The following is a 57,671-nucleotide window of genomic DNA, read 5'->3' on the forward strand; positions in this document are numbered from 1 at the left end:
CGGGGGTTGCGGGGGGGGGGGGGGGTGGGGGGGGGGCGGGGGGGGGGGGGGCGGGGTCGGGGCGGGGGGGGGGGGGGGGGGGGGCTTCTCGCGCAGTTCCCCGCGCCCCTGAAATGCAGACCCTTCGGGTCGCATTTCCCCGATGAGATGCCGCACGAAGTGCGCATCTCGGGGGCGCGGGGAACTGCGCGACCAGCCGCCACCCAGCCGCACCCGGCTACGAGACCGGCGGAGCTACGGCGCTAGATCCGCTCCACGATCGTGGCGATGCCCATCCCCCCGCCGACGCACAACGTGGCCAGCCCGTACCGGAGGTCACGCCGCTCCAGCTCGTCGACAAGGGTGCCCAGGATCATCGCGCCGGTGGCCCCCAGCGGGTGGCCCAGAGCGATCGCACCCCCGTTGACGTTCACCTTGTCGAGGCTCAGCCCCATGTCCTTCACGAAGCGGAGCACCACCGCCGCGAACGCCTCGTTGATCTCGACGAGGTCGATGTCGTCGATGGTCAGCCCGGCCTTGGCGAGCGCCTTGCGGGTGGCCGGCGCGGGCCCGGTGAGCATGATGGTCGGCTCGGAGCCGGACACGGCCGCGGAGACGATCCGGGCGCGGGGCGTGAGCCCGTACCGCTCCCCCACCTCGCGCGAGCCGACGGCGACGAGGGAGGCGCCGTCGACGATGCCCGAGGAGTTGCCCGCGTGGTGGACGTGGTCGATCTTCTCGACCCAGTGGTACTTCTGCAGCGCCACCGCGTCGAAACCGCCGAGGTCGCCGATGTCCTTGAACGACGGCTTCAGCCGGGCCAGCGAGTCCGCGGTCGTGCCGGGGCGCAGGAACTCGTCGTGGTCGAGGACGGTGAGCCCGCTGCGGTCCTTGACCGGGACGACGGACCGCTCGAAGCGGCCGTCCTTCACGGCGGCGGCGGCCCGCTCCTGGGAGAGCGCCGCGTACTCGTCGACGTCGCGCCGCGAGAAGCCCTCGATGGTGGCGATGAGGTCGGCGCCGATGCCCTGCGGCACGAAGCCGGTGTCGAAGTTGGTCATCGGGTCGGCGAACCAGGCGCCGCCGTCGGAGGCCATCGGCACGCGCGACATGGACTCGACACCACCGGCGAGGACGAGGTCCTCCCAGCCGGAGCGGACCTTCATGGCGGCCAGGTTCACGGCTTCCAGGCCCGAGGCACAGAAGCGGTTCTCCTGGACACCGGCGACGGTGTCGGGCAGGCCGGCCGCGATGGCGGCGATGCGGGCGATGTCGGAGCCCTGGTCGCCGACCGGGCCGACGACGCCGAGGACGATGTCGTCGATCGCGGCGGGGTCGAGGTCGGGGAAGCGGGCGCGGATCTCGTGGATGAGCCCGACGACCAGGTCGATCGGCTTGGTGCCGTGCAGCGAGCCGTTGGGCTTGCCCTTGCCGCGCGGGGTGCGGATCGCGTCGTAGACGTACGCGTCTGTGGTCACGGAGGTGCCTTTCGGGGCTGTGGAGCTGTTCAGGACTTCGGAGGCTTCGCGGGCGTGCGGGAGGTCAGGCGAGCAGGGAGCGGCCGATGATCTCCTTCATGATCTCGGTGGTGCCGCCGTAGATGGTCTGGATGCGTCCGTCGGTGAAAGCCTTCGCGACGCGGTACTCGGTCATGTAGCCGTATCCGCCGTGCAGTTGGAGGCAGCGGTCGGCGACGCGCTTCTGCAGTTCGGTGGCCCACCACTTCGCCATGGAGGCGTGCACGGCGTCGAGCGTGCCGGCGTCGTGGTCCTCGATGCAGCGGTCGAGGAAGGCGCGGGTGACGGCGCACTCGGTGGCCATCTCGGCGATCTCGAACCGGATGTGCTGCTTGGTGGCGAGCGGCCGGCCGAAGGCCTCGCGCTCCTTCACGTACGTCGTGGTGATCTCCAGGAGGTGCTCGGCGGCGGCGATCGCGGCGACGGCGATGCCCATGCGCTCCTGCGCGAGGTTCGTCATCAGGTGGATGAACGCGCCGTCGAGCTCGCCGAGCAGATTCTCCTTCGGGACGCGGACGTCGTCGAAGAAGAGCTCGGCCGTGTCCTGGGACTTCTGGCCGATCTTGTCGAGGTTGCGGCCTCGCTCGAAGCCCTCCATGCCACGCTCGACGACGAGCAGGGACAGGCCGTGGGCGCCGCCTTCCTGCGTGGTCTTGGCGACGACGATGACGAGGTCGGCGAGGATCCCGTTGGAGATGAAGGTCTTGGAGCCGTTGAGCAGCCAGTGGTCGCCCTTGTCCTCGGCGCTGGTGCGGATGCCCTGGAGGTCGGATCCGGCGCCGGGCTCGGTCATGGCGATCGCCGTGATCAGCGAGCCGTCGCAGAAGCCGGGCAGCCAGCGCCGCTTCTGCTCGTCGGTGGCGAGGGAGGTGAGGTACGGGCCGATGATGTCGTTGTGCAGGCCGACCGCGAGACCGGGGACCCCGGCGCGGGTGAACTCCTCGGCGAGGACGGCGCTGTAGCGGAAGTCCTCGTTCCCGCCTCCTCCGTACTCCTCCGGGACGGCGAGGCCGAGCAGCCCCTGGCGTCCGGCGGCGCGCCAGACCTCGCGCGAGACGATGCCGTCCTGCTCCCACTGCTCGTAGTGCGGGGTGACCTCCTTGGCGAGGAAGGTGCGGACGGTCTCGCGGAACGCCTCGTGATCGGCGCTGTACAGGCGTCGCTCCATGCCGGTGCTCAACTGCCTTCCGTTGTCGTCTGGTCCAGTGCCGGTACGCCCCAGTCGCGGGCCACGTCGGCGGTGCCGGCGCCCGGCCGGGCGGGGCCCGAGCGGATGCCGGTGGGGGTGCGGGAGAAGCGCGGCGCGGGGGCCGGCTGGGTGATGCCGCCGTGCTCGACGAACGTGCCGCGGGCGGCGAGGTGCGGGTGGGAGGGGGCCTCGCGCAGGGAGAGCACAGGTGCCACGCAGGCGTCGGAGCCCTCGAAGACGGCGGTCCACTCCTCCCGCGTCCGTTCCTTGAAGCGCGCGGCGACCACGTCGTGCAGCTCGCCCCAGCGAGCGATGTCCTTGCGGGCGGGCGCCGGCTCTTCGAGGTCCATGAGCCGGATGAACTCGTCGTAGAACTGCTGCTCCAGGGCGCCGACCGCCATGTACTGGCCGTCGGCGGTCTCGTAGGTGCCGTAGAAGGGGCAGCCGCCGTCGAGGAGGTTGCTGCCCCGGCGGTCCTGCCAGCCGCCGGCCGCGAGCATGCCGTGGATCATCGAGGAGAGGTGGGACGTGCCGTCGACGATGGCGGCGTCGACGACCTGGCCCGGGCCGCCCGCGCGCGCGTGGTGCAGCGCGGCGAGGAGGCCGACGACCAGGTAGAGGGAGCCGCCCGCGTAGTCGCCGACGAGGTTGGCGGGCACGGTCGGGGCCTGGTCGGGCTCGCCGATCATGCCGAGGGTGCCGGTGAGGGCGATGTACGCGATGTCGTGTCCCGCGCGCTGGGCGAGCGGGCCCTCCTGGCCCCACCCCGTCATGCGGCCGTAGACGAGGCGCGGATTGCGGACGTGGCAGGCGTCGGGGCCCACGCCGAGGCGCTCGGCGACGCCGGGCCGGTAGCCCTCGATCAGGATGTCGGCGCGCTCGACGAGGTCCAGGACGCGGTCGGCGCCGTCCGGGGCCTTCAGGTCGATGATCACGGAGCGCTTGTTGCGGTTCGTGATGTCGAACGCCGGGTCGATCGCGAGGCCTCCGCCGCCGGGACGGTCGACGCGGACCACGTCGGCGCCCAGGTCGGCGAGGAGCATCGCCGCGAAGGGGCCCGGCCCGATCCCGGCGAGCTCGACCACCCGCACCCCGGCGAGCGGTCCGCTCCCGCCTGCTCCGGGCTGTCCGCCTGTCACTGTCATTCCGCCACGCCCCTGGGCTCGCTTGTGACACAACTGATGTAACACCAGTGATGCTATGAACGACCCCGGCCCGGCACAAGCCCTCACGAGCAAGCGCTTAGACATTTTCCCGGGGACCTCGGGGAGAGCCCGTGCGCGCCGCGCGCTAGCCTCGGCCACCGACAACGGCGCGGACGCGGGACAAGGGGTGTCATGAACAGGCCTGAAGAACCGGCCAGGACGTACGACGTGGTGCTGTTCGGAGCCACCGGCTTCGTCGGGGTGCTCACCGCCGAGTACCTCGCCGCGCACGCCCCCGAGGGCCTGCGCTGGGCGATCGCCGGCCGCGACACCGCGAAGCTGGAACGCCTGCGCGAGCGCCTCACGGGGATCGACCCGGCGTGCGCGGTGCTGCCGCTGGAGCGCGCGGACTCCGCCGACCCGGCGTCCCTGCGCGAGCTGGCCTCCCGCGCCCGCGTGGTGGCGTCGACCGTCGGCCCGTACTTGGAGTACGGGGAGGGGCTCGTCGCCGCGTGCGCCGAGGCGGGCACCGACTACGTGGACCTCACGGGCGAGCCGGAGTTCGTCGACCTCATGTACGTGCGGCACGACGCCCGCGCGCGCGAGACGGGCGCCCGCCTGGTCCACAGCTGCGGCTTCGACTCGGTCCCGCACGACCTGGGCGCGTACTTCACGGTGCGGCAGCTGCCCGAGGGCGTGCCGCTGCGCGTCGACGGGTTCGTGCGCTCCAACGCGCAGTTCTCGGGCGGCACGTTCGCCTCCGCGCTGAACCAGTTCGGGCGGGCCCGGCAGATGCTGGCCGCGCACCAGGACCGGCGCCGGCACCAGCCCCGCCTGGTGGGCCGTACGGCGTACGCGCCGACGGGCACCCCGCGGTACGCGCCCGAGGTCGGCGCCTGGGCCGTGCCGCTGCCGACGATCGACCCGCAGGTGGTGCAGCGTTCGGCGCGCGCCTTGGAGCGCTACGGCCCCGACTTCCGCTACCGGCACTACGCCGCCGTGAAGTCGCTGCCGGTCGCCGTCGGCGGGGTCGCCGCGGTGAGCGCGGTGTTCGCGGCGGCCCAGGTGCCGCCCGCGCGGCGGTGGCTCGGCGGACGGCTGCGCCCCGGGGACGGCCCGGGCGAGGCGCGCCGCGCGAAGAGCTGGTTCTCGGTGCGGTTCGTCGGCGAGGGCGGCGGGCAGCGCGTGTTCACCGAGGTGTCGGGCGGCGACCCGGGCTACGGCGAGACCGCGAAGATGCTGGCCGAGTCGGCGATGTGCCTCGCCCTGGACGAACTGCCTGCGACAGCAGGGCAGGTGACGACTGTTCAGGCCATGGGTGACGCCCTCCTGGAGCGACTCCAGGCAGCCGGACTCACCTTCCGGGTCGCGGCCCGGCGATGACGTCGAGCAGGGCGTCCCGGCACAGCCGGTCCGCCCTGCGGGTCGTCTCCGGGATCCGGAACTTCGGGGTCAGCGCGAGGACATGGGCGCAGGCGTTGTCCAGCGTCACGCGGTGCCCGACGGACACGTAGACCGGTTTGACCCCGACCCGGGTGCGCAGGGCGCGGCCGACCTCGTCGGCGCCGTCGAGGAGCGGGGCCGCGGCGCCCCGCTCCGGGCCGACCTCGCCGTGCGCGAACACGAACGGCTTCTTGGCGACGCCCACCGTGGGCAGGCCTGTGAGCACGCCGAGGTGGCTGGCGAGGCCGAAGCGGCGCGGGTGGGCGAGCCCGTAGCCGTCGCACACCACGAGGCCGGGGTCGGCGTCCAGCGCCTCCAGGGCGCCGAGGACGGCCGGGATCTCGCGGAAGGCCAACAGGCCCGGCACGTAGGGGAAGGCGACGCGGCCGACGGCCGTCGCCTCCTCCACGACGTCGAGGGTCGCCGCGTCGAGGACGACGGCGGCGGCGGCCACGACGCCGCGCTCGTCGTCGTAGGCGACGTCGATGCCGGTGACCGTGCCGGTGCCAGGTGTGGGCCCGGTCTCGTCACGCACGACGCGGTCGCGCAGCGCGTCCTGCACGGCCAAGGCCGCCGCCTCGTCCTCCGGCCAGCCCTCAGGGATCCCCGTGATCGTCCGCATGCCCTCACCTTAGACAGTCGGACAACGGGCCCCGCGCGGGCGGCAGTAGGGTGGCGATCATGTTCGTTCTCGAATTGACGTACACCGAACCCGCCGACCGCGTCGACGCGTTGCTGCCCGCCCACGTCGCGTGGCTGGACGCGCAGTACGCGGCCGGCACCTTCCTCGCCTCGGGCCGCAAGAACCCGCGCGACGGCGGCGTCATCCTGGCCACCGGATCGGACCGCGAGGCGATCGAGGCCCTCACCCTGACCGACCCGTTCGTGACCGGCGGCGTGTGCGCGTACCGGGTGACGGAGTTCTACGCCACGAAGACGTCCCCCGAACTGGCGGACCACCGCGACGAGTTGCCCGCCGACGCGTAGCCGCACCCGGTACCGCGCTCACACGCGGCTACCGGCCCGAGCGCGCCACCCGGCCCTTCTCGCCCGCCGCCCAGCACGCGCCGTCGCGGGTGCAGTCGACCGTGTCGAACGAACCGGTGTCGACGGTGCGCCAGGTGTGGCCGCCGTCGGTCGTGAGGTCGGTGCCGGTCGGGCCGACCGCCAGGGCCGCGGCGCGGCTGTGCGGGAGCCAGGCCACTCCGGAGCGGTAGGCGGGCGGCGGCTGGTCCGACGGGGTCCAGGAGCGGCCCGCGTCGCCGGTGACCGTGGCGGCCCGCGGGGACGCCTGGTCGGCGCGGTAGTCGCCGCCGACGGCGATGCCGTGCGCGCGGTCGCGGAAGGCGAGCCCGAAGACGCCGCGGGCCGGGTCGCCCGCCGGGACCGGCGTCTCGTGGGCGGTCCAGGTCAGGCCGCGGTCGCCGGAGTGCAGGACGCGGGCGGTCGCGCCGCCGCCGGTCGCGAGCCACACGTCGGAGCGGCCGGCCGAGACGAGGCACTGCCCGGACGCGGCGAAGCCCGCCTCCCCCGGCTGCGCGGCCGGCATGCCGGCGCTGGGCAGCACCTTCCAGGAGCGGCCGCCGTCCCCGGTGGACAGGATGCGGTACTTGCCGTCGACGGGGTCGCTCATGGCAAGCCCGTTGCGGTGGTCGAAGAAGGTGACGCAGTCGTAGAAGGCCTTCGGGTCCGGGTTGCGGAAGGACTCCGTCCAGGTCGCGCCGCCGTCGTCGGTGCGGAAGATCCGGGAGTCCTCGCCCTCCCCGATGGCCAGGGCCACGGCGCGGCGCGCGTCGAAGGCCTCGATGTCGCGCAGTTCGAGGCCGCTCGCGCCGGGCGGCGACACGTTCTCCCAATGGGTTCCGCCGTCGGTGGTGCGCAGCACGGTGCCGCGCGAGCCGGCGACCCAGGCGGTGGACCGGCTCACGGCGGCGAGGCCGCGGAAGCGGGCGTCGGTGCCCGTGTCCGTGAGCCGCCAGGCGCCGGGCGTGCCGGTTGTGCCGCTCGACGCGGGGGCGGGGGCCGCGCCGAGCGCGACGGCGCCGAGGACGGCCGCCGCGAGCACCGCGGCCCCCTTCGTTCCCGTCGTTCCCCCGCTCCGTGTGCGCGCCCTCTCCCCGGTGCGCAGGAACCTCAGTACTCTCGTTGCCCTCGATCTCCCCATGGCGCGCGAAGCTAGTGCAGCACCTCGGTGGCGTCCAGAGGGCCTCCAGGGCCTCAGGAGAAACAGGCGGGGCGCGGGCGACCGGAAACCGGTGACCGAGGTCACTCGTTTTTCGTCCGAGTTCCTGTGCACGGATCGGTCCGTTCCGCCGTCTATTCCAGTGAGGCCGTCCGAGCGTCGCCGGCCTCCGTCCAGCCTTCACAAGGGAGCAGGCGTTGTCCTTCGTCATCGAGCAAGCCGTTGAGGCCCGTCTCGTCGCCGCCGCGCCGCGCATGGCGAGCATCCCCGCGACCCTGCGCTACGACCTCCACGACCCGTTCGCCGTGCGCATGTCGTTCCCCGCACCGGCGACGCTGGAGGGTGTCGAGGTCTGCTGGACGTTCTCGCGGGAGCTGCTCGCGGCGGGAGTGGTGGACACGGTGGGCGCCGGTGACGTGCGGGTGCGCCCGTACGGCTACGACCGCACGGAGCTGGAGTTCCACGCGGTGGAGGGCACGGCGATCGTCCACATCCGCACCGGTGAGCTGCGGCGCTTCCTGGCGGACACGGAGGCGCTGGTGCCCGTGGGCGAGGAGTCGGCGTTCGTGGACGTGGACGGGGACCTGGCGGAGCTGCTGCGCGACGCCTGATCCGACGACTCCCCCGCGGGCCGGAGCCCGCCCCCGCGTAAATCCGTTGACGGGCCCCATGGCCCGCCCTACGGTGTACAACGGTTCTGTTGCCGTCGATCGGAGAAGGACGTTGCTCGTCTGAGGTCCTGAGACACCGCGCATGTCACGCAGTGCACGCGTACCCCGGCACATCCGGGTGTACGGCTGCCTTGCGGGCATGTCGTCGTGTGCGACCTCGGCCGTCCGAGCCGTCCGTCCGCTCCACCGCAACAGGCCCTTTTTTGTGGGCCCGTCGCCCGCGGTGTCTCGAACGCTTCGCATGTCCACCGTTCGTTCCGAGCACCCGCGAGGCCCGTATGTCAATGTCCCCCCATTCCCACGGCTCCGCCCCCGCGTCGATCGCCTGCACCGCCCTGTCCTACGCCTGGCCGGACGGCACCCCCGTCCTGGACGGGCTCCAGGTCGCCGTCGGCCCTGGCCGCACGGGCCTGATCGGCGTCAACGGGTCGGGGAAATCAACCCTGTTGAAGCTGATCGCCGGCGAGCTCAGGCCCTCGGAGGGCACCGTGCGGGTCGCCGGCGAGGTCGGCTACCTGCCGCAGAACGTCACGCTCGACACCGGGCGGCGCGTCGACGAGGTGCTCGGCATCGCCGCCGCCCGCGCCGCGCTGCACGCGATCGAGGGCGGCGACCCGAGCGAGGAGCACTTCACGGCGGTCGGCGACGACTGGGACGTCGAGGAGCGCGCGGCGGCGACCCTCTCCCAGCTCGGCCTCGGCCGCATCGACCTGGACCGCACCGTCGGCGAGGTGTCCGGCGGCGAGTCGGTGCTGCTGCGGCTCGCCGCCCTGCTCCTGCGCCGCCCCGACGTCCTGCTGCTCGACGAACCGACGAACAACCTGGACCTGCACGCGCGCCGGCGGCTCTACGCCGCCGTCGACGGCTGGTCCGGCGTCCTCGTCGTGGTCAGTCACGACCGTGAACTCCTGGAGCGCGTCGACCAGATCGCCGATCTGCGCGACGGCGAGGTCACCTGGTACGGAGGCAACTTCTCCGCCTACGAGGAGGCCCTCGCCGCGGAGCAGGAGGCAGCCGAGCGCATGGTGCGCGTCGCCGAGTCCGATCTGAAGAAGCAGAAGCGCGAACTGGCCGACGCCCATGTGAAGCTGGCCCGCCGCAAGCGGTACGGCCAGAAGATGTGGGACACCAAGCGCGAACCCAAGGTCGTCATGGGCGAACGCAAACGGCAGGCCCAGGTCGCGGCCGGCAAGCACCGCATCCTGCACGAGGAGAAGCTCGCCGAGGCCAAGGATCGTCTCGACGAAGCCGTCGAAGCGATCCGCGACGACGACGAGATCCGCGTCGATCTGCCGTTCACGGCGGTGCCGCCGGGCCGGCAGGTGCTCACGCTGCGTGAGCTGAAGCTCGCGTACGGGGCGCGTGTGGACGGCGAGTTCGAGCTGCGCGGCCCCGAGCGGATCGCGCTGGTCGGGCGCAACGGAGCGGGCAAGACGACGCTCCTGCGCACGATCGCCGGGGAGCTGGCGCCGGTCGAGGGAGAGGCGACGGCGCACGTGCCGCTGCGTTTCCTGCCCCAGCGCCTCGACGTGCTCGACGAGGAGGCGAGCGTCGCGGAGAACGTGGCCCGGTTCGCGCCGGACGCCACGGTCAACCGGATCCGGGCGCGGCTCGCCCGCTTCCTGTTCAAGGGGGCGAAGGCGGACCAGCTCGCGGGCACCCTGTCGGGCGGCGAGCGCTTCCGGGCGACGCTGGCCGCGCTCATGCTCGCCGAGCCGGCGCCGCAGCTCCTGCTGCTGGACGAGCCGACGAACAACCTCGACATGGCCAGCGTCCGACAGCTGACCTCGGCCCTGGAGTCGTACGAGGGGAGCCTGATCGTGGCGGGGCACGATCTGCCGTTCCTGGAGTCGATCGGCATCACGCGCTGGCTGCTGCTCGACGGCTGCCTGAAGGACACGACACGGGACGAGGTGCGCGCCGCCTGAGATGAAGCGCGGCCGGGAGGGGAGGTGTGACTTGCCTCTCAGTCCGGCCGCTGGGGCCCCTGGGGCGGGGACGGCTCTTTACCGAGCGCTTAACCTACGGGAACGTAACCTACGACACCGTAAGTAGATCCGCTCGTTCCGCCCGCTGTATCTCCGTCCCCAGGAGCCCTTCGTGACTGTCATCTCCCCCCGACTCGGTTCGTCGACCAGCTGGACCGACGCCCGGCTGCTGCACGCCCTGGAGGAAGTGGTCGAGAAGGAGCTCAACCGGCACCTGAAGGTCGCCAAGGACTGGATGCCGCACGAGTACGTGCCGTGGTCGGACGCGCGAAACTTCCCGGGCCTGTTCGAGGACGGCGAGGCGTGGGGCAAGGAGCAGTCCAAGGTCACCGAGATCGGCCGCACGGCCCTCGTGGTGAACCTCCTCACCGAGGACAACCTGCCCAGCTACCACCACGAGATCGCGTCGCTCTTCGGCCGTGACGGCGCCTGGGGCACCTGGGTGCACCGCTGGACCGCGGAGGAGGGCCGGCACGGCATCGTGATGCGCGACTACCTGCTCGCCTCCCGCGCCGTCGACCCGGACCAGCTCGAAGCGTTCCGCATGTCGCACATGAGCGAGGGCTTCGAGTCGGACAACCGGCACTCGATGCTGCACTCGGTCGCCTACGTGGCCTTCCAGGAGCTGGCCACCCGCATCTCGCACCGCAACACGGGCCACCAGTCCGGCGACCCGGTCTGCGACCGGATGCTGACCCGGATCGCCACGGACGAGAACCTGCACATGGTCTTCTACCGGAACCTGCTGAAGGCCGCCTTCGAGCTCGCCCCCGACCTGACCATGCAGGCCGTGCGCGACGTGGTCGTCGACTTCCGCATGCCCGGCCACGGCATCCCCGGCTTCGAGCGCGCCGCCGCGCAGATGGCCATCGGCGAGGTCTACAACCTGCGCATCCACCACGACGACGTGCTGCAGCCCGTGCTCCGCTTCCTGAAGATCATGGAGATCGACGGCCTGGGCCCGGAGGGTCTCAAGGCGCAGGAGGAGCTGGGCCTGTTCATGAACGGCCTGGACTCCGAGGCCGCCAAGTTCGACGAGAAGCTGGCCGCCCGCAAGGCCCGGATGGCGGCGCGCGCCGCCGCCAAGTGACCTGGCGGAAGCACCGCTCCGAGGAGTCCTAGGAGGAGCGCCTGATCTCGTGGCGCTCCTTCTCGGACAGTCCGCCCCAGACGCCGAAGCGTTCGTCGTGCTTCAGGGCGTACTCGAGGCAGGCCGGCCGGATCTCGCACATCCGGCAGATCATCTTGGCCTCGCGGACCGAGCTTCCGGGTTCGGGAAAGAAGAAGTCCCCGCCGGTCTGGGCGCACAGGGCCTGGTCCCGCCAGGTGGGGCCGGCAGGCGTGAGGGTCGTGTTCGCGTGCATGACGATCATGCTGCCGCGCGGCGCGAAACGTTCGATCAACGATGGATCAACGCCCCGCGCCGCGCACCCGTCACTGCTGGTTCGGGTCGCCCTTGATGACCGCGAAGCCCGCGCCGTAGGGGTCGGCGAGCTTGGCGATGCGGCCCACGCCGGGCAGGCTGACGGGCGCCAGGCGTACCGTACCGCCCAGCTCCTGCGTCCGGTCGGCGACCGCGTCGACGTCCGGCACATGGACGTACGGCGTCCAGTGCGCCCCGTCGGGCGCCTCCACGGGGTCCGCCTTCAGGGGCACCATCCCGCCGAACATGCCGTTCTCGTCGGTGCCCGCCGGGTTGACCGTCGTGTACGTGCCGCCGGGGAACTCCACGTCGTAGGCGCCCCAGCCGAGGACCGCCCCGTAGAAGGCCTTCGCCGCGGCCACGTCGGGGGTGTAGAGCTCCACCCAGTTCAGACCGCCGTCCTCGGTGACGTGCTCCAGGCCCTTGTTCGTCCCGGGCTGCCAGATGCCGAAGGAGGCGCCGGCCGGGTCGGCGAGGATCGCCATGCGGCCCAGATCCATGACGTCCATCGGCTGGAACAGCACCGCGCCGCCCGCCTTCTCGGCCGCCGCGGCGGTGGCGTCGGCGTCCGCGCTCTGGAAGTAGACGCTCCAGGCGGGCTGCCCCTGCTCCGGGGTGACGGTCATCGCGCCGGCCGTCGTGCGTCCGCCGAGCTGGAAGAGGCCGTATCCGCCGGTCTCGGGCGGGCCCGGCCGGAAGGACCAGCCGAACAGGCCCGTGTAGAAGGAGACGGCACCGTCCAGGTCCGGGGTGCCGAGGTCCATCCAGTTCGGCGCGCCGTCCGCGTAGTCGGTCGTGATCATGGTCGAGCCCTCCTCGTCGAGGGATGCGCGGGATGTACGACCGAGTCTTCCACCGACCGCCCCGCAGCGCCGTCGCACCACGCTGACCAGCACAGGTACGGACCAAAGGAAATCTTGGCCTCTTCATTCACCTTCTGAACAGAAACAAAAGATGGGAGCGCTCCCTGCCGCAAGTCTTGACGGCCTCGATCCCGCTCGCCACAGTGGGGCTCCCCCACACCCCCACGTGTCAGGAGTGCCGACCGTGATACCCCGGATCTCCCGCAGGACGTTTCTCGCCGGTGCCGGTGCGACCGCCGCGACGGCCGCCGTCTCGCTCACCGTCCCGTCGTGGACGGCGGGCGCCGCCGCCCCCACCACCTGTGAACTGGCCCTGGAGAACAAGTCGTTGAGCGGCACGGTGCGCGCGTACGTCACCGGCCACGAGCAGTCCACCGGCAACTGGGTGCTGCTGCGTGCCGACGGCGGCGTCTACCGGCCCGAGTCGCCGAGCGCCCCGCAGACCCCGCTGCCCGTGGACTGCGGGATCCCGCTGGGCGCGGCAGGTTCGGCGCCGAAGGTGGTGACGTTGCCTCAGATGTACGGCGCCCGCGTCTACTTCGTCCGCGACGACACCCTCGACTTCTTCCTCAACCCGGGCCCCGGACTCGTCGAGCCGGCGTTCGCGACGCCCACGGACGCCAACTACGGCAAGACCTGGTCGTTCTGCGAGTTCACCTTCAACTCCGACCAGCTGTACGCCAACATCAGCTACGTCGACCTGGTCACCGCCCTGCCCATCGGGCTCACGTTGGAGGGCGACGCCACGCACACGGTGGCCCCGCTGCCGGACGGAGCCGTCGAGAAGATCGCGGCCGACCTCACCGCGCAGGCCGGCGCGGACGGACAGCCCTGGGACCGGCTCGTCATCCGGGGCGGCGACGGAAAGGTGCTGCGCGTGATCTCCCCGCAGAACCTGATGGCGCCCTACTTCGACCGGCCCGACGAGATGCCCTTCCGCGATGTGTGGAACGGGTACATCGACCGGGTCTGGGAGAAGTACCGCGGCACGGACCTGAGGATCGATCTCCAGGGCGGGCGGGGCGTGTTCACCGGCCGGGTCAGCGGCGACACGCTCACCTTCGACGGCGGGCACACCTTCGCCAAGCCCACGTCGAAGGACGTCTTCACCTGCAACCACGGGCCGTTCGCCAACAACCCGGCCGACCCCGACGACAAGAAGGGCCTGCTGGCCCGGCTCGCCGCCGGATTCAACCGCAGCATCATGCTCACCCACCCCGAGCAGCCGAACGGCACGACGTCCGGCGACTACTACCAGGACGCGACCACGAACCACTGGGCGCGGGTCGTGCACGCCAACTCGCCCATCGGGTACGCCTTCCCCTACGACGACGTACGGCCCGACGGGCAGCCGGACGTGTCCGGCGCGGCCCACGACGGCAATCCGCGCCGGTTCACGGTGAGCGTCGGCGCGTAGCGTCTCGCGCAAGGTCAGGCACGGGCGTCCTCGCGGATCAGTTCCACCGCGCGCTCCGCGAGGGCGACCGTCGGGGCGTGCGTGTGGCCGCGCGTGATGCGCGGCATGACCGAGGCGTCGACGACCCGCAGCGCCTCCACCCCGCGCACCCGCAGCCGCGGGTCGGTCACCGCGTCCGGGTCGGCGCCCATCCGGCAGGTGCCGACCGGGTGGTAGAGCGTCTCGGCGCCCGCCCGGATCGCGCCGGCCAGCGCCTCGTCGTCGACGACACCCGGGTAGCCGCCCATCGGGGCCGAGCGCAGCGGGCGCAGGGCCGGGTCGTCGAACAGTTCCTCGGCGCGCCGGACCCCGGCGATCAGGGTGCGCAGGTCCTCCTCGTCGGTGAGGTAGCCGGGGTCGATGCGGGGTGCGGCTCCGGCACCGGTCGGGGTGATGCGGCCGACGCTGCGCGGCTGGAGCAGGACGACGCCTACGGTGAGGCCGTGCTCGGTGGGCGGGGTGAGCCCGTGCCCGATGAACGGCACCGGGGCGTAGATCAACTCGATGTCGGGGGCGGAGAGTTCGGGCCGGGTCGCGACGAAGGCGACGGCCTCGCCGACGTTCGAGGTGAGCGGGCCACGGCCGCGCAGCAGAAAGCGGGCGATGTTCGCGGGGGTGTCGGCGCCGGTCAGCGAGACGGGGTGCGGGGTGCGGACGGTCACCGCGTACGAGAGGTGGTCCTGGAGCCGTCGGCCGACGCCCGGGGACACGACCCGGGTCTCGATGCCCGCGGCGGCGAGGTCGTCGGGGTCGCCGATGCCCGCCTGCTGGAGCAGGTGCGGGGAGCCGATGGCGCCGGCCGCGAGGATCACCTCGCGGGTGGCGCGCAGAACACCGGCCGTGACGCCCTCGGCGACGACGCCGGCGGCGCGGGTGCCGTCGAAGTCGATACGGGTGACGCGGGCGTCGGTGTGGATGTCGAGGTTGGGGCGGCGCGCGGCGGGCTTCAGGTAGCCGTCGGCGGCGCTCCAGCGGCGGCCCTTGTACTGGTTGAGCGGGGTGAGCGCGAACCCGGAGTGGTCGGGCTCGTTCAACTCCCCCAGTTCCTTGAGTCCTTGGGCCCGGCAGGCGTCGAGGAAGGCGGCGGTGGTGGGGTTCGGGTCGCGCGGCGGGGAGATGTGCAGCGGTCCGAGCCGTCCGTGCGCGGAGTCCTCGCCCGGGGCGCCGTGCCAGCGTTCGGCGCGCCGGAAGTAGGGGACGAGCCGGTCGTGCCCCCACTCCTCCCCGGCGGCCTCGCCCCAGGCGTCGTAGTCGTCGCGGTGGCCGCGCACCCACATCATGGCGTTGATCGACGACGAGCCGCCGAGGGTGTGCCCGCGCGGCCAGTACAGCTCCCGCCGGTCCAGTCCGGGCTGTTCGCAGGTCGCGTAGTCCCAGTCGTACGCCGTCTTGAAGAGCTTCGGGAACGCGGCCGGGATCCGGATCTCGCTCTTGCGGTCGCGCGGCCCGGACTCGACGAGGGCCACGCGGACGCCCGGGTCCTCCGAGAGCCGCCCGGCGAGCACACAGCCCGCCGACCCGGCCCCGACGATGACGTAGTCGTACGTACGGTCCTTGCTCAACTCGGCTCCCTCGACGGCTGATCGGCGCGTTCAGGTTCACCGCTGGTCTACACCCGGGCGGGGGCGGGCGTACATAAGCGGTTGTCCCGGCGCCGGGCCGGACCGCATGATCGCGCCATGCAGGAGTTCACTCCCCGGACGCCGGACCACGCTCTGCGTCCCTACGCGCGGATACCGGCGCGCATCCGCACCCGGCTGGTGCGGGCCTCGACGGTGGACGCGGCCGGGCACGCGCACTGGCTGCTCGCGGACCGGCGCGCGCGGGTGCCGTACGACGCGCTGGTCGTCTCGGTCGCCCCGGACGGCACGTCGCGCGAGACGACGCTGCGGGGCGTGGGGGCGCGGCACCCGCGGTTCGACGCGCTGCCCGAGGGCGGCTTCGTCGTGGCGAGTGCCCGGGCCCGGCGCACCGACTCCGACCAGGTGCAGGTCTTCGACGCGCTCGGAGAGGTCATCCGCACCTTTCACGTGGGGGACGCGATCGAGCATCTCCTCGCGGACGAGACCGGTGACCTGTGGGTGGGGTACTTCGACGAAGGCGTGTACGGGGACGACGAGTTGAGCCGTGCCGGGCTGCGGCGGTGGAGCGCGGCGGGTGCGGCGTCGTGGGCGTACGAGCCGCCTGACGGGACGCGGCACATCTCGGATCTGTACGCCTTGAACGTCGCGGGGACGCAGGCGTGGTCCTGCGCCTACACGGACTTCGAGCTGGTCCTCAACCGCCCGGGGCGCCCGCCCGTCGTCCGGAAGAACCCGGTCCGTGCCGCCAGGGCCCTGGCCGTGCACGGCGCGCGCGTCGCGTTCCTCGGCGGGTACGGGGACGACCACGACCGGCTCGTCGACTGCGATCTCGTCGGGCTCGAGGTCCGGCCGGTCACGACCGGCCGGCTGACCGGGCCCGGCGGGGCCCCGCTGAAGGGGCGCCGCCGGGTGGTGGCCCGGGGGCCGCGCCTCTACGTGCAGGAGGCGCCGTGCGCCGAGTGGTGGGTGTTCGACCTCTCGGCGTCGTAGAGGTCAGGCGGCGGTGGCGCGGATCCCCTTGCGCGCCAGCACCCAGTAGGCGAGGCCCGCGACGACCATGCCGACCGGGAGCGCGAGGTCGACGCCGTCGAAGACGGTGGCGAGCGGGCCCGTGTACAGGGTGTTGACACAGAGTCCCGAGGCGACGGCGCCGAGGAGGAGGGCGCTCGCGCCGGACCAGTTGACGCCGCCGCGGAACCAGTAGGGGCCGCCCCGGGACTCGTCGCCGAGGGCAGCGCCGTCGTAGCGGTTGCGGCGCAGGACGATGTCGGTCGCGTAGACGGCCACGCTGGGGCCGAGGAGGACGACGGTCAGCTGGAGGACGTTGCTGACGGTGTCGAGGAAGTTCGAGATCAGCAGGCCGTACAGGGTCAGGGCGACGGCCGCGGTGCCGTCGAACAGGACGCTGACGGTGCGGCGGATGCGCAGGCCGACGGCCTGGAGGGCGAGGCCCGCGCTGTACGCGGTCAGGGCGTTGATCGAGATGGTGCCGAGCACGAGGGCCAGCAGGAAGACCGGGGTGAACCAGCCGGGAAGGATCTTCGCCAGGCCGCTCTGCGGGTCGCTCATGTCGACGACGGTCGCGCCGAACACGCCGAGGGAGCAGACGATCATGCTGGGCAGGAAACCGCCGAGCGCGGTCCAGCCGAGGACGGCCTTCTTCGACGTCGTGCGCGGCAGGTAGCGGGAGAAGTCGGCGCTGGTGGTGTACGAGAGCGGGCCGGAGGCGATGAGGGTGACGCCCGCGACGGCGACGGCCCACAGGTCGACGCCGTGCAGCGGTTCGGCCGGCACGTACGCGTAGTCGGCGTGCCGGAACACGGCGACGGCGACGACGGCGAAGGCGGCGCCGAGCACGAGGGTGATCGGGACGTAGAGCCGCATGATCACGGCGTGGCCGTAGACGCTGATGGTCAGCGTGAGCGCGGCGATGACCACGACGACGGCCACCTTGACGGGGGTGGTCGCCGGGATGCCCGCCTTCTCGACGAGGGCGAAGGCGGCGACCGCGGCGGCGGCCAGGTTCAGGGCGAAGTAGCAGACCGAGACGAGCCAGCCGGTGACCGCGTTGTTGACGCGGTTGCCGATGACGCCGAAGAGCGCGCGGGTGATCACCTCGCTGGGGGCGCCGGCGGCGGGGCCCGACACGGCGAGCAGACCGGTCAGGATCCAGAAGAGGTTGCCGACGAAGAGGACGGCGAGGGCCTGCCAGAGCGTGAGACCCATGAGGATCAGCGCGCCGCCCATGACGAGGCTGAGGTAGTTCACGTTCGTGGCCGCCCAGACGGCGAACAGGTCGCGGGGCCGGCCGCGCCGTTCGGAGTCGGGGATCTGGTCGATACCGTGGGCCTCGATGCGTCCGGCGGGACGGTCCTGGGGCGGGGTGGTGGGGCGATCCGTTTCCGGGGTCTTCTTGGGGAGCGTCGACGCCATGGAGGGCCTCCGGTGTCCTGATGCACGGCGGCCGCACGACCGCTTGCCTATTGGTCGCACACTCAATAGTGTGCCCGGCATGCCGTCAAGCGTTGAGCGCAAACGAATCCGAAAATCTCCGGCCGCACGACGTGCGGAAATCGTTGCGAAGGCCGCCGAGATTGCGCTTTCCGATGGTTTGGAGAGCATCACGCTGCGCCGGATCGGCGAGGAGCTCGACGTCCGCCCGGGGCTGGTGAGTCACTACTTCCCCTCGGCGGAGGAGCTGGTCGCGGAGGCCTTCGGGGACGCGGCGAGCGGCGAGCTGGACGCGCTGATCCCACCGGCCGCCCCGGACACGGACCCCACGGCGCGGCTCGCCGCGTTCTTCGCCCTCACGAGCGGGCCCGCGTGGAACGACATCAGCGCGCTGTGGGTGAACGCCCGGCACCTCGGCCGCCACCGGCCCGCGCTGAGCTCCCGCGTCGCCGAGCAGGAGGCGGCCTGGCGCGACCGGCTGTCCGGGCTGCTCGCGGACGGGGTGGCGCGCGGCGCGTTCCGCACCCCCGACCCGGTGGTGACCGCCCAGATGATCCTCGTCGTCCTGGACGGGCTCGGCGCCGACGCCGGGGCCGAGCACGACGTGCTGCCCCCGGCCGTGCGCCGCATGGCGATCACTCTCGCCGAGCACGAACTGGGCCTGGAAAAGGGCGCGTTGGCCCCGTACTGACCGGCACCTCACCCCGCACGGCGCCGCACGGACGGCGCCCCGATCACGGATCCGGAGCACCGCACCATGCACCCGCAGCTCGTCCTCCTCTCCGCCCGGCTGCTCGACCCGGCCGCGGGCGGCTTCCTGTCGTACAGTGCGCTCGCCGTACGGCCCGACGGCACGATCAGCGCGCTCGGCGACGACCACGCCATCCGTTCGCTCGTCGGCCCCGGCACGACCGTGATCGACCTCAAGGGCGCGGTCGTCACCCCGGGCCTGGTCGACGGCCACGTCCACCCGGCCTCCGGCGCCGAGCTCACCCGGGGCCTGGACCTGACCCGCTGCACGGACCTCGCCGAGGTGCGGGCCGCGCTCGCCGAGGAGCGGCGGCACCTCGCGCCCGGCGCCTGGCTGCACGCCTGGGGCCTGGACCCCAACGTGTTCGGCGACCGGCCCGTCGCCGCCGATGCGCTCGCCCCCGTGCTGGACGGCGTGCCCGCGCTCCTTCAGCTCTTCGACGGGCACTCCCTGCTGGCGAGCGCGGAGGCCCTCGCCCGGGCCGGGGTCGACGGCCCCCGCACCTTCGACCAGGCGGCCGAGGTCGTCTGCGACGCGGACGGACGGCCGACCGGGCTGCTCCTGGAGGACGCCGCCTGCGAGCTGGTGATGCGCGTCGCGCCGCAGCCCACGCGCGCGGAGCGCCGCGAGCGGCTCGCGCGGGTGCTCCGCGGCATGGCCGCCTCCGGCCTGACCGGCGGCCACGCGATGGAGGCCGACGCGGACAGCACCGCCCTGTTCGCCGAGCTCGACGCGGCCGGTGAACTGCCGCTGCGGCTGCGGCTCGCCCCCTGGTGCCAGCCGGGCGCCGACGCCGACCGGCTCCGCGAGCTGATCGAACTCCAGGGCACGGGTGGCGAGTTGTGGCGCACCGCGGGCGTGAAGCTGTTCATGGACGGCACCGTGGACAACGGCACCGCATGGCTGGAGCGGCCCGACTGCCACGGCGAGTCCACGCACGCGTTCTGGCCCGACCCCGCCGACTACACGCACGTCGTCACCGAACTCCACCGGGCGGGCGTGCCGACGGCGACGCACGCGATCGGGGACGCGGCCGTGCGCCACGTCCTCGACTCCGTCGCGAAGGCGCGCGCCGAGGCCCCCGGCGGCGTACGGCACCGGGTCGAGCACATCGAGACGGTGCCGGACGACACGGTGAGCCGCTTCGCCGAGCTGGACGTGGTCGCGTCCATGCAGCCCACGCACTGCTGCGACTTCACGCGCGCCGACCACACCGACAACTGGTCGCGCCGGCTCGGCGAGGAGCGGGCGGGACGGGCCTGGCGCTGCCGCGACCTGTGGGACGCCGGGGCCCGCGTGGTGCTCGGCTCGGACTGGCCGATCGCCCCCTACCCCCCGCTCGGCGTCCTCGCGGGCGCCCGCCACCGCCGCCCGACCCGCGACCTGACCCTCCCGCCGCACGGCCCCGACCAGGCCCTGACGGGAGCCGAGGCGCTGCGCGCGATGACCCTGAACGCGGCGTACGCCGCCGGGGAGGAGCGGATCACGGGCCGGATCGCCCCCGGCTTCCGCGGCGACCTGTCGGTCTTCGCGGCGGACCCGACAGCGGTCGACGCCCGGGAACTCCCGGACCTGGCGGTGCGGTTGACGGTGGTCGGCGGTCGGGTGACGCACCGGGCGGCCGATCTGTAGGCCGTCGGCCGGGGCCCGCCGTCAGTGATGCGGCGGGTCGTACCCCGGTATCGAGCCGTCGGACTTCCTGACCAGGAACAGGCCGGCCATGCCCATGTCGGAGTGGCTCTGGACGTGGCAGTGGTACATCCAGGCGCCCGCGCCGACGCCCTCCCCGGCGATGAACTGGAAGCCGAAGGAGTCGGCCGGGCCGCAGATCTTGTTGTCGAGGACCTGGGTGGGGTCGTCGGGGCCGGTCAGCGTGCCGGTGCGGTTGTCCGCCCAGCGATGACCGTGCAGGTGGAACGTGTGGTAGTACTCGCCGTGCGTGATCATCACGATCTCGACGCGGTCGCCGGCGGTCGCCTCGAAGGTGGGGGCCTCGTGGGCGGCCTTGTTGTTGATCGTCATGTCGTTGAAGACGATCGTGAAGGTCTTGCCGGGGTCGGGCAGGACGTCGCCCTTGCGGCGCACGATCACCGGACCGTACAGGCCTTTGCGGATGCCGCCCGTGCCGTGGTCGGTGCCCACGACGTGGTCGTGGTAGTGCCAGTAGCCGGCCGAACCCGCCCGCCAGGTGCCGTCCTTGCGGCGGCCCGGGGCGTGGGTGCGCCAGGTGTAGGTGCGGGTGCCGCCGGGCTCGACGTGGCTGCGGTTCATGCGCGTGCCGTCGCTGGAGATCTCGTAGTCCATCCCGTGGACGTGCAGGCTCGCGTCGGCGTCCGTGAGGTTCTCGAACTCGATGTGCAGGGTGTCGCCCTCGTTGAGCTCGATCAGCGGGCCCGGGATCGACGCCTTGCCCTTCTCGAAGCCGTAGCCGAGCTGACCGTCCGCGAGTTTCTCGGCGTACATCGTGATCCGTCTCACCTCGCCACCCGCGGGCGCGGTGAGCGGCGGAGTGTCGGCGCCGGCCGCGGGTGCGGCCGCCGCCGCGAGGGACAACGATGTCACCCCGGCCGTGGCGGCCACCGCGCCGCCGATCAGCATCCGGCGGCTGAGTGCGCGTCTGTCCTCCTCGGTGGCCCGGTGCTCCTGATGAGCCGTGCTGCGGTTCGGTTCGTCGCGTTCCGTCACGGACAACTCCCCACCCTCGTACGGGCTTTCACGTCGCGTGGGGCACCGTAGCCACCTGATCTTCGTTTATCCACACCCAGGACAAAGTTCGCGCCAGTGCGGTCATAGCTCTTGGCGCGCCGGGAAAAGAGGTCTAGCTTTCACGGCGCTGTTGCTGTGTCCGATGGGGAGTGGGTGAGCACATGCGGCGGTTACCGCATCACAAGCCGTTGCCCGTACGAGAGTTCGGCGCGGGAAGAAGCAGACGAGGCAGACGCGGCCGGGTCTGGGCCGTCGGGATCGCCGGGACGGCGCTGGCCGCGGGGCTGCTCAGCGGCCCCGCCGCGAGCGCCTACACGGATCCCGGCAACGGGCGTATGACAACGATGTCCATTCAGTCGCCGCCGGGCGGCGCGAATGTCCGGGTGCTGGTCTTCTACGGTTCGGCGGCCGGCGACGAGTCGCCGACGGTCGACGCGGGCATCGCGGCGATCGAGAAGATCGGCCTGTCCGGGCCCACCGCCCAGCGCTTCAAGGTCGTGGCGAGCGACGACGCCTCGGTCTTCACGGACGCCGCCCGGCTGAGCCGCTTCAACGCGGTGGTCTTCCTGACCGGCGGCGGGGACGTCCTCGACCCCGACCAGGAGGCGGGCCTGGAGAGCTACATGGAGGCGGGCGGCGGTTTCGTCGGCATCCACGACGCGGCCCGCGCCGAGCCGTACTCCGACTGGTTCGGCGGGCTGATCGGCGCCCGTCCGGCCGCCTCCGCGCCCCCGGCCGTGCAGCGCGCGACCGTCGAGGTCGGCGACCGGCAGCATCCGGCGACGAAGGACCTGCCGGTGCAGTGGAAGCGCCCCGACCAGTGGCTGAACTGGGCGAAGAACCCGTCCGGCGACGTGCACACCGTCGCCCGGGTCCGCGAGTCGACGTACAAGCCGGGCGCGGGTGCGAACGGCGCCGACCATCCGGTGTCCTGGTGCCGTGACTACGACGGCGGACGCTCCTTCTACACCGGGATGGGCGGGACCGTCGCCTCGTACGACGAGGTGGACTTCCGCGACCATCTGCGCGGCGCGCTGCTGTGGACGTCGCGGATCGTGCGGGCCGACTGCAAGGCCGCGATCAACGGCAACTACAAGGCCGAGCGTCTGACCGCGCCGAACCAGCCGGGGCAGAGCGACCAGATCGGCGAGCCGCACGGGCTCGTCACGGCGCCCGACGGGCGCGTCCTGTACATCGGGCGCGGCGGCGGGGACTCCTCGCAGCCGGTGGTCACGGACTGGAACGACCCGGACATCGGCAAGGGCAAGGGGCAGGTCCACGTCTACGACCCGAAGACCAAGAAGGTCACGCTCGCGGGCGAGTTGACCGTCTTCGGCAACAAGGGTGGCGGCGACGAGCTCATCAAGGTCGAGGAGGGTCTGCTCGGCATCGAGCTCGATCCGAAGTTCGAGGAGAACGGGTGGGTGTATCTGCACTACACCCCGCACTCGCAGCTCGACCGCGACAAGCAGATCGCCGAGCGACGCGTCTCGCGCTTCACGCTGGACCTCGCGACGAACCAGCTGGACCTGAGCAGTGAGAAGGTACTGCTCAAGTGGCCCGTGCAGGTGCACAGTTGCTGCCACGCGGGCGGCGGGATGGCCTGGGACTCGAAGGGCAATCTCTACATCGCGACGGGTGACAACAACTCCTCCGGGTTCAGCGGCGGTTACTCGGGCAACAACCCGGAGCCGAACTACAAGGGCGTCTCGTTCGCCGACGCGCGCCGCACCGCCGGAAACACCAACAACCTCAACGGCAAGATCCTGCGCATCCACCCGGAGCCCGACGGCACGTACACGCTGCCCGAGGGGAACCTCTTCACCGGGAAGGAGACCGCGGAGGGCGGCGGCAAGACGCGCGGCGAGATCTATGTGATGGGCGTCAGGAACCCCGCGCGGATCTCCGTCGACAAGAAGACCGACACGCTGTACGCGGGCTGGGTCGGCCCGGACGCCGGTGAGCCCTCGACGACCTGGGGGCCGGCCAAGTACGACACGTTCGCCGTGATCACCAAGGCGTCCAACCGCGGCTGGCCGTACTGCATGGGCAACAAGCAGCCCTACCGCGACCGCGGCCTGCCCGACCCGAGCAAGCCGCTGGGCTGGTACGACTGCGACCACCCGAAGAACGAGTCGCCGAACAACGACGGGCTCGTCAACCTGCCGCCGGTCACCGGGAACAACGTCTGGTACTCCCCGCAGGGCGGCGCCCCCGACTATCCGCGCGACGCGAACGGTGTCCCCTCGTACAAGAAGGAGGAGGCGACCTATCTGCTGCCGTGGCTCAAGGGCGGCGGGCAGGCCGCGATGGACGGGCCCGTGTACCGCTACGACGCCGCGGTGCCGAACACGGACAAGTGGCCGAGCTACTGGGACGGCAAGTGGTTCATCGGTGACTTCTACGACTCCGACCAGCCGCGGCACGCGGTGCTGACCGATCCGAGGACGCACGGCGAGGGCTCCGTGCCGGTGCACGCCGAGTCGCTGAAGAAGATCGTGCCGATCGGCAACGACGGCATCAAGAACCTCATGGACTGGAAGTTCGGTCCCGACGGCGCGCTGTACGTCCTCGACTACGGGCGGGGCTTCTTCACCTCCGACGGCAAGTCGGCGTTGTGGAAGGTCACGTACACGGGCGGCGCGGCGACCCCGGCGGCCGATCAGCTGGCCAGGAAGGGAGAGTGACGATGACGGATCGGCGCAGGCGAAGACTGTGGACGGCGCTGTGTGCCGCCCTGCTGATGTGCCTCGGGCTCGTCGGCACGACGTCGACGGCGTACGGACGGCCGGACGACACTCGACAGGCCGCGGCCGAGCAGGTGTTGACCTGGACGGCGGGCGACGACATCACCAAGTACGGGTCCGCGCCCACGACGGCGGTCGCGGGCAAGGCGACGATCGTGTTCGAGAACAGCGCGGCGACCGGCAACACGACGGGCATGCCGCACACGCTGACCTTCGACGTGTCGGACCCCGAGTACAACAACGACGTGCCGCTGAACATCCTGGCGAACCCGAACGACGACCAGGGCGGCAAGCACACCGTCGAGGTCACGCTCTCCCCCGGGCGCTACCGCTACCACTGCACGATCCCGGGCCACAGCAGCATGCAGGGCATCCTCGTGGTGACGGACGGCGGGGGCGGTGACGACACCACCGCGCCGGAGACCTCCGCGAAGGCGGAGGGGCAGACGAACGCGGACGGCGCGTTCGTCGGCTCCGCCGCGGTGACCGTGTCCGCGACCGACGCCGGGTCGGGCGTGGACCGGATCGAGTACGCCCTCGACGGCGGCGCGTACACGCCCTACACGGCGCCGGTCGTCGTGAACCAGGTCGGTGCGCACACCCTGAAGTACAAGGCGACCGACAAGGCGGGCAACGCGGCCGAGGAGAAGTCGCTCACCTTCACCGTGGTCGCGCCGCCGACCGACGACTCGACACCGCCGGAGACGTCGGCGACGGTCACGGGTGAGAAGGACGCGAGCGGTGCGTACGTCGGCATGGCCACGGTGACGGTCTCGGCGTCGGACACCGGCTCCGGGGTCAACGCGGTGGAGTACGCGCTCGGCGCCGACGGCGCCTGGCAGCCGTACACCGCGCCCGTCATGGTCCACGAGCCGGGCGAGCACACGGTGCGCTACCGGGCGGCGGACAAGGCCGGCAACCAGGCGGCCGAGAAGTCCGTCACCTTCGAGGTCGTCGCGCCGCCGGCCGAGGACACGACGCCGCCGACGGTGGCACTGTCGGTCGCGGGCGAGAAGAACTCCGACGGCGCGTACATCGGCGACGCGAAGCTGACGCTGACGGCCACGGACGACGGCTCGGGCGTCGCCACGGTCGAGTACTCGCTGGACGGCGGTCCCTATCTCGCCTACACCCAGCCCGTGGTCGTGGACCGGGTCGGCGCCCACTCGGTGGCGTACCGGGCGAGCGACAAGGCGGGGAACGCGTCGCCGGCGCAGACCTTCGCCTTCGCGGTCGCCTCGGGCGGCGGAGTGCCGGCGCCGAACTGCCCGGAGTACGACGAGCGTGCCACGGTGTTCGTCGGCACGGTCGACACGGGTGTGCCGAACCGCGTCACCGAGAACCGGTGCCGGATCAACGAGTTGATCGAGGACGAGAAGGAGTGGACGTCGCAGGCCCTCTTCCTCAAGCACGTGAAGACGGTCACCGACGGGCTCCTCGAGCAGGGCGTCATCGACCAGCGCGAGTACAACCGGATCAACCGCGCGGCGAAGCAGTCCGGGATCGGCAAGCCCGGGCAGACCGAGGGCTACCGGAAGATCCTCGACGGCACCGAGGAGTCCTTCGCGCGCTGGGAGCAGGTCGGCGGCGGGAAGTTCGCGCTCAACGCGGACGGCTCGATCACCAGCCGCACCGACGTCCAAGGCATGGGCATGCTGTGGTTCCCGGAGCGCAAGTACGGCGACTTCTCGCTGAAGCTCCAGTGGCGCGACGACGCCCCGGGCACCGGCAACGCCAACGGCGGGGTCTTCGTCCGCTTCCCGTGGGTGCACGACCACCCCGAGGAGACGCGACCGGAGTGGGTCGCCATCAAGTACGGGCACGAACTCCAGGTGCTCGACCGGCCGGACGGCGACATGTACAAGACCGGTTCGGTCTACGGGTTCGACCGGGTGGGGCTCGCGGGCGCGGGCGTCACGCAGAAGGGCACGTGGAACGACTACGAGATCAAGGTGGTGGACCAGCACTACTCGGTGTACCGCAACGGTGTGCTGATCAACGAGTTCGACAACACGGGTGGTCAGGTCTTCGAGCCGCCGCGCTCGGACGACCCGGGCACCGACGGCCGGCGCTACGCCTCCGGCTATCTCGGGCTCCAGGTGCACAGCACGACGGACGTCATCTCGTACCGCGACATCCGGATCAAGGAGCTGTGAGTCCCGTCCGTTTCGGGTGAGTTCGAGCCGGGTCAGTCCTCGTGTCTGGCCCGGCTCGGCTGTACGCGCTTGGGCTCGCCCGGCATCTTCGGGTACTCGGGCGGGTACGGCAGGTCGCCGAAACCGCGGTCCTTCTCGTCCCGGTCGGCGAGTTCGAGCAGAGCCTCCAGGGAGTACCGCTCCTCGTCCATGCGGGCGTGCACGTCGCCGACCTCGGCGTACCGCTTGGGCATCGTCATGATGTCGAAGTCGCGGGGCAGCGCGTCACCCACCTCGTCCCAGGTCAGCGGGGCGGAGACGGGGGCGTTGGGGCGGGCCCGGATCGAGTAGGCGGAGGCGATGGTGCGGTCACGGGCCGTCTGATTGAAATCGACGAAGATCCGCTCGCCGCGCTCCTCCTTCCACCAGGCGGTGGTGACGTGGTCCGGCATCCGGCGCTCCAGCTCCCGACCACAGGCGATGGCGGCGCGCCGCACCTCGACGAAGGTCCAGCGCGGCTCGATGGGCACGAACACGTGCAGGCCGCGTCCGCCGGAGGTCTTGGGCCAGCCGCGCAGCCCGCCGAAGTCGTGGAGCACGGCGCGCAGTTCGCGGGCGGCGTGCACGGCGTCGCCGTACTCGGTGCCGGGCTGCGGGTCGAGGTCGATGCGCAGTTCGTCGGGGTGGTCGGGGTGGTCACGGCGCACGGGCCAGGGGTGGAAGGTGAGCGTGCCGTACTGGGCGGCCCACAGGACGGCGGCCTGTTCGGTGGGGCACATCTCGTCGGCGGTGCGGCCCGAGGGGAAGGTGATGGTGGCGGTGGGGATCCAGTCGGGCATGTTCTTGGGCGCGCGCTTCTGGTAGAAGTGCTCGCCGGTCAGACCCTCCGGGTAGCGCTCCAGGGTGGTGGGGCGATCGCGCAGGGCGCGCAGGATGCCGTCGCCGACGGCGAGGAAGTAGTTCGCGACGTCGAGCTTCGTGTAGCCCGTCGCTCCGCCGTCGGGGAAGTAGATCTTGTCGGGGCTCGACAGACGCACCGCCCGTCCGCCCGCCTCCAGCTCGACCGCGTCACCCTTGCTGCCCATGCGCCCACGCTAGGCCCAACGGACGAACCCCGCACACCGGGCGTCTTCCGCCCGTACGGGACAGAATCGGGGCATGGATCTTCCCGTCATGCCGCCGGTCCGCCCGATGCTCGCGAAGTCCGCCGCGCGGATCCCGGCGGGGATGCACTACGAGGCGAAGTGGGACGGCTTCCGCGCGATCGCGTTCCGCGACGGCCCCGAGATCGAGGTCACCAGCCGCACCACCAAGTCGCTGACCAGGTACTTTCCCGAGCTGGTGGCGGCGCTCGCGGAGCGGCTGCCCGAGCGGTGCGTGCTCGACGGGGAGATCGTCATCGCGCGGGACGGGCGGCTCGACTTCGACGCGCTGACCGAGCGGATCCACCCGGCGGAGTCCCGGGTGCGGACGCTCGCGGAGCGCACACCGGCGTCGTTCGTGGCCTTCGACGTGCTCGCGCTCGGGGACGAGTCCCTGGTGGACGCGCCGCTGAGCGAGCGCCGGGCGCGCCTGGAGGAGGCGCTCGCGGGGGCGGACGCGCCGGTGCATCTGGCGCCGGCGACGACCGACGCGGAGCTGGCGCAGCGCTGGTTCGAGCAGTACGAGGGCGCGGGTCTGGACGGGGTCGTGGCGAAGCCGCTGGATCTGCGGTACCGGCAGGACGAGCGGCTCATGATCAAGGTCAAGCACGAGCGGACGGCGGACTGCGTGGTCGCCGGGTACCGCTTCCACAAGAGCGGCCCGGTCGTCGGCTCGCTGCTGCTCGGCCTGTACGACGACGCGGGCACGCTGCAGCACGTCGGGGTGTGCGCGGCGTTCACGATGAAGCGCCGCACCGAGCTGATCGCGGAGCTGGAGCCGCTGCGGATGGACGCGGCGGACGGGCATCCGTGGGCGGCGTGGGCCGACACGGCGGCGCAGGAGAAGTCCCGGATGCCGGGGGCGACCAGCCGCTGGACCGGTAAGAAGGACCTGTCGTGGGTGCCGCTGCGCCCGGAGCGGGTGGCCGAGGTGGCGTACGAGCACATGGAGAACGGAGCGCGCTTTAGGCACACGGCCCGCTTCCGTCGCTGGCGTCCGGACCGCACCCCGGAGAGCTGCACGTACGCGCAGTTGGACGAGCCGATGTCGTTCGACCTGGCGGACGTCCTGCGCTGAGTCCCGGGGGCTCGCGGTTTTCGGCCAACCCCCGACTCCTGTCACGCACGGGTCTTCCGGGTCCCGGGGGACACCCTTATGCTCCTGCGCCCGTCGAGGCTTACCGCCGGTAAGCCCGGGGCGACGAGGGGGACGCGGGCATGGCGGCGACACGGCGTGGGTTCATGGCGGGGACGGGGGTGGCAGCCGCGGGGTTCGCGCTCTCGGGGGTGGCGGCCCCGGCGAGGGCGGCGGAGCCGGACGGCGGGCCGGGCGGTACGGTGGCGGTGCTCGGCGGCGGGGTCGCGGGGCTGACCGCCGCGCACGAGCTGGCCGAGCGCGGGTTCGCGGTGACGGTGTACGAGCGCCGGGCGCTGGGCGGCAAGGCCCGCAGCATGGACGTGCCGGACAGCGCGAAGGGGACGCGCAGAGCACTGCCGGGCGAACACGGCTTCCGGTTCATCCCCGGGATCTATCACAACCTGCCGGACACGATGCGCCGCATCCCGTTCCCCGGCAACGCGAACGGCGTCTGGGACAACCTCGTCGCCCCGCCCGAGATGATGTTCGCCCGCACCGGCCGCGAGGACATCCGGCTGCCGCTCCCCTGGCCCGGACACCAGCCGGCCGAGCTGGACCTGGACGACATCCGGCGCGCGCTGACCGCGGTGCTCGACACCGCCGTGAACCTCCCGCTGACCGAGACCGCGTACTTCGTGAACCGCATCCTGGTCTTCCTGACCAGCTGCGACGAACGCCGCGACGACCAGTGGGAGCGCACCCCGTGGTGGAACTTCACCCGGGCCGGCCAGATGTCGAAGGACTACCAGCGCATCCTCGCGGTCGGTGTGACCCGGAACATCGTGGCGACCAAGGCCGAGGAGGCGAGCACCCGCACGGTGGCCACGCTCCTGGAGGCGTTCGCGTTCAACGCGCTGGGGCGGGGCGCGGACGGCCCCCTCGACCGGATCCTCGACGCCCCGACGAACGAGGCGTGGATCGACCCCTGGGAGAAGCATCTGCGCTCGCTCGGCGTCGAGTTCCGCATCGGCTGGACCGTACGCGAACTCGCCTACGAGGACGGCCGGATCGCCAAGGCGGTCGTCGAGGACCCGGACGGAGTACGGCGTGACGTGACCGCCGACCACTACGTGCAGGCGATGCCGGTGGAGCACGCGCGGGCCACCTGGGGCGCTCGACTCAAGGCGGCGGACCCGCAGTTGGCGGCCTGCGACCTGCTGGAGACGGACTGGATGACGGGCATCCAGTTCTATCTGACCGAGCGGCCCGACCTGCTCGACGGGCACCTCAACTGCATCGACTCCCCTTGGTCGTTGACGGCGATCGCACAGGCCCGGCACTGGCCGGACCGCGACTTCCCGGCGGACTACGGGGACGGGGTCGCCGTCGACTGTCTCTCCGTGGACATCTCGGAGTGGGACCGGCCGGGGATCCTGTACGGGAAGACGGCCAAGCAGTGCACGCGGGAGGAGGTCGCCAAGGAGGTGTGGGCGCAGCTCAAGGCCGCGCTGAACGACACGGGCCGCACCCCGCTGAAGGACAGCACCCTGCACGCCTGGTTCCTCGACCCGGGCGTCGACGGCCTCGGCACCCCGAACCCCACCAACGTGGACCAGCTCCTCATCCACCCCACCGGCACCTTCCACCACCGCCCGTCGGCCCGCACCGCGATCCCGAACCTGTACCTCGCGGGCGACTACATCGCCGTACCCATCGACCTCGCGACGATGGAGGGCGCCAACACGTCCGCGCGGCTCGCCGTGAACGCGCTCCTCGACCGGACCGGCTCCGCCGCCGCCCGCTGCACCGTCCGGGCCCTGCACCGCGAGCCCGCGCTCGAACTCCTCAAGCGGCACGACCGCACCCGCTACCGGCTGGGCCTGCGCAACGCCCTCGACCTGGGGTGACGGACCCCTCCAGCGGGTATGAGCCGGGCGTGGACGCAAGGCGCAGACGCGTCGCCCTCGTGGCGGGACTGCTCGCGGCGCTGCTCGCGGCCTGCACCCCCGGCGGGACGCCGCCCGACGGAGGCGACTCGTCGGGGCCGACGCAGGGCGGCGCCTCCGTGCTCGCCGTCAAGATCGACAACTTGGGGGCGGCGCGTCCGCAGACCGGGCTCGACCGCGCGGACGTGGTGTACGCGGAGCGGGTCGAGGGCGGGCTGAGCCGGCTCATGGCGGTGTACGGGACCCGGGCGCCCGGGGTCGTCGGGCCGGTGCGCAGCGCCCGCGAGACCGATCTCGAACTGCTGGGGCAGTTCTCGCGGCCGACGCTCGCGTTCTCGGGTGCGCAGCGGGCGCTGCTGCCGGCCATCGCGGCGGCGCCGCTGCGCGCGGTGACGCCGGACTCGGCGCCCGGCGCCTTCTACCGCGGCGCCGACCGTCCCGCACCGCGCAATCTCTACCTGCGGCCGGGGAAACTGAACCACCCGGTGTCCGGCACGAATGCGGGCACGCTCGCCGGGTTCACCTTCGCGTCGCGGGCCCCCGGGGGCGGTAGCCCGCTGTCGCACCGCACGGTGCGCTTCCCGGCGGCCCGCTTCGACTTCACCTGGTCCGGGCGGCAGCATCGCTGGCTGGTGTCGATGGACGGCCGCCCGGCGACCACGCCGTCCGGCAGCCGTCTCACGGCGGCCACGGTCGTCGTCCAGTACGTGGACATCCACGACTCCCGCCTCCACGACAAGCTCGGCAACACCTCCCCGGTGTCCCGCACGGTCGGCTCCGGCCGGGCGGAGGTCCTCCGCGACGCCCGCGCCTACCCCTCCCACTGGACCCGCCCGACCCCCACCTCCCCCACCCACTTCACCCTCCCCTTCGCAAAGGGCCCGGTATGGGTCCTCCTGGCCCAGGCTCCCGGCGGGGGCGGGGGGCGGGGCTGAACCGGGCACCGAGAGGTGCGGGGCGGGATTGATCAGACATTGAGGCGGGACCGCTCGGGCGAGGATCAGCGACTCCGTCGCGGGGCACGGGGCTGTACCCCGTCAGCGACTCCGTCGCGGGGCGCGACCGGCGGCCCTGGGGGCGCACGGAGTGCGTCTTCAGGGGCGCGGGGAACTGCGCGAGCAACCACGACGGCGCGACACCCGACGACGGGCCTCGGCCCCTACGGCGGTGACGCACTGGGCAGGGCCCGCTGAAACGCGTACCCGGCACCGGGGTGCCGCCTTGCCCACCCGTGCCGCCCCAGGCGGCAGACTGCCCAAGGCTAGGTCGACTGGAACGCGCACCCGGCACCGGGTACGGCCCCAGGCCCGGCGCCGGGCCGACGGCCCCCGGAGGGGGCGGGCCGGAGCGGGGCCGGGGCCAAGGGCCCGTAACGGAGCGCGGAGGACCGTTGGCGCCGGGATGCGGATCAAGGGACGGCCCCGCGCAAGGGCACCCGCACCCGGCGGAGCCGACGCGCTACCTCAACCCCCGCCCCGTCTCCAGAACCTCCCGCGCCCGCGCCGCGAGGCCATCCGCTCCGCAGGAACGGGCCAGGGTCAACCCCTTGTTGAGCTCGGAGAGGGAGCGGGCGGCGATGCCGTACTCGACGCGGGCCAGGGCGTGCTCGTAGGCGCAGGGCGACGCCTCCAGATACGTCACGGCCTTCGCGTAGAGGTTGAGCTGGGCCTGCCCCGTCTCCAGCGCGGCAGCACACCGCAGGGCCTCACCGATCGCGGTGTCCGTGCCGAAGCGCTCGGCCTGGACCCGGGCCTCCCTGGCCAGTTCGGCGGCCCGGCGCGGGTCGGTGAGCGCCAGCGCACGCGCGAGGTCGCAGGCCCAGGGCGCCATGATCGTGTTGTGCCCGCCGCGGGCGATGGAGGCCTTCGCGGCGGCCTCCAGTTCACTGATCCCCGCGTCGATGTCACCGGTCGCGAGGAGCAGCCGCCCCCGCACCGAGTGGGCGTCGGGCAGCACGAGCGTGGACGGGTAGGGCGGCCCGAAGGAGTAGCGCTCCGCGATCTCCAGCGCCTCGCCGGCCTTGCCGCGGGCCAGCAGCGTGTCGATGAGGATGCAGGCCGCGTCCCAGTGCATGGGCAGCCCCGTGCCGACCCGGTCCGCGAGCCGCAGCGACTCCCGCAGGAACGCCTCGGCCTCGGTGAGCCGGCCGCGCCTGCGGTGCACGAAGCCCACGAAGGCCTGCGCGAGGGCGAGATGGCCGCCGCTCCAGCCGGCCGTCTCGTAGGCGCGGACGGCCTCGGTGAACAGGCTCTCGGCGCGGTCGAGCCGGTCGGACATCACGTACGAGTTGCCGAGCATGATGAGGACCTCGAAGCCCCATTCGGGGTCGGTCCAGCCGAGGCCCGGGGCGAGCCGCCCGTTGACGAGGGCGCGGTCGCAGCGCTCGACGACCTCCTCCGCGTTCTCCCCGCGGGTCATCGCGTCGAAGGCGCGCAGGATGAGCAGCACCCGCTCCGGGTTGGCGCGGCCCGGGAGCCGGTCGGCGAGGGCGGCGAGGTTGCGGGAGCGGCCCGGTGAGTCCTCCTCGCCGGCGTGGATGCCCTCCCACATGAAGTGGACGGCCTGGAGGCGCAGCCGTGCCGGGCCCGGTTCGAGCCGTTCGGCCTCGTCGTCGATGAGCCGGAGGGCGTCCTCCAACTGATCGTTGTGGACGAGCGCCTGGGACAGTCGGCACACCGCGTCGACCCGGCGGTCGCCGACGAGCCCGGGGGTCGTGTCGAGGGCCGCCTCCAGGTGCCTGACCGTCGTCGCGGGCGAGGTCAGGAGGGTCGCGCAGCCCAGTTCGTAAAGCACCTCGGGGCGCGTCTCGGGCAGCGGCGGTTCCTCCAGGGCGCGCTCCAGGCAGCGGCGGGCCGCGTCGGGCGCGCCGACGGCGAGGTGCTCGCGGGCGGCGGCGCGCATCTGCTCGACGAGCTCGGGGTCGTCGTCGGGGTGGACCTCGAGGAGGTGCCGGGAGGCGGCGGGGCCGTGTCCGGAGGCGGTGACGGCCCAGGCGGCCTGGCCGTGCATGGCGGTGCGGGTGGCCGGCGGGATCGCGTCGTAGACGGCGGAGGCGATCAGCGGGTGGACGAACTCCAGGGTGCCGACGTCTCCGTAGGTGGCGTCGGTGAGGATGCGGGCGGCGAGGAGCCGCTCGGCACAGCGGCCGGCCTGTTCCGGGTTCATGCCGGCGAGGAGCGCGGCGAGTCCGGGCTCGATGCGGGTGCCGAGGATGGCGGCGGCCCAGGCGAATCGGGTGGCGTCGACGCCGAGTCCTTCGAGCCGGTCGACGAGGCCGCGGCCACGCGCCGCCTTGTTCAGCGCGCGCAGTTCGGCGGCGGAGCCCTCCTCGGGGGCGAGGTCGCTGTCCTGCACCTTGGCGAGCAGTTCGACCGTCTCGTACGGGTTTCCGCCGGTGACGGCCCAGACCTCGCGGCAGAACGGGTCGTCGGCGTGGTCGCCGAGGGTGGCGCGGGTCAGTCCCGCGGTGGCGTCGGGGGTGAGGGCGCGCAGGCTGGTGGTGCCGGGCCGGGCTGCGTCCCCGACGGCGTCGAGGCAGGCTGCCGCCTGCGCGTCCTCGGGGTCGCGCTGGGCGACGACGACGAGGACGGGCAGGTCGTCGAGGCGCTCGGCGAACGCGGCGAGCCACTCCAGGGTCTCCAGGTCGGCCCAGTGGGCGTCGTCGATGAGCAGGACGAGCGGCCAGTGCAGGCGGGCGAGCCGGGAGCTCGCCGCGACGAGACCGTCCCGCACACCCTGAGGGTCCGCCTGACGTCCCGTCGGCTCGGCTATCCCGAGCGCGGGTCCGGCGATGTCGTACCAGTCGCCGAAGTACTCGCGGGCCTCTTCCTCGGTGAGGGCGAGCAGCGCGGGCTGCAGCAGTTGGCGCACGACGTTGAACGGGACGGAGGTGACCGTCTCGCCGCCGCGTGCGGACCAGACCGTGGCGCGGCCCGCGGCCATCGCCTCGACCCGGGCGAGCAGGGCCGTCTTGCCGATGCCCGCCTCTCCCTTGTACACGACGAGGCTGCCGGACGAGGCGGCGTCGCCGCACAGGTCGTCAAGTGCCCTCGCGGCGACGTCGAGTTCGGATTCCCGCTCCCACAGCGGCGGACCTGAGGAGGCGGCGTCGGCGTGCCGTCCCTGAGTCATCCCGCACCCTCCCGGTGTCGTGCGCGTCGGTCGATCGGCGTACTGCTGTCGAGACTAGTGCGCCCCGGCCTGCTGTGGAGGGGGGTCTTCGCAGCCCGTGGCGAACACGCGTGCCGATCGGTAACGATCCCGATCGCAATGCGGACCCTCTCATCACGTTTTCAGGCACGCCTCATACTGTTTCGTCCATGACCTCGCAGACTCCCGCAGGCTGGTACCCCGATCCCGGCCAGGTCCAGGGCGGCCCGCGCACCGAACGCTGGTGGGACGGCGGCCGCTGGACGGACCAGACCCGGCCGGCCACGACCGCGCCGCCGCTCCCGCCGCAGCCGGCCGGGCAGGCGCCCGCGCAGCCCGCCCCGCCGACGCAGCCCGCGTACCTGGCGCAGCAGCCGACGACCCCGGGGACACTTCCGGCGTACGGTCACCATCCGGGATATCCGGGGCAGTTGCCGCCGAAGCCGCGCAGCTCGGCGCGCGTCGCGATCGCGGCGGTCGTGGCGGTGGTGGTGCTCGCGGGCATCGGCGGCGGCGTGTACGCGCTGACCGCGGGCGACGACGGCTCGGACAGCGTGGCGCAGTCGAAGGAGTCGCCGGAGCCGGAGCCGCCGGGGACCGACGGCGGCATCAGCGGGGGCGGCGGCGGCACGTCCCCGTCCCCGTCGCCGGACGACGGGCAGCAGAGCCCGCGGGCGCCGCTCGACAAGGGTTTCGCCACCGATGTCGTGAACGGGGTCGCGCTGCCGGTGCTCGACGGCTGGACCGGCGCCGACGGAGCGGGCATAGCCGGGCTGTCGACGGGCCCGTACCCGTGCCCGGACGACACGTCGAAGAAGTGCGTGCGGGGCGGGGCGTCGACGTCGTCGGCGAAGGATCTGAAGCTGGACGCGAAGACGGCGGAGGCGGCGGCGAAGGAGGACATCCTCAAGAACGCGCAGGCCTCCTACGGCGGCAAGACGTACGGCGGGCTCCTGAACCACGACGAGCTGGCGTCGGAGAAGGTCACGGTCGCCGGGCGGCAGGGCTACCGGGTGCGCTGGAACGTGGACACCAAGTCGTCGCTGGACGCGTGGGTGGAGTCGGTCGCGTTCCCCTCGCCGTACGACCCGAAGAAGCTGGTCGTGGTGCGGATCGGTGTCGACATCCCGAAGACCGCGAAGGAGAAGGCCGAGGGGCCGGACGACACCGCGATCGACAAGATCGTGAAGGGCATCAAGGAGGCCCGGGTCACGAGCGGCGACTCGGGCGGCACGGGCAAGGACGTCTGAGCCGCGAGGAAGGTCCGGCACACAGAGGCCGGGCGGGCTCCCCTCCGCTCAGTGGAGGAGCCCGCCCGGCCCGGGGGTGCGCGCCGCCCCCGTCCCCACGGTGCGGCGCGGGCAGACCGCCGGCCGGTCATCCCTGCGGCCGGCGGTCTCCCGATCAGGTGGCCTGTTCCGGAACGGTCAGGCCGAGTCCCGGGACGAGCACGTCCGTCACGAAGCGGACCAGATACTCCGCGTCGGCGTCGCGTCCTTCCAGGACGGGGCGGCTGCGCATGACTCCGAAGAGCTGCGCACCCAGGTAGGGCAGCATCGGGTGGCCGGCGTCGATCTCGCCGCGCGCGACGGCCCGCCGGACCATCTCCGCGATCGAGGCGAGCTCCGGTTCGACGAGCGCCTCGCGCAGCGCGGCCTTCAGCTCGTCGTCCTGGAGGGCGGCGTGCCCGAGGGCCTGCATCAGCGCGGTGTCGCGCTTGCCCTGGCCCGCCGCGTTGCGCGCGGCGACGATCAGGTCGCCGGCCAGGGAGCCGGTGTCGGCGGAGAAGAACTTGACGCAGCGCCCCGCCCGCAGCGCGGCGGCGACCATCTGCGGCTTCGTCTTCCACTGCCGGTAGAGCGTGGACTTGCTGCAACAGGCCTGGGCGGCGACGCCCTCCATGGTGAAGGCGTCGTAGCCGTGCTCGCGCAGCTGGTCGAGGACCGCGTCGTAGAGCTCCTGCGCCCGCTCGGGCGTGATCTTGGAACGGCGCGAGCTCGTGGGTCCGCCGGTGGTGGCCCGTTCTCGCGTCGTCATGACTCTGCTCTCCTCGCCCGGTCGCGGTGGTGGCGGCCTCTGCTGCCGACATGTCGATGAGATCACATCAGCTATCGATACGCCAGTGTACCGGTACGCCGTCGTATCGGTACACTGGCGTATCGGTACGCGGACGTATCGCACAACTCATTCGTCACGAAAAGAGGCCGGGGGATGACTTCCCTTACCGAGCCTGCCGAACCGGAGCCGGATCCTCGCGCTTCCCGACCGCCCCTGGTCCGCGAGCTCCTGCTGGTCGTAGGACTCTTCCTCGTCTACAAGTTCGGACGGCAGCTGGCCAACGGCCACACCGCCGAGGCCTTCCACAACGCCGACCGCGTGTGGAGCCTCGAGCGCACCCTCCGTCTGCCGGGCGAGGGGAGCGTCCAGGGCGTGCTGCTCGACAGCGACGCGCTGGTGCACCTCGCGAACGTCTACTACGCGACCGTGCACTTCCCGGCGACCCTGGCGTTCCTGGTCTTCCTCTACCTGCGCCGCCCGCGCCACTACGTGTGGTCGCGCCGCGTGCTGGCCGCCCTGACGGCGGCGGCGCTCGTGCTGCACCTCTCGTTCCCGCTGGCCCCGCCCCGGATGCTGCCGGCCGCGCACCTCGTGGACACCGCACAGGTCTTCGGGCCCTCGGTCTACGCGGCGCAGCCGGACACCGACACGATGGCCAACCAGTTCGCGGCGATGCCCTCGCTGCACTTCGGCTGGGCCCTGATGGTCGCCATCGGCCTCATCGCCGCGACCCGCTCGCGCTGGCGCTGGCTCTGGCTGCTGCACCCGCTGCTGACCCTGCTCGTGGTCGTCGGCACGGCGAACCACTACTGGCTCGACGCCCTCGTGGCCACGGCGCTGCTCGCGATCGCGCTGGCCGCGCTGCGGATGCCGGCCGCGGTCACCGCACCGCGGCTGCGCCGCCACCTGCTGCCCGCCCCGGCCCACCCGGCGCTCCCGGCCGGCCCCCACGGGCCCGGCACCCCGGCGCCCTGGTCCTCGCACGCCGCGTTCGGCACCCCGCCCGACTCCCTCTCCGCCGCCCAGGTCCTGGACCGGGCCCGGATCCCCGTGCAGGTCACGGCGGGTTCCGCCTCGGCGGCGACCACTCCCCCGCCCGTCCCGACAGGAGCCCGCCGATGAGTGCCACTCTGCTCGCCGTCGCCCTCTCGCTCGTCTCCGCCGTGGCCTACGCGGCGGCGGCCGTGGCCCAGGAGCGGCTCGCGGCCCGCACCGCGGACGCCGGCGCCGGTGTGTGGCGGCTGCTCGGCACCGGTTCCTGGTGGTGGTCGGTGTCGCTCAACGCGTCGGCGGCGCTGCTGCACGTGGCCGCGCTCAAGTTCGGGCCGCTCACCCTGGTGCAGCCGCTCGGCGCGCTCACGCTCGTCGCGGCCGTGCCCCTGGGCGCCCGGCTCGCGGGGCGGCGGGTCACCGCCGGCGAATGGCGCGGCACGGCCCTGACCCTGGCCGGTCTGGCCGCGCTGCTGGTGACGGCGACGGGCCCGGCGCCCGACGACACGCTCGCGCTGCCCGAGGCGCTCGTGGTGGCGGGGGCGACGGCGGCGGTCATCGGCTTCCTGGCCCGGCGCGGCGCCCGGCCCGGACTGCGGCACGCCACGGCCTCCGGCCTCGCCTCGGGGGTGGCGTCCGCGCTGACCCAGACCGTGACGGTCGCGGCGACGGACCGCTCGGGTCCGCTGCTCGACGCGCGGGTGATCGTGGTGGCGCTGCTCGTGGCGGCGTTCGCGGCGGGCGGCCTGCTGCTGTCGCAGACCGCGTACCGGGGCGGGCTCGGTGCGCCGCTGGCGATGGTGACGCTGTCGAACCCGGTCGCGGCGGCGGTCATCGGGCTCTCGCTCCTGGGCGAGCGGCTGCAGGGCGGGATCGCGGGTCTGGCGCTCGCGCTGGCCGGTGCGGTGCTCGCGGCCCGGGGCGTGGTCCTGCTGACCCGCTCGGCGGTGCCGACGGCGCCGGGTCCCGTCCCCACCGGTCCCGAGCCGGACGGGGCGCTGGCCGCGGTCGTGCCTCTGCCGGTCCGGGCCGAGCCCGAACCGGTCGTCCTTCAGGCGTCCTGACGGCCGGGCCGGGTCTTCCCGGCCGGGCCGTCAGGCGGGGCCGGTCATCCGAAGCCGCGCGAGTCCTGCTTGAGCGCGGTGTCGACGGTCAGCGCCGTCGCCACGACCAGGCTGAGCAGCGGCTCGGGCAGCTGGAAGTGGATCTGCAGGACGTAGTTGTCCGCCGTGGTGAACATCGTCTTGGCGAGGCCCTCCCACGTCTTCGTGATCCGCGCGACCTCCTGGTCGGCGTGGTCCACGATCGCGAAGTTCCAGGCCCGCCAGTTCTCCGCCTTGATCGCGCCGACCTGCTGGCCGTTCACCATCATGCCGAAGTTGATCTTGCCGATGACGTTCTGCTGGACGATCTCGCCGACCGGCGAACCGTCCGGGCGCTCGACGATCACCCGGGACTTCATGAACTTCGCGGGGCGCGTGAGGATCAGCTGCGGCTGCCCGTAGGCGTCGCGGATCTCCAGCTTGTGGGTCATGAACTGGTCGACGCTGGACACGAAGCGCAGCGCCTTCTTCAGGCTGCTCTGGCCGATCTCGGTGACCGTGCCGAGCGGGCGGCCCTGCTGGTCCATGACGCTGTACTCGTTGGTCAGCTCGATGAGCTTGGCCTTCTGGTTCACGACCAAGACCGGCTCGGTGAACAGCGAGCCGCCGCCCTGCGCGCTCGGCGCGACGCCCGCCTGCTGCTGCACCTGGTGCTGGACCCGGGCCGCATCCGCGTGCTGCTGCGCCTGCGCACCGTAGGCCTGCTGCGGTGCCTGCTGCTGAGGCGCCTGCTGCTGAGGCGCCTGCTGCGGCTGACCTCCGTAGGCCTGCTGCGCCTGGCCGGCGTACGGCTGCGGCTGCGGCTGCGGCTGCGGCTGCGGCTGCGGCTGACCACCGTAAGGCTGCTGCTGGGCCTGAGGCTGAGCCGCCTGGTGCTGGGCCTGGGCCTGCTGAGGCTGCGGCTGCTGGGGCTGGGCCTGCGACGGGGCCTGCTGCTGCGGGACCTGGGCCGCCGCGTGCGTGTGCTCGGTCCACTGGGAACCGTCCCACCACCGCAGCGTCTGGGGAGTCCCCTGGGGGTCCGGGTACCAGCCGGCGGGGGTGTTCGATTGCGTCGTCACCGGGGCACACTATCGCGCCGCCCCATGGGCCGGACCAGGCCGGACAGATGTGATGTGTGCCCCTCCGGTCCTGTCGGAACCGGAGGGGCACAGGGCTGTCACACGGTGGCGATCGCCGGGTCGCTCACACCCACCGTGCCGTTCTCCACGTGCCCGGCGAACCGGCGCAGATAGCCGCTCACGCCCTCGGCGACGATCGTCAGGTCGTACCAGCGCCGGGTGCCCGAGAGGTCGACGGTCCGCTGGAGCGAGCCGCCCGCGGGCACGGTGTGGGTCTGCGCTCCGCCGCCGTACGCGTTGGTGACCGTGAGCCGGACCGCGGCCGCCGTCGGGTTCGTCAGGGTCAGCTCCAGGTTGCCCGTGCCCCCGTTGTGGCGGGCGGTCACCTCGGGGCCCGCGACCTTGTTGTCGCCCTTGAAGGCGCGGAGGAACCCGTTCGGGCCGTGCACCGTCAGGTCGTAGGCACCCTTGGAGTAGTACGAGTTCCAGCTGTCCGAGATCGACTTGCCGGCCTCGGCCGTGTACGTCCAGGGGCCGTCGGTGCGGTTCTGCGAGCGGATCTGGAAGGCCGCGCCCGCACTGGGGCCGCCGCTGAGGGTCAGCTTGTACTTGCCGGTCGCGAGGTCGGCGGCGCCGTCCACGTACGGGGCGTAGGCGAGCGGGCGGCTCGGGCGGGAGCCGGCCTCCTGGCGGGGCAGGGAACCCTGTGCGGGCGGCTTCGGGACGTAGCTGGAGTGGCGGTCGCGGTCCGGCGGCTGGTAGGCCGAGGTGTCGGGCAGCTGGGCCGGTTCGGTCACCTGGAGGGAGAAGTCGAAGGCCGAGGTGAGGTCGCCGCAGATGGCGCGGCGCCACGGGGAGATGTTGGTCTCCTTCACCCCGAAGCGCTGTTCCATGAAGCGCAGGATCGACGTGTGGTCGAAGGTCTCCGAGCACACGTATCCGCCGGTGGACCAGGGCGACACGACGATCATCGGGACGCGCTGACCGAGTCCGTAAGGGCCCGCGGCGCGGGTGATGCTGCCCGGGTAGTAGTCCAGCTTGGTGTCGACGGTGGACAGGCCCTGGCTCGCGGAGGACGGCGGGTACGGCGGCACGATGTGGTCGAAGTAGCCGTCGTTCTCGTCGTACGTGATGAACAGAGCGGTCCTGCTCCACACCTCGGGGTTGGAGGTGAGCGCGTCGAGCACCTGGGATATGTACCAAGCCCCGTAGTTGGCGGGCCAGTTGGGGTGCTCGGAGAACGCCTCGGGGGCGGCGATCCAGGAGATCTTCGGCAGCGTCCCGGCCTTGACGTCGGCCTTGAGGACGTCGAAGTAGCCGTCGCCCGCCTTGGCGTTCGTGCCGGTGCGGGCCTTGTCGTAGAGCGGGTCGCCCGGCTTGGCGTTGCGGAAGTTGTTGAAGTACAGCAGCGAGTTGTCGCCGTAGTTGCCCCGGTAGGCGTCGTTGATCCAGCCCCAGCCGCCGGCGGCGTCGAGCCCGTCACCGATGTCCTGGTACACCTTACAGGAGATCCCGGCCTTCTCGAGCCGCTCGGCGTACGTGGTCCAGCCGTAGCCCGCCTCCTCGTTGCCCAGGACGGGGCCGCCGCCGGTGCCGTCGTTGCCGACGTAACCGCTGAGCATGTAGTAGCGGTTGGGGTCGGTCGCGCCCATGAACGAGCAGTGGTAGTCGTCGCAGACGGTGAACTTGTCGGCGAGGGCGTGGTGGAAGGGGATGTCCTCGCGGGTCAGGTACGCCATCGTGCCGGTGCCCTTGGCGGCGATCCAGTTGTCGTAGCGGCCGTTCGCGAACGCGCTGTGCCCGCCCGCCCAGTCGTGGTCGAGGCCCGCGATGAACTGCATGCCGAGGTCGGCCGCGTCCGGGTGGTACGGCAGCGTCTCCTTGCCGGCGCTCGACTGGTTCCAGACCGGTTTGCCGCTGGGCAGGGTGACCGGGCGCGGGTCACCGAAGCCGCGGACGCCCTTCATGGTGCCGAAATAGTGGTCGAAGGAGCGGTTCTCCTGCATGAGCACCACGATGTGCTCGATGTCCTGGACGGTGCCGCTTCGGCGGGCCGCGGGGATGGCGGCGGCGCGATCGATGGAGCCGGACAGGGCCGTGAAGGCGGCGGTGGCTCCGGCGATCTGCAGGAAGCGGCGCCGGTTCAGTTCGGTCATGGGTGGGGGGATCTCCTGTTAGGTCGGTGGGTGCGTCGGCGGACGATCTCAACGGGAGTACGCCAACGGGAGTGTTCAAGACCACCGGGAGAAAGGGAAGGGGTGGTGACGGATGCGTGAAGCCGGTGGGGCGGACGGCCGAAAGTCACCGCTGCGGCGCCGGATCCGGACCGTGGGGTTCCGTCGCGGGGCCGAGGGGCTCCCCCGCGAGCCACTCGGCGACGGCCCGGCCGATGCGCTGCCCGGTCTCGATCTCGACGAAGCCGAACTGGCCCGACTGGTTGCACTCCAGGAACCACCAGATGCCGTCCGCGTCCTCCGCGAAGTCGAAGGCCCCGTAGGCGAGTTGGGCCCGGGTCAGATAGGCGTGCACGCCGTCGGCCACGCGCCGCGGCACGGGCACCGGGCGCCACGGCCCCGCCGTGTCGTCGAAGCGCACGTCGACGACGGCCCCGTCCGCCTCCTCCGCCTGCGGCCCACTCTGCGCGCGGGCCGCGAACAGCCGGTCGCCGACGACGGTCAGCCGGATGTCGGCGACCTTGCGGACCCGGCGCTGCAGCAGCGTCGGGCCGTGCGCGACGTCCCGGTAGTCCTCGCCGGGCCGCACCCGTGTGGTCGGCACGGCCATCCCGTGCCCGTCCGGGTGCGCGCCGGAGACCGGCTTCACCACGAGGTCGGGATAGCGCTCGGCGAACTCCCGGGCCACGCGGGGGAACGTGGTGATGAGGGTGGCGGGCACGGGCAGACCGCAGGCCCGCGCCAGCCACAGCTGCCAGGGCTTGTGCCGGGCCTGCCTCGCCGCGTCCGGATGGTTCATCCAGCGGGCGTCGGTGCAGCGCAGCATGCCGTACAGCGACTGGGAGGCCTCCTCGGTCAGCCAGTCGGAGGCCGCGAGGGCACGGGCGGCGGGAGTGCCGGGCCTGCGCACCCACACGGAACGCAGGCCCGCCATGCTCACGACCCGGCCACCGACGGACAGATGGCCGTGGAACGCCCCATGGGCGAACTCTCCGGACACTCCGACACCGCCGGGAAGTTCGGCCGGATCCAGTCGCAGCACCGGGATTCCCCCGGCGTTCAATTCCACGACGGCCATGTCGGCCGTCACGTCCTGTTCGTTCGTCAGGATCAGAACGGTCATTTCCGCGCGGCCGTTCAGTCGTCGAAATGGGTTTTGGACCCTGCCGTGGACGTGGTAGCGGCACTTTCTCGCAACACAGCGTAGTCGTACGCGGCCACTCCGCCGTCGGGCAGCACGTTCAACTGCAGTGCGGAGTCGTATGTGTACGGCGCGCTGACCTCTGCCTCTCGTACAGCTCGGGCATAGTTCAGGGCGAACGGTCGCATGAGTACTCCTCGTTGGGGGGCGCACCAAGCTAAGCGCATGGTGACTCTCCGGCGTCACACTCCTAGCGAATTTCTCAGATTCTTTCTGTAGGACGCATCACACCTGCGGACGAGTTCATTCCGCCACGGAGCGTGATGACGCAACGTCAGCAACCAGAAAGGGGCGGCCCTTTGGGCCACCCCTCTGCTATACCGCGCCTTTACAGTCCTTTACACTCCTTCACGCCACCGTCACCGGGCCGGCGTGAGCCATGCCGCCAGGCCCGCAGCGGCGCCAGTTCGGGGTGCGCCGCCACGTATCCGTCCAGGAGCCGGCGGGCGACGCCGACCGAGTCGACGAGCGGGTGCAGGGCGAAGGCCTTGACCGCGGCGGCGCGGGAGGCGGTCGTGGCGGCGGTCAGCACCTCGCGCTCCACGGCCTTGACCGAGGTGACCAGGCCCGTGGCGTGGTCGGGGAGCGGGTCGACGGCCACGGGGTGCGCGCCGTTGGCGTCGACGAGGCAGGGCACCTCGATGACGGCGTCCGCGTCCAGGGCCGAAAGGACCTGCCGGTTGCGGACGTTGAGGATGAGGGTGGCGCGTTCGTCGCGTGCGATGGCACGCATCAGCGCGAGCGCGACCTTCTCGTACCCGCCGGACTCCTCCAGGTCGGCCTCGTCGCGCTCGCCCGCGCCGGCCGCCTCACGGTTGTCGGCCATATATGTGGCCTCGCGCTCGGCGCGGGTGCGGTCCCAGGAGGCGTAGGAGGGGTCGGCGTAGAAGGCGGACTGCTGATCGGCGAGGAAGGCACCGCGGGTGCGTTCGGCCTCGCGGTAGGCGCGGACGGTCTCGCGGTTGAAGTAGTAGTAGTGCAGGTACTCGTTGGGGATCGCGCCGAGGGAGCGCAGCCAGTCGGTGCCGAACAGGCGGCCCTCCTCGAAGGAGCCGAGCAGGTCCTCGTCGGCGAGCAGCCGGGGCAGTTCGTCGCGGCCGTTCACGCGCAGGCCGCGCAGCCAGCCCAGATGGTTCAGTCCCACGTAGTCGATCCAGGCGTCGGCCGGGTCGGCGCCGAGGACACGGGCGACGCGGCGGCCGAGGCCGACGGGCGAGTCGCAGATGCCGATGACGCGGTCGCCGAGGTGCCGGGACATGGCCTCGGTGACCAGGCCCGCCGGGTTGGTGAAGTTGATGACCCAGGCGTCGGGGGCGACGGCGGCGACCCGGCGGGCGATGTGGGTGGCGACGGGGACGGTGCGCAGTCCGTACGCGATGCCGCCGGCGCCGACGGTCTCCTGGCCGAGAACCCCCTCCTCCAGGGCGACGCGTTCGTCGGCGGCGCGGCCCGCGAGGCCGCCGACGCGGATCGCGGAGAAGACGAAGTCGGCGCCGCGCAGCGCCTCGTCGAGGTCGGTGGTGGCGTGGACGGCGGGCGCGTCGGGGACGCCTGTGGCCTGCTGTGCGAGCACCCCGGTGATCGCCTTCAGCCGGTCGCCGTCGATGTCGTGGAGGGTCACCTCGGTGACCCGGCCCGGTGCGTGGTCGCCCAGCAGTGCGCCGTACACGAGGGGCACCCGGAATCCGCCACCGCCGAGAATCGTCAGCCTCATGGGCCGATCGTAGGGCAGCCTGATCCCCGACCAGATCTTCGACCGGCGGAGGACCCCCATGCACATCCGCTCGACCACGACGTCGACCACGGCCTCGACGTCTACCACGCCCAGACGCACCGGGCGCCGACTCCTCACCGTGGCCGCCGCGTTCGCCGCGCTGACGGTCGGCGCCGGCACCGCGACGGCGGCGCCCGCGTGGACCGAGACCGGCACCGCGCGCGTGGACTCGCTGTCCGGCAGCCAGGGCCTGGCGAGCCGCGCCGACGGCTCGCTGCTGTACCGCGGCCTCGCCTCGGTCCCGCTCGACCTGCGGATAGCCGGCTGGACGCACGTGGGTGACCCGGACATCGCGGGTGGCTACACCTTCGACGCGTACCAGGGCGGTGACGACGCGAAGAAGAAGATGTACGCGGTGACGGCGCCCGGCGGCAAGCGCACGACGTACGAACACGCCCTGGATCCGGGCGAGTTGCTGAACAACTCGTTCGCCACGGTGTCGCCGGACCGGCAGTGGCTCGTGTCGGGCGAGTGGGGCACGATGCGGCGCCTCCAGGTCTTCCCGGCGCCCGTCCTGAACCCGTCCGCGCCCGCGCCCGGCGCGAATCTGCCGCAGGCCGGCCAGATCACCCTCGACCGGTCCGTCGACAACATCCAGGGCTGCGACTTCACCGACGCCACCCATCTGCTGTGCTCGTCGGACGGGGCGACGAAGGAGGTCCTGGAGGTCACGCTGGACCGCGCCCTCGACGGCGCTCCGGTCACCGGCCGCGTCGCCTCGGCGTTCGCGATCCCGCAGCGCAGCATCTGCTCCGGCACGTTCGAGTCCGAGGGTGTCGACTACGACGCGGCGCGCGGCACGCTGCGGGTGGAGATGGTGCCGCCGTCGCCGTGCCTGGTGACGACGGCCGTGATCTCGTACCGCAGGGGCTGACCCGTAGGAGCGGGCCAAGCCGGCACGGGGTGGGGCCGGCCGGGATCAGCTCGATCTCGGCCGGCCTCTCCGGCTTCACGCCTGGGTCAGGCCGGTACCGGTGCGCCGGCGGGGAGGTACGGGATGATGGCGCGCAGGGCGCGCTCCACGTACTCCTCCTTCTCGCCGACCGGCGCGACGTAGTGCAGCGCGCTCTCCGCGGCCTCGATCCCTCGGGTGCGGGCGATGATCCACGCGGCGAGGTACGGGGAGGCGAGGCAGCCGCCGGCGGTGGCGACGGTGCCGCGGGCGTGGAAGGGCTGGTCGACGACCTCGATCCCGGCGGCGACGACCCAGGGCCTGGTCGTCAGGTCGGTGCAGGCGGGCCTGCCGTCGAGCAGACCGAGCCGGGCCAGCACGAGCGCGCCGGAGCACTGGGCGGCGATCAGCTGGCGCGCGGGGTCCAGGCCGCGCAGGACGCTCATGATCGCCGGGTCCTCGACGACCTCGCGGGTGGCGATGCCGCTGCCGATGATGACGGCGTCGGCGGCGCACGCGTCCTCCAGTGTGGACATCTGCTCGATGACGACCCCGTTCATGGACGTCACCTTGGGGCTCGGGGTGGCGATCGTGACGCGCCATCCTTCGGCCTTGACGCGGTTGAGCACGCCGAGCGCGATCAGGGAGTCGAGTTCGTTGTAGCCCTCGAAGGTCAGGATGGCGATGTGCATGGCGGGTCGGTCCTTCCGGTGCGGGGAAGGCGACCGTAAGGACCGGCGGGCAGGACAGCCAAGGAATTGTCCTGCGTACAATCCGCCGCATGGCCGCCCCTCGCTACAAGTCGCTGGTGGACGCGCTCGCGTCCGACATCCGGTCAGGACGGCTCGGCGCGGGCACCCGGCTGCCGACCCACCGCGGGCTCGCCGCGCGCGAGGGCATCGCCGTGGTGACCGCGACCCGGGTGTACGCGGAGCTCGACGCGATGGGCCTGGTCAGCCGGGAGCAGGGGCGCGGGACCTTCGTGCGGGACCTCGCCGTACCCGTGGGCCACGGCATCGACCAGCAGGCCGTCGCACCCGACGCGGTCGACCTCAGCTTCAACTACCCGGCGCTGCCCGGCCAGGCGGACCTGCTCCGGCAGGCGCTGCGGGAGCTGGCCGGCTCCGGTGATCTCGACTCGCTGCTGCGCTACCAGCCGCACGCGGGGCGTCCGCAGGACCGGGGCGCGATCGCACGGCACCTGCGCCGGCGGGGGCTGCGCACGGGGCCGGAGCGGATCCTCGTCGTCAACGGTGCGCAGCACGGCCTGGCCGTCACCGTCATGGCCCTGCTGGAGGCCGGTGACGTCGTCGCCGTGGACGCGCTCACCTACCCGGGGTTCAAGGTGCTCGCGCACTCCTTCCACCTCGACCTGGCCCCCGTCCCGGTGACGGCGGGCGGGCCGGACCTCGACGCGCTGGAGAAGCTGTGCGCGACGCGCCCCGTCCGCGCGATCTACACGATGCCGACGCTGCACAACCCGCTCGGCTGGGTCATGCCGGGCGAGGCACGTGACCGGCTCGCCGCGATCGCCCGCCGCCACGACGCCCTGATCGTCGAGGACGCCTCGTACGCGTACCTGGTGGAGGACCCTCCCCCGCCGCTGGCCGCGACCGCGCCGGACCTCACCGTGCATGTCTCCGGTCTGTCCAAGAGCGTCGCCACGGGCCTGCGCGTCGGCTTCGTCGTCGCGCCGCCGTCGACCGTCCCGGCGCTCGAACGCGCGATCCGCGCGACCACCTGGAACACTCCGGCGCTGACCACGGCCATCGTCTGCCGCTGGCTCGACGACGGGACGGTGGACCGGCTGGAGGCGCGGAAGCGGGCCGACGCCGGAGCGCGTCAGGCCATCGCGGCGGAGGAGCTGGCGGGCCTGCCGTTCCTCGCCCACCCCGCGTCGTACTTCACCTGGCTCCCGCTGCCCGAGGACGCCCGCGCGGACCGGCTGACGGCCACGCTCGCGCGCCGGAACATCTCGGTGTCCACCGCCGAACCCTTCACCACCACGAGCCACACCCCGCAGGCCCTGCGCCTGGCCCTGGGCTCGACGGATCCGGAGAGCCTGCGGGCGACGCTGCGTACGGTGCGCGAGGTGGCGGTGGAGGACGCCTACGCGTAGAGCGCGCGGGCGGGGCGAGGAGCCGGACGGCCGCCGGGCCGAGCCCTGGTCGTACCGGGAACCCGTCCGCCCCCTACCTGCGCCGCTTCCCCCCCCCCCAACTCATCGCGAACATCGACGCGAACGCGGGCACGGCCCACGACATCGGGTCGTCCGCGCCGCACCATGACGCGACGGCCCACACCAGCCCGCCCCACACCAGGGACACCGTCGCCGCCTCCAGTGACCAGCGCACCCATTCCACGGTCGTCCCCCTCGCGCCTCGCCGGATCCCGTTCCGACGACAGTCTCCTCCTTGTGCGCGGGCCCCGTCCGGGTGCCGGCGCATCCGTCAGCGGCCGGTGGGTGCGTCGCGACGCTCGTACGTCCACACCGCCAACTGCGTGCGCGAGGTGAGGCCCAACTTGCCGAGGATGCGCTCGACATGGTTCTCGGCGGTGCGCTGGGCGATGGTCAGGCGGGCCGCGATGTCCTTGTTCGTGAGTCCCGCGGCGACCAGTTCGGCGACCTGGCTTTCACGCCGCGTCAGGCCCGGGGCCCGGGCAGGGTCCTCCAGCACGTAGGACATCGCCTCGTCCACCGTGGCGCGTGCCCCGCGCCGGAACTCCCGCTCGAAGACCGCGGCGGACAGTGCCTCCCGCACCGCCGCCTCGAACCGCACGTGCTGGTCGCGCATGAACGGCGCCGAGCCCAGCCGCCCGCCCAGCGCCTCCCACAACAGGTGCAGCACACCGAGCAGCCGGGCCGCTCGGCGCGGCTCGTCCTGGGTGCTCCACGCGATCACCTCCACGCACATGGCCACGTCCCACCAGTCCTGGAACGGCCGCAGCAGGACGAGCGCCGCGCGGGCGTGGGTGCTCGCCTCGCCGTCGGCGCCGGCGCGCCGGGCCAGCAGGGCGCGGGCGAGCAGCGCCATCCCGCGCAGCCACGACTCGCCCTGCGCACGCGCCGCGCCCTCGACCTCGTCGCAGGCCTCCGCCGCCGCCCCGGCCCGGCCGCCGTAGGCGTGGGTGATGGCGAACTTGACGCGGCACTCCAGCGCCGCGTCGAGGCAGCCCCGCGCACGGAACTCGGCGGCTGCGCGTTCGAACAGCCCGGCGGCGCGGTCGAAGTCCTCACGCCAGACGGCGAGGATCGCGTGGTGGTGCCACACCCAGGCCGTCTCGCGCCGGTGGCCGCCCTGGCGCGCCGCCGCCTCGCACGCGTCGAGCGCGCTCGCCACCTCGGTGTCCGGGGCACCTTGCAGGATCGCCAGGTACGTGTCGGTGACGAGCGCCTGGACGCGCGCATCCGTGTGCGGGCCGCCGCCCTGGGCCGCGTCGGCCGCGAGCAGCAGTGACAGCTGTCGGCGCCCCTCCGGCAGCAGGCCCGCCGTGATCCAGTAGTGCCGGGGCGACACCGCGAGCGCCAGTCCGGCCCGCGCCTGTCCGGGGTGCTCCAGACAGAACTCCATCGCCGCGCGCAGGTTCGGGTGGTCCAGGCGCAGGCGGGTGAACCAGTCGACCTGACGGGCCCCGAACCACTCCTGACCGGCCCGCGCGGTCAGCTCCGCGTAGTGGTCGCGGTGGCGGGCGCGCAGCGCGTCCAGGGCTCCCGACGCGGCCAGCCGTTCGTACCCGTACTCCCGGACCGTCTCCAGCATGTGGTAGCGCGAACGTCCGTGCTCCTGACGGACGTTGACGATCGATCGGGCCACCAGGGCGTCGAGGGTGTCGAGGAGTTCGGCGGGCGGCAGCGCGGTGTCGGAGCAGACCCGTTCCAGGGCTTCGAGGTCGAAGCCGCCGCGGAAGACGGAGGCCCGCGCCCAGAGCAGCCGCTCGTGCTCCGCGCACAGCTCGTGGCTCCAGTCGAACAGGGTGCGCAGGGTGCGCTGCCGGTCGGCGGCGACGCGGCTGCCGCCGGTGAGGAGGGCGAACCGGTCGGTGAGCCGCTCCAGGATCTCGCGCGGCGTGAGGCTCCGGACCCGCGCGGCAGCCAGCTCGATGGCGAACGGCAGCCCGTCGAGGCGGCGTACGAGCTCGGCGATCGTCCGCGGGTCGGCATCGGCGCCGGTGCCGACGGCCCTCCCGGTGACGGCGTCGGGCTCGGTCAGGGCGAAGCCCGGCAGCACCGCGCGCGCCCGCTCGACGAACAGCGTCACCGCCGGATTGCGGGAGAGGTCCCGCGCCCGATGCGCCCCCGCCTCCGGCACGGGCAGCGGCTCCACCGGGAAGAGCTGCTCCCCCGCGATGCCGAGCGGCTGCCGGCTGGTCGCCAGCACCCGCAGTCCGGGCGCGGCCCGCAGGAGTGTGTCGGCGAGGCGGGCGCACGCGTCGACCAGGTGCTCGCAGTTGTCGAGGACGAGCAGGGTCTGCCGCCCCCGCAGCCGGGCCACGAGCGCGGCCGTCGGGTCGGGTCCCGGACGTCCGGGACCCGCCGCGTCCAGTGTGCCGAGGACGCTCGACGCGAGCAGTTCGGGCTCCCCGAGGTCGGCGAGCCCGGCGACGTGCACGCCGTCGGGGAACGCCTCCGCGAGGTCCGCGGCCACCCGCAACGCCAGCCGGGTCTTGCCGACGCCGCCGACGCCGGTGAGGGTGAGCAGCCGGGCCCCGGACAGCAGGCGCGTGATCCGCGCCGTCTCCGCCCGCCGCCCGATCAGCGACGTCAGCTCGGCCGCCCCCGACACGACTGTCCCCGATTCCATGGCCGGTCATCTTACGGAGGTGCGCCGCCCCGCCCCGGCCTGCGGGCGCCGGCCGGCGGGCGCAGTTGAGTAGTTCTCCCGTACCCCCGCGCGCCGCACGGCCCGACACTCGACGACGTGGTGGCGGACGATCATGCGAGGAGTTGTGCGGTGGCGGGAGAGGCGGGGGCGGGTCCCGGTGGCCTGGGTGAGCGTGTGTGGACGTACCAGGGGGTGCTGCCCAGGCGCTCTCTGACGGCTTTCGTCCCGCTCGTCATCTCGTTCGTCGTCCTGTGCGCGATCTCCGGTGACTTCTACGACGAGGACGCGTCGTTCCGGGTGGCGTTCTGGGCGGTCCTCGCGGCGGCCCTGGCCTGCGTGGGGCTGTGTGTCCGGCACACACGGATCCGGATCCACGAGTACGAGCACGGCTTCGAGATCCGCCGCCCCGGCCGCGGCACGCGCCGCCTCGCCTGGAGCGACATCGCGTACGTGGCGACGGACAAGGTGTCCGTGAACATCAACTTCAGCCACTCCCACGACGTGCTCAAGACGGTCGTCCGCCCGTACGCGGGCGGCCGGATCCGGCTACGGGGCCTCGACCACCTCAAGGTCCGTCAGGAATCCGCCTTCTGGCGGCTCGCGGCGGCGGCCCCGATCGGTGACGGCCAGGACTTCGTCACCCGCGCCGCCGCACACGTGGCCGCGACCAGGGCGGAACAGGACCTGGCCGATCTGACGGCGGGCGGCGAACTGCACTGGGGCGCCCTGACGTTCATCCGCGACGGCCTGCTGCTCGCCCCGTTCCCGGGTGTGCTCGGCTGGCCGCGCATCACCGTCGTCTCCGCGAACCCGAACTCCGGTGTCCGCCTGGACATCCGCGGCTTGGCCGAACACGTCGGCAGCCCTGCCCTCGCACCGCGGGCGACCAGGGCGGGCTACCGCACCGAGGGCGACCGCCTGACGGTCTTCATGCCGTCCCGCCGCCCCGGTTCGGACTACGCGGCCCTGACCCTCGTCCTGACCCACGCCCCCGCCGTCGCCGTCGCCGACGACCCGAACCAGAGCCCGGAGCAGTGACCGTGCGCCCCGACCGTGCTCCCGAGCGTGCTTTTCCCGAACTCGGCCCGGTGATCAGCCGCCACCCGGTGGACCACGCGAAGCGCTGGGTGAACGCGGGCTGCGCCCTGCTCGTCGCCGTCCCGTCCGGCTGGCTCGGCGCATGGAGCCTCGCGGCGGGCGACGAGGGCTCCGCGCGAAGCAACCGTACAACGGGCCTGCTCCTGGGCCTCGCCCTCGGCGCCCTGCTCGTCGCGGCGACCCAGCTCGTGCGGGCCCTGCGGGGTGAGCGCGGCGAGTTCTTCGAGGTGCGGGAGCACGGCCTGGTCCACGGCTCCCGCCGGGGCGCGACGGGCCGGCCCTGGCGCCGCGTGAGCGCCCTCCACATCGACGGCGACGGCGTCAACGCCCTGGCGCAGCGCCTCGGCAACGGCTACCGCATCGAGATCTCCCTCGACGACGGCACCCGCCTGCGCACCGACGGCCTCGCCCACCGCGCCGGAGATCTGGGCCGCGCGCTGCTCGTCCGCTGCCCGCACGTCGCACTGCGGCCCCGGGTCCCCTGGTACGGCAGAGCGGGCGCCTGGCCGCTGGTGGGCGCGCTCGCCTGCCTGGCACTGACCGGCGGCCTCCTGGCCTACCTGGCCACGCACGCGGAGCGCGACTCCCTCGGCGAAACCACCCTCATGCTCTTCACGTTCGCCATGCTGGCGTGCGTGGTCACGGCGATCACCTTGGTCATTTCCTACGTGAAGGGCCGTCCCTACCGCCGCAGGTGAGCGTGGCGGGCACGCTCCCAGTGACGTGCACCGAGCTTGAACAGGGACGACTCAGGGAACGGGTCAGGACCATGACAGAAACACCGGAGATCCTCAGCACCGCCACCCGCCCCGCTCGCCCCGTACGCCAACTCCTCGCGGCATCGGTCGGAAATGCCGTCGAGTGGTACGACTGGTACGCCTATACGTTCCTGGCCACCTACATCGCCGACCAGGTCTTCCCCAAGAGCGCCGACAACTCTCTCGTACCGCTGCTGTCCACGTTCGCCGTCTTCGCCGTCGGCTTCTTCATGCGGCCCGTGGGCGGGCTGCTCATGGGCGCCGTCGCCGACCGGCGCGGGCGGCGGGCCGCGCTGACCGTGACTATCCTGCTGATGGGCGGCAGCAGCCTGCTGGTCGGGCTCACCCCGACGTACGCGGCGGCGGGGGTGCTCGCGCCGGTCGTCCTCGTGCTCGCGCGGCTGCTCCAGGGCCTGTCCGTCGGCGGGGAGTTCGCGGCGTCGACGACCTTCCTCGTCGAGTCCGCCGGGCCCGGCCGCCGCGGCCTCTTCTCGTCCTTCCAGTACGTGTCCACGTCCATCGGGCAGTTGATGGCCTCGGGCGTCGCCGCGCTGCTGGTGAGCACGCTCGCCGAGGGCCAGATGGACGGGTGGGGCTGGCGCGTGCCGTTCCTCGCGGGCGCGGCGCTGAGCCTGGTCGGGTTCTGGATCCGGCAGGGGGCGCAGGAGACGCGGGAGACGCAGGGCCCGCGGCCCGGCCTGTTCGACGCGCTGCGCCACCACCCGCGTCAGTCGCTGCTGATCTGCGGCATCACGGCGGGCGGCACCCTCGCGTACTACACGTGGACCTCGTACCTGCCGACGTACGCGGAACTGAACACCGGCATCGACAAGTCCGACGCCCTGCTCGCGGGCACCCTCGCGCTGGCGTTCTTCGCTCTGCTCCAGCCGGTCGGCGGGCTGCTCTCGGACCGGTTCGGACGCAAGCCGCTGCTGCTGTTCTTCGGGCTCGGGTTCGCGCTCCTGAGCGTGCCGCTGCTGCACGGGCTGACCGGCTCGTTCGTCTCGCTGCTGCTCACGCAGTGCGCGGGCATGGTGCTGCTCACGGGCTTCACGTCGATCTCGGCGGCGGTCAACGCGGAGGTGTTCCCGGCGCGGGTGCGGGCGGCCGGGATCGGGTTCCCGTACTCGCTGACGGTCGCTCTGTTCGGCGGCACCGCCCCGTACATGGGGACCTTGTTCAAGGAGCTCGGGCACAGCGGCCTCTTCCCCTGGTACGTCGCGGCGCTGTGTGTCGTGTCGTCGCTCGTGTATCTGCGGCTGCCGGAGAGCGCACACCGCGAACTGGACCGCTGACGCATAACGTCAGGGCATGAACCGACGCGTGCATGTGTCCCTGGTGCTGCTCGCCGGTGCCTCCGGGGCCGTGGACGGGCTCGCGTTCACGGTGCTGGGCACCGTGTTCGCCGGGGTGATGACCGGGAACCTGGTGCTGCTCGGCGTCTCGGCCGGCGGCGGGGACGCGGCGGACGTGGCCGCTCCCCTGTACGCCCTCGGCGGTTACGCGCTCGGGGCGGCGCTCGCCGCGCTCGTGTGCCGGGGCGCGCCCGCACCCTCCGGCGGCGGCTGGCCGGGCCGGGTCGTGGCGTGTCTCGCCGGGCAGGTGGCGCTGCTGGGCTTCGTCGCGGTGGTGTGCGCGGCCCTCGACGGCCGGCCGGGCGGGGCCTGGCGGACGGTGCTGCTCGTGGTGTCGGCGCTCACGATGGGTGGGCAGTCGGGCGCGATGGTCGCGGCGGGCGCCTCGCCGACCACGTATTTCACGGGGACGCTCACGACGCTGGTGACCGGGCTCGTCGACGGTTCGGGGCGCGGGGGCGGCCAGGTGTGGGGCGCGGCGCGGCTGCTCGCGGTGGCGGGCGGGGCGGCGTGCGCGGTCGCCGTGCACCGGGGCGCACCGGTCTGGGCGTTCGTCCCGCCGGTCGTGCTCACGGCCGCCGCGGTGCTGTGCCAGAAACCTGCACATCGATTGCGCATCGCGGGCACGACGGTTCACGAAAATCCATTGCGGGATACACGTGACGGGCGTCATTGATGCGCCGGTGTCCCATTCCGGGAAAGTGGGCACAGCATGTTCACCATTTCCGCAGTGAAGAATGTGAAGGAGCTGCCAGCGCCTCGTGAACGGGTGTGCACCAGGGGGTAGTTGAGCGGGCACATCCCCTCTGACCGGGGACCTTCCGATTGGCTGTGCGAGCTGCGGTCATGCTTTGATCCACGGCATCGTGGAACGGACGGACTCGGTTCCCCGCCGGATTCCCGCGCCTTCCGCGTTTTTCGAATACCACGTACACCCCCCATTGAGAAGGGCGGCTCATCATGAGCAACACCCCCAAGGTCGAGACCCTCGAGATTTCCGACGCCGAGCTGGACAACGTCTCGGGCGGTCTGCTCGGCGGCGTCGCCGGCAACCTGACCGGCACCGTCGACTCCATCGCCCCGGTCTCGGGCGTCGTCGGTGGCCTCACCGGCACGGTCGAGGGCCTGACCGGCGTCAACACCGCCGCCGTCACCGGCCTGGCCACCGGCCTGACCGCCGGTCTCTGAGCCTGATCCCACGGATCGGTTCGATCGGGCCGCCGCCGTCCTGACCGGCGACGGCCCCCAGGCCCCGGGACCCCCTCCGGTCCCGGGGCCTTCGGCCGCGTCCGGACCACCCCCCTTCCGGTCCGGGCGCGGCCGGTAGTTCGCCAGACAAGGGAAACCCGCTCGTGCAGTTCCGCCAACAGGCTCTGTCCAAGCTGCAGTCGCCGGAGGCGCTGGACCTTCCGGTGCGGCTCGCGCGGCCCCAGGGGCTGCTCGTGCTCGCCGTCACCCTCGTCGTGATGGCCGCCTCCGCGGTGTGGGCCGTGACCGGCTCGGTGTCCTCGACGCTGAAGGCCGACGGCATCCTCACCTACGGGCAGGGCAGCTACGTCCTCCAGACCCCGGTCACCGGTCAGGTCACCGGGGTGTTCGTGCGGGAGGGGCAGCGGGTCCGGGCGGACGCGCCGCTGCTCAAGGTCCGCACCGAGCAGGGTGACCGGGCCGTACGCGCCATCGAGGCGGGCCGGGTCACCGCGCTGGTCGCGCGCATCGGCTCGGTCGTGACGACGGGGTCCGACGTCGCCACCGTGGAGCGCACCGGTTCGGCGCGCGATCCGCTGGTCGCGATGCTGTACGTGCCGGCGACCGGCGCGGGCACGGTCCCGGCGGGCGCCGAGGTCGATCTGACGGTGCCGCAGGCCCGGCAGTACGGGATGCTGCACGGCACGGTGAAGGCGGTCGGGCGCGGCGCGCAGACCCGCCGCCAGGTCGCCGACCTGCTCGGCGACGCCGAACTGGCCGGGCAGTTCACCAAGGGCGGCCCGCGGGTGCCCGTCCTGGTGAAGCTCACCAGGTCGTCCACGACGCGGTCCGGCTACTCCTGGTCGACGCCCGACGGGCCGCCGTACGCGCTCACCTCCATGACCCTGACCTCCGGCGCCGTGCACCTCGCCGAGCAGCGCCCGATCGATTGGCTGCTGCCGTGACCTCGACCTCGCTGCCGCCCGCGGGCCACGGCCGCCGTCGCGCCCGCCCCGCTCCGCCCCCGAAGAAGGCGAGCCGCCACAAGACGGTGCGCACGCCGACCGTGCTCCAGATGGAGGCGGTGGAGTGCGGCGCGGCCTCGCTCGCGATGGTCCTCGCCCACCACGGCCGGCACGTCCCGCTGGAGGAGCTGCGCATCGCGTGCGGCGTCTCGCGGGACGGCTCGCGCGCCAGCAACCTCCTGAAGGCGGCGCGCAGTTACGGCCTGACGGCCAAGGGCATGCAGATGGAGCCGGCGGCCCTCGCGGACGTGCGGGGACCCGCGATCCTGTTCTGGGAGTTCAACCACTACGTCGTCTACGACGGCACCGGCCGGCGCCTCGGACGGCGCGGGGTGCACATCAACGACCCGGACAAGGGACGCCGGTTCGTGCCGTCGGAGGACTTCGACACGTCCTTCACCGGGGTCGTCCTGGTGATGGAGCCGGGCGACGACTTCCGCACCGGCGGGCGCAAACCGGGTGTGCTGAAGGCGCTGCCGGGCCGGCTGCGCGGGACGACCGGCACGATGCTGGCCGCACTGCTCGCGAGTCTGCTCCTGGTCCTCGTGGGCGCGGCGGTGCCGGCGCTCAGCCGCACCTACATCGACCTGTTCCTGATCGGGGACCAGACCTCGCTCCTTGGCGCGCTGTTCGCGTCGATGGGCGCGATGGTGGCGCTGACCGCCGTGCTGACCTGGCTCCAGCAGGCGAACCTGCTCCGGGGCCGGATCATCTCCTCCACGCTGAGCAGCGCCCGCTTCTTCGGGCATCTGCTGCGCCTGCCGGTGACGTTCTTCGCCCAGCGCAGCCCCGCCGACCTGGTCCAGCGCCTCCAGTCGAACGACGCGGTCGCCGAGACCCTGGCCCGCGATCTGACGGCCGCCGGGGTGGACGGCATCGTGGTGCTGCTGTACGCCGCGCTGCTGTGGACGTACGACCCGCAGCTGACCATGGTCGGGGTCGGGATCGCGCTGCTGAACGTGGTGGCGATGCGGATCGTCATCAGGCTGCGGGCCACCGGGACGCAGAAGCTGCGGGCGGACTCCGCGCGGCTGACGAACACCTCGTACACGGGCCTGCAACTGATCGAGACGATGAAGGCCACCGGCGGGGAGAACGGGTACTTCCGGCGGTGGGCGGGGCAGCACGCGACGACGCTGGAGGAGCAGCAGCGGCTGGGGGTGCCGAGTGCCTGGCTGGGCGTCGTGGCGCCGACGCTGGCGACGCTGAACAGTGCGCTGATCCTGTGGATCGGCGGGCTGCGGGCGGTCGAGGGGCATCTGTCGGTCGGCCTGCTGGTCGCGTTCCAGGCCCTCGTCACCCGGTTCACGGCGCCGATCACGCGGCTGAACGGGGTCGCGGGCCGGATCCAGGACTTCGCGGCGGACGTGGCACGGCTCAAGGACGTCGAGAACTTCCCGGTCGACACGCTGTACGCGCGGCCCGAGCAGGTGCGCAGCACGCGCCGCCTGAAGGGGCACGTGGAGCTGGAGAACATCACGTTCGGCTACAGCCCGCTCGACAAGCCGCTGCTCGACGGGTTCTCGCTGAACGTGGGGCCCGGCCGGCAGGTCGCGCTCGTGGGCGGGTCGGGCAGCGGCAAGTCGACGGTGTCACGGCTGATCTCGGGGCTGTACGCGCCGTGGGA

General features: G+C 72.6%; 46 protein-coding genes (1 of these 46 running past the window's edge). 26 read left to right on the forward strand and 20 right to left on the reverse strand.

The features are described from left to right. Positions 1–242: 242 nt before the first annotated feature. The 3 genes from ACZ4E1_RS28260 to ACZ4E1_RS28270 form a co-directional block, all read right to left on the reverse strand. Positions 243–1,457, reverse strand: coding sequence for an acetyl-CoA C-acetyltransferase (locus tag ACZ4E1_RS28260; protein WP_467544422.1), 1,215 nt, complete (start codon positions 1,455–1,457; stop codon positions 243–245). A gap of 64 nt (positions 1,458–1,521) precedes the next feature. Next, entirely contained in the window at positions 1,522–2,664 is a 1,143-nt protein-coding gene (locus tag ACZ4E1_RS28265; RefSeq protein ID WP_467544425.1) for an acyl-CoA dehydrogenase family protein, read from the reverse strand. An 8-nt stretch (positions 2,665–2,672) separates the two neighbouring features. Then, the gene (locus ACZ4E1_RS28270; RefSeq protein ID WP_467544428.1) at positions 2,673–3,830 is read right to left on the reverse strand and encodes a CaiB/BaiF CoA transferase family protein; all 1,158 of its coding nucleotides are present in this window, start codon (positions 3,828–3,830) and stop codon (positions 2,673–2,675) included. A 192-nt stretch (positions 3,831–4,022) separates the two neighbouring features. Between ACZ4E1_RS28270 and ACZ4E1_RS28275 the strand changes: the two genes are divergently transcribed. Then, positions 4,023–5,213: a saccharopine dehydrogenase family protein gene (locus ACZ4E1_RS28275; protein WP_467544431.1), complete on the forward strand. Its 1,191-nt coding sequence runs from the start codon at positions 4,023–4,025 to the stop codon at positions 5,211–5,213. Here ACZ4E1_RS28275 and ACZ4E1_RS28280 read toward each other — a convergent pair. Beyond that, complete coding sequence (locus tag ACZ4E1_RS28280) at positions 5,185–5,895, reverse strand: endonuclease V (protein ID WP_467544435.1); 711 nt, start codon at positions 5,893–5,895, stop codon at positions 5,185–5,187. The two genes, ACZ4E1_RS28275 and ACZ4E1_RS28280, sit on opposite strands and share 29 nt — an antisense overlap. Before the next feature lie 59 nt (positions 5,896–5,954). Here ACZ4E1_RS28280 and ACZ4E1_RS28285 point away from each other — a divergent pair, with 59 nt between their 5' ends. Beyond that, positions 5,955–6,260: a YciI family protein gene (locus tag ACZ4E1_RS28285; protein ID WP_467544439.1), complete on the forward strand. Its 306-nt coding sequence runs from the start codon at positions 5,955–5,957 to the stop codon at positions 6,258–6,260. Positions 6,261–6,288: 28 nt separating this feature from the next. On the opposite strand, the gene ACZ4E1_RS28290 is transcribed toward ACZ4E1_RS28285, so the two are convergent. Further along, the gene (locus tag ACZ4E1_RS28290) at positions 6,289–7,338 is read right to left on the reverse strand and encodes a WD40/YVTN/BNR-like repeat-containing protein (RefSeq protein WP_467544443.1); all 1,050 of its coding nucleotides are present in this window, start codon (positions 7,336–7,338) and stop codon (positions 6,289–6,291) included. A 314-nt stretch (positions 7,339–7,652) separates the two neighbouring features. On the opposite strand from ACZ4E1_RS28290, the gene ssgD reads away from it, so the two are divergent. From ssgD to ACZ4E1_RS28305, 3 genes are all read left to right on the forward strand, one after another. Further along, positions 7,653–8,066, forward strand: coding sequence for a spore wall synthesis regulator SsgD (gene ssgD, locus ACZ4E1_RS28295; protein WP_467544446.1), 414 nt, complete (start codon positions 7,653–7,655; stop codon positions 8,064–8,066). 344 nt (positions 8,067–8,410) lie between these two features. Next, a complete protein-coding gene (locus ACZ4E1_RS28300) occupies positions 8,411–10,054 on the forward strand; it encodes an ABC-F family ATP-binding cassette domain-containing protein (RefSeq protein WP_467544449.1) in 1,644 nt (547 codons plus the stop codon). 172 nt (positions 10,055–10,226) lie between these two features. Next, entirely contained in the window at positions 10,227–11,204 is a 978-nt protein-coding gene (locus tag ACZ4E1_RS28305; RefSeq protein WP_467544451.1) for an acyl-ACP desaturase, read from the forward strand. A gap of 28 nt (positions 11,205–11,232) precedes the next feature. On the opposite strand, the gene ACZ4E1_RS28310 is transcribed toward ACZ4E1_RS28305, so the two are convergent. Together ACZ4E1_RS28310 and ACZ4E1_RS28315 are read right to left on the reverse strand one after the other, a co-directional pair. Beyond that, positions 11,233–11,478, reverse strand: coding sequence for a WhiB family transcriptional regulator (locus ACZ4E1_RS28310; protein ID WP_188335894.1), 246 nt, complete (start codon positions 11,476–11,478; stop codon positions 11,233–11,235). 70 nt (positions 11,479–11,548) lie between these two features. Next, a complete protein-coding gene (locus tag ACZ4E1_RS28315; RefSeq protein WP_467544454.1) occupies positions 11,549–12,340 on the reverse strand; it encodes a VOC family protein in 792 nt (263 codons plus the stop codon). Between the two features lie 247 nt (positions 12,341–12,587). Here ACZ4E1_RS28315 and ACZ4E1_RS28320 point away from each other — a divergent pair, with 247 nt between their 5' ends. Next, positions 12,588–13,817, forward strand: a complete 1,230-nt coding sequence (locus tag ACZ4E1_RS28320; protein ID WP_467544785.1) for a glycoside hydrolase family 64 protein — start codon at positions 12,588–12,590, stop codon at positions 13,815–13,817. 14 nt (positions 13,818–13,831) lie between these two features. Here the strand turns inward: ACZ4E1_RS28320 and ACZ4E1_RS28325 are convergent, their stop codons facing one another. Further along, entirely contained in the window at positions 13,832–15,418 is a 1,587-nt protein-coding gene (locus tag ACZ4E1_RS28325; protein ID WP_467544456.1) for a GMC family oxidoreductase, read from the reverse strand. A 117-nt stretch (positions 15,419–15,535) separates the two neighbouring features. On the opposite strand from ACZ4E1_RS28325, the gene ACZ4E1_RS28330 reads away from it, so the two are divergent. Beyond that, positions 15,536–16,429 (forward strand): hypothetical protein, encoded by an 894-nt coding sequence (locus ACZ4E1_RS28330; RefSeq protein WP_467544458.1) that lies wholly within the window; start codon positions 15,536–15,538, stop codon positions 16,427–16,429. Between the two features lie 3 nt (positions 16,430–16,432). Here ACZ4E1_RS28330 and ACZ4E1_RS28335 read toward each other — a convergent pair whose 3' ends face one another. Then, the gene (locus tag ACZ4E1_RS28335; RefSeq protein WP_467544461.1) at positions 16,433–17,872 is read right to left on the reverse strand and encodes a purine-cytosine permease family protein; all 1,440 of its coding nucleotides are present in this window, start codon (positions 17,870–17,872) and stop codon (positions 16,433–16,435) included. A gap of 178 nt (positions 17,873–18,050) precedes the next feature. Between ACZ4E1_RS28335 and ACZ4E1_RS28340 the strand changes: the two genes are divergently transcribed. Together ACZ4E1_RS28340 and ACZ4E1_RS28345 are read left to right on the forward strand one after the other, a co-directional pair. Further along, positions 18,051–18,581, forward strand: a complete 531-nt coding sequence (locus tag ACZ4E1_RS28340; protein ID WP_467544465.1) for a TetR/AcrR family transcriptional regulator — start codon at positions 18,051–18,053, stop codon at positions 18,579–18,581. A 66-nt stretch (positions 18,582–18,647) separates the two neighbouring features. Next, positions 18,648–20,273 (forward strand): amidohydrolase, encoded by a 1,626-nt coding sequence (locus ACZ4E1_RS28345; protein ID WP_467544468.1) that lies wholly within the window; start codon positions 18,648–18,650, stop codon positions 20,271–20,273. Positions 20,274–20,294: 21 nt separating this feature from the next. On the opposite strand, the gene ACZ4E1_RS28350 is transcribed toward ACZ4E1_RS28345, so the two are convergent. After that, complete coding sequence (locus ACZ4E1_RS28350) at positions 20,295–21,239, reverse strand: multicopper oxidase domain-containing protein (RefSeq protein WP_467544787.1); 945 nt, start codon at positions 21,237–21,239, stop codon at positions 20,295–20,297. Positions 21,240–21,508: 269 nt separating this feature from the next. On the opposite strand from ACZ4E1_RS28350, the gene ACZ4E1_RS28355 reads away from it, so the two are divergent. Then, a complete protein-coding gene (locus tag ACZ4E1_RS28355) occupies positions 21,509–24,034 on the forward strand; it encodes a ThuA domain-containing protein (RefSeq protein ID WP_467544472.1) in 2,526 nt (841 codons plus the stop codon). A 2-nt stretch (positions 24,035–24,036) separates the two neighbouring features. Continuing rightward, positions 24,037–26,250, forward strand: a complete 2,214-nt coding sequence (locus ACZ4E1_RS28360; protein ID WP_467544475.1) for an OmpL47-type beta-barrel domain-containing protein — start codon at positions 24,037–24,039, stop codon at positions 26,248–26,250. A gap of 32 nt (positions 26,251–26,282) precedes the next feature. On the opposite strand, the gene ligD is transcribed toward ACZ4E1_RS28360, so the two are convergent. Further along, positions 26,283–27,314, reverse strand: coding sequence for a non-homologous end-joining DNA ligase (gene ligD, locus ACZ4E1_RS28365; protein WP_467544478.1), 1,032 nt, complete (start codon positions 27,312–27,314; stop codon positions 26,283–26,285). Between the two features lie 73 nt (positions 27,315–27,387). Here ligD and ACZ4E1_RS28370 point away from each other — a divergent pair, with 73 nt between their 5' ends. From ACZ4E1_RS28370 to ACZ4E1_RS28380, 3 genes are all read left to right on the forward strand, one after another. Continuing rightward, positions 27,388–28,449: an ATP-dependent DNA ligase gene (locus tag ACZ4E1_RS28370; RefSeq protein ID WP_467544481.1), complete on the forward strand. Its 1,062-nt coding sequence runs from the start codon at positions 27,388–27,390 to the stop codon at positions 28,447–28,449. Positions 28,450–28,589: 140 nt separating this feature from the next. Continuing rightward, positions 28,590–30,356 carry a hydroxysqualene dehydroxylase gene (locus ACZ4E1_RS28375; RefSeq protein WP_467544485.1) on the forward strand — a complete coding sequence of 589 codons (1,767 nt, stop codon included), beginning with the start codon at positions 28,590–28,592 and terminating at the stop codon, positions 30,354–30,356. A 29-nt stretch (positions 30,357–30,385) separates the two neighbouring features. After that, the gene (locus ACZ4E1_RS28380) at positions 30,386–31,330 is read left to right on the forward strand and encodes a DUF3048 domain-containing protein (protein WP_467544488.1); all 945 of its coding nucleotides are present in this window, start codon (positions 30,386–30,388) and stop codon (positions 31,328–31,330) included. A gap of 523 nt (positions 31,331–31,853) precedes the next feature. Here ACZ4E1_RS28380 and ACZ4E1_RS28385 read toward each other — a convergent pair. Then, positions 31,854–34,526 carry an ATP-binding protein gene (locus tag ACZ4E1_RS28385; RefSeq protein ID WP_467544490.1) on the reverse strand — a complete coding sequence of 891 codons (2,673 nt, stop codon included), beginning with the start codon at positions 34,524–34,526 and terminating at the stop codon, positions 31,854–31,856. 188 nt (positions 34,527–34,714) lie between these two features. On the opposite strand from ACZ4E1_RS28385, the gene ACZ4E1_RS28390 reads away from it, so the two are divergent. Next, positions 34,715–35,794 carry a DUF2510 domain-containing protein gene (locus tag ACZ4E1_RS28390; protein WP_467544492.1) on the forward strand — a complete coding sequence of 360 codons (1,080 nt, stop codon included), beginning with the start codon at positions 34,715–34,717 and terminating at the stop codon, positions 35,792–35,794. A 154-nt stretch (positions 35,795–35,948) separates the two neighbouring features. Here ACZ4E1_RS28390 and ACZ4E1_RS28395 read toward each other — a convergent pair whose 3' ends face one another. Next, positions 35,949–36,581: a TetR/AcrR family transcriptional regulator gene (locus ACZ4E1_RS28395; protein ID WP_467544494.1), complete on the reverse strand. Its 633-nt coding sequence runs from the start codon at positions 36,579–36,581 to the stop codon at positions 35,949–35,951. Between the two features lie 174 nt (positions 36,582–36,755). Between ACZ4E1_RS28395 and ACZ4E1_RS28400 the strand changes: the two genes are divergently transcribed. Both ACZ4E1_RS28400 and ACZ4E1_RS28405 read left to right on the forward strand, forming a co-directional pair. After that, complete coding sequence (locus ACZ4E1_RS28400; protein ID WP_467544497.1) at positions 36,756–37,724, forward strand: phosphatase PAP2 family protein; 969 nt, start codon at positions 36,756–36,758, stop codon at positions 37,722–37,724. Then, a complete protein-coding gene (locus ACZ4E1_RS28405; RefSeq protein WP_467544499.1) occupies positions 37,721–38,656 on the forward strand; it encodes a DMT family transporter in 936 nt (311 codons plus the stop codon). The genes ACZ4E1_RS28400 and ACZ4E1_RS28405 overlap by 4 nt, the downstream gene beginning before the upstream one ends. A gap of 44 nt (positions 38,657–38,700) precedes the next feature. Here ACZ4E1_RS28405 and ACZ4E1_RS28410 read toward each other — a convergent pair whose 3' ends face one another. The 5 genes from ACZ4E1_RS28410 to ACZ4E1_RS28430 all read right to left on the reverse strand — a co-directional run bounded on the left by ACZ4E1_RS28410 (position 38,701) and on the right by ACZ4E1_RS28430 (position 44,845). Beyond that, positions 38,701–39,756 carry an LURP-one-related family protein gene (locus ACZ4E1_RS28410; RefSeq protein WP_467544501.1) on the reverse strand — a complete coding sequence of 352 codons (1,056 nt, stop codon included), beginning with the start codon at positions 39,754–39,756 and terminating at the stop codon, positions 38,701–38,703. A 98-nt stretch (positions 39,757–39,854) separates the two neighbouring features. After that, on the reverse strand, positions 39,855–41,912 hold the full coding sequence (locus ACZ4E1_RS28415) for a phosphocholine-specific phospholipase C (protein WP_467544504.1): 2,058 nt from the start codon (positions 41,910–41,912) through the stop codon (positions 39,855–39,857). A gap of 145 nt (positions 41,913–42,057) precedes the next feature. Beyond that, positions 42,058–43,053 (reverse strand): ATP-grasp ribosomal peptide maturase, encoded by a 996-nt coding sequence (gene tgmB / locus ACZ4E1_RS28420; RefSeq protein WP_467544508.1) that lies wholly within the window; start codon positions 43,051–43,053, stop codon positions 42,058–42,060. A 14-nt stretch (positions 43,054–43,067) separates the two neighbouring features. Next, complete coding sequence (gene tgmA / locus ACZ4E1_RS28425) at positions 43,068–43,259, reverse strand: putative ATP-grasp-modified RiPP (protein WP_188335912.1); 192 nt, start codon at positions 43,257–43,259, stop codon at positions 43,068–43,070. A gap of 200 nt (positions 43,260–43,459) precedes the next feature. Further along, positions 43,460–44,845, reverse strand: a complete 1,386-nt coding sequence (locus ACZ4E1_RS28430) for a 6-phospho-beta-glucosidase (RefSeq protein ID WP_467544511.1) — start codon at positions 44,843–44,845, stop codon at positions 43,460–43,462. A 58-nt stretch (positions 44,846–44,903) separates the two neighbouring features. Between ACZ4E1_RS28430 and ACZ4E1_RS28435 the strand changes: the two genes are divergently transcribed. Further along, positions 44,904–45,779, forward strand: coding sequence for a hypothetical protein (locus ACZ4E1_RS28435; protein WP_467544514.1), 876 nt, complete (start codon positions 44,904–44,906; stop codon positions 45,777–45,779). A gap of 86 nt (positions 45,780–45,865) precedes the next feature. Here ACZ4E1_RS28435 and ACZ4E1_RS28440 read toward each other — a convergent pair whose 3' ends face one another. Then, entirely contained in the window at positions 45,866–46,489 is a 624-nt protein-coding gene (locus tag ACZ4E1_RS28440; protein ID WP_467544516.1) for a DJ-1/PfpI family protein, read from the reverse strand. 89 nt (positions 46,490–46,578) lie between these two features. On the opposite strand from ACZ4E1_RS28440, the gene ACZ4E1_RS28445 reads away from it, so the two are divergent. After that, positions 46,579–47,916, forward strand: a complete 1,338-nt coding sequence (locus tag ACZ4E1_RS28445) for an aminotransferase-like domain-containing protein (protein ID WP_467544517.1) — start codon at positions 46,579–46,581, stop codon at positions 47,914–47,916. A gap of 331 nt (positions 47,917–48,247) precedes the next feature. On the opposite strand, the gene ACZ4E1_RS28450 is transcribed toward ACZ4E1_RS28445, so the two are convergent. Continuing rightward, positions 48,248–50,599, reverse strand: coding sequence for an ATP-binding protein (locus ACZ4E1_RS28450; protein ID WP_467544519.1), 2,352 nt, complete (start codon positions 50,597–50,599; stop codon positions 48,248–48,250). A 195-nt stretch (positions 50,600–50,794) separates the two neighbouring features. On the opposite strand from ACZ4E1_RS28450, the gene ACZ4E1_RS28455 reads away from it, so the two are divergent. From ACZ4E1_RS28455 to ACZ4E1_RS28485, 7 genes are all read left to right on the forward strand, one after another. Next, positions 50,795–51,658, forward strand: coding sequence for a hypothetical protein (locus ACZ4E1_RS28455; RefSeq protein ID WP_467544521.1), 864 nt, complete (start codon positions 50,795–50,797; stop codon positions 51,656–51,658). A 2-nt stretch (positions 51,659–51,660) separates the two neighbouring features. Then, the gene (locus ACZ4E1_RS28460; protein ID WP_467544523.1) at positions 51,661–52,416 is read left to right on the forward strand and encodes a hypothetical protein; all 756 of its coding nucleotides are present in this window, start codon (positions 51,661–51,663) and stop codon (positions 52,414–52,416) included. 71 nt (positions 52,417–52,487) lie between these two features. Next, the gene (locus ACZ4E1_RS28465; RefSeq protein ID WP_467544525.1) at positions 52,488–53,771 is read left to right on the forward strand and encodes an MFS transporter; all 1,284 of its coding nucleotides are present in this window, start codon (positions 52,488–52,490) and stop codon (positions 53,769–53,771) included. A 16-nt stretch (positions 53,772–53,787) separates the two neighbouring features. After that, positions 53,788–54,507 carry a DUF1275 family protein gene (locus tag ACZ4E1_RS28470; RefSeq protein ID WP_467544527.1) on the forward strand — a complete coding sequence of 240 codons (720 nt, stop codon included), beginning with the start codon at positions 53,788–53,790 and terminating at the stop codon, positions 54,505–54,507. Positions 54,508–54,791: 284 nt separating this feature from the next. After that, on the forward strand, positions 54,792–55,019 hold the full coding sequence (locus ACZ4E1_RS28475) for a type A2 lantipeptide (RefSeq protein WP_399126534.1): 228 nt from the start codon (positions 54,792–54,794) through the stop codon (positions 55,017–55,019). Positions 55,020–55,183: 164 nt separating this feature from the next. After that, entirely contained in the window at positions 55,184–55,984 is an 801-nt protein-coding gene (locus tag ACZ4E1_RS28480) for a biotin/lipoyl-containing protein (RefSeq protein ID WP_467544530.1), read from the forward strand. After that, positions 55,981–57,671, forward strand: the 5' portion of a protein-coding gene (locus ACZ4E1_RS28485) for an NHLP family bacteriocin export ABC transporter peptidase/permease/ATPase subunit (protein ID WP_467544532.1). Its footprint extends 541 nt past the window's final position; the window shows 1,691 of its 2,232 coding nt (coding positions 1–1,691); the start codon lies at positions 55,981–55,983; its stop codon lies beyond the right edge, outside the window. The genes ACZ4E1_RS28480 and ACZ4E1_RS28485 overlap by 4 nt, the downstream gene beginning before the upstream one ends.

The organism is Streptomyces sp. NPDC025806, from assembly GCF_055558275.1.

Coding starts and splice junctions, on each gene's coding strand:
- ACZ4E1_RS28265 (WP_467544425.1), bottom strand. CDS start 2,664: ATGGAGCGACGCCTGTACAGCGCCGATCACGAGGCGTTCCGCGAGACC.
- ACZ4E1_RS28270 (WP_467544428.1), bottom strand. CDS start 3,830: ATGACAGTGACAGGCGGACAGCCCGGAGCAGGCGGGAGCGGACCGCTC.
- ACZ4E1_RS28275 (WP_467544431.1), top strand. CDS start 4,023: ATGAACAGGCCTGAAGAACCGGCCAGGACGTACGACGTGGTGCTGTTC.
- ACZ4E1_RS28280 (WP_467544435.1), bottom strand. CDS start 5,895: ATGCGGACGATCACGGGGATCCCTGAGGGCTGGCCGGAGGACGAGGCG.
- ACZ4E1_RS28285 (WP_467544439.1), top strand. CDS start 5,955: ATGTTCGTTCTCGAATTGACGTACACCGAACCCGCCGACCGCGTCGAC.
- ACZ4E1_RS28300 (WP_467544449.1), top strand. CDS start 8,411: ATGTCCCCCCATTCCCACGGCTCCGCCCCCGCGTCGATCGCCTGCACC.
- ACZ4E1_RS28310 (WP_188335894.1), bottom strand. CDS start 11,478: ATGCACGCGAACACGACCCTCACGCCTGCCGGCCCCACCTGGCGGGAC.
- ACZ4E1_RS28315 (WP_467544454.1), bottom strand. CDS start 12,340: ATGATCACGACCGACTACGCGGACGGCGCGCCGAACTGGATGGACCTC.
- ACZ4E1_RS28330 (WP_467544458.1), top strand. CDS start 15,536: ATGCAGGAGTTCACTCCCCGGACGCCGGACCACGCTCTGCGTCCCTAC.
- ACZ4E1_RS28335 (WP_467544461.1), bottom strand. CDS start 17,872: ATGGCGTCGACGCTCCCCAAGAAGACCCCGGAAACGGATCGCCCCACC.
- ACZ4E1_RS28345 (WP_467544468.1), top strand. CDS start 18,648: ATGCACCCGCAGCTCGTCCTCCTCTCCGCCCGGCTGCTCGACCCGGCC.
- ACZ4E1_RS28350 (WP_467544787.1), bottom strand. CDS start 21,239: ATGCTGATCGGCGGCGCGGTGGCCGCCACGGCCGGGGTGACATCGTTG.
- ACZ4E1_RS28355 (WP_467544472.1), top strand. CDS start 21,509: ATGCGGCGGTTACCGCATCACAAGCCGTTGCCCGTACGAGAGTTCGGC.
- ACZ4E1_RS28360 (WP_467544475.1), top strand. CDS start 24,037: ATGACGGATCGGCGCAGGCGAAGACTGTGGACGGCGCTGTGTGCCGCC.
- ligD (WP_467544478.1), bottom strand. CDS start 27,314: ATGGGCAGCAAGGGTGACGCGGTCGAGCTGGAGGCGGGCGGACGGGCG.
- ACZ4E1_RS28370 (WP_467544481.1), top strand. CDS start 27,388: ATGGATCTTCCCGTCATGCCGCCGGTCCGCCCGATGCTCGCGAAGTCC.
- ACZ4E1_RS28375 (WP_467544485.1), top strand. CDS start 28,590: ATGGCGGCGACACGGCGTGGGTTCATGGCGGGGACGGGGGTGGCAGCC.
- ACZ4E1_RS28385 (WP_467544490.1), bottom strand. CDS start 34,526: ATGACTCAGGGACGGCACGCCGACGCCGCCTCCTCAGGTCCGCCGCTG.
- ACZ4E1_RS28390 (WP_467544492.1), top strand. CDS start 34,715: ATGACCTCGCAGACTCCCGCAGGCTGGTACCCCGATCCCGGCCAGGTC.
- ACZ4E1_RS28395 (WP_467544494.1), bottom strand. CDS start 36,581: ATGACGACGCGAGAACGGGCCACCACCGGCGGACCCACGAGCTCGCGC.
- ACZ4E1_RS28400 (WP_467544497.1), top strand. CDS start 36,756: ATGACTTCCCTTACCGAGCCTGCCGAACCGGAGCCGGATCCTCGCGCT.
- ACZ4E1_RS28405 (WP_467544499.1), top strand. CDS start 37,721: ATGAGTGCCACTCTGCTCGCCGTCGCCCTCTCGCTCGTCTCCGCCGTG.
- ACZ4E1_RS28415 (WP_467544504.1), bottom strand. CDS start 41,912: ATGACCGAACTGAACCGGCGCCGCTTCCTGCAGATCGCCGGAGCCACC.
- tgmB (WP_467544508.1), bottom strand. CDS start 43,053: ATGACCGTTCTGATCCTGACGAACGAACAGGACGTGACGGCCGACATG.
- tgmA (WP_188335912.1), bottom strand. CDS start 43,259: ATGCGACCGTTCGCCCTGAACTATGCCCGAGCTGTACGAGAGGCAGAG.
- ACZ4E1_RS28430 (WP_467544511.1), bottom strand. CDS start 44,845: ATGAGGCTGACGATTCTCGGCGGTGGCGGATTCCGGGTGCCCCTCGTG.
- ACZ4E1_RS28435 (WP_467544514.1), top strand. CDS start 44,904: ATGCACATCCGCTCGACCACGACGTCGACCACGGCCTCGACGTCTACC.
- ACZ4E1_RS28440 (WP_467544516.1), bottom strand. CDS start 46,489: ATGCACATCGCCATCCTGACCTTCGAGGGCTACAACGAACTCGACTCC.
- ACZ4E1_RS28445 (WP_467544517.1), top strand. CDS start 46,579: ATGGCCGCCCCTCGCTACAAGTCGCTGGTGGACGCGCTCGCGTCCGAC.
- ACZ4E1_RS28450 (WP_467544519.1), bottom strand. CDS start 50,599: ATGGAATCGGGGACAGTCGTGTCGGGGGCGGCCGAGCTGACGTCGCTG.
- ACZ4E1_RS28465 (WP_467544525.1), top strand. CDS start 52,488: ATGACAGAAACACCGGAGATCCTCAGCACCGCCACCCGCCCCGCTCGC.
- ACZ4E1_RS28470 (WP_467544527.1), top strand. CDS start 53,788: ATGAACCGACGCGTGCATGTGTCCCTGGTGCTGCTCGCCGGTGCCTCC.
- ACZ4E1_RS28475 (WP_399126534.1), top strand. CDS start 54,792: ATGAGCAACACCCCCAAGGTCGAGACCCTCGAGATTTCCGACGCCGAG.